The 57,671-nt window shown below is 63.6% G+C and carries 43 protein-coding genes (1 of these 43 running past the window's edge); 15 read left to right on the forward strand and 28 right to left on the reverse strand.

All coding sequences use genetic code 11. The features are described from left to right. Positions 1–476: 476 nt before the first annotated feature. The 13 genes from E5A73_RS18800 to E5A73_RS18855 all read right to left on the reverse strand — a co-directional run bounded on the left by E5A73_RS18800 (position 477) and on the right by E5A73_RS18855 (position 15,814). Positions 477–1,223, reverse strand: a complete 747-nt coding sequence (locus E5A73_RS18800) for a polysaccharide deacetylase family protein (protein ID WP_135965392.1) — start codon at positions 1,221–1,223, stop codon at positions 477–479. Then, positions 1,210–3,507, reverse strand: a complete 2,298-nt coding sequence (locus E5A73_RS18805) for a TonB-dependent receptor (protein WP_135965393.1) — start codon at positions 3,505–3,507, stop codon at positions 1,210–1,212. Before E5A73_RS18805 ends, E5A73_RS18800 begins: the two co-directional genes overlap by 14 nt. Before the next feature lie 80 nt (positions 3,508–3,587). Then, positions 3,588–4,574 carry a FecR family protein gene (locus E5A73_RS18810; protein ID WP_168355992.1) on the reverse strand — a complete coding sequence of 329 codons (987 nt, stop codon included), beginning with the start codon at positions 4,572–4,574 and terminating at the stop codon, positions 3,588–3,590. Beyond that, entirely contained in the window at positions 4,558–5,082 is a 525-nt protein-coding gene (locus E5A73_RS18815; protein WP_168355993.1) for an RNA polymerase sigma factor, read from the reverse strand. The genes E5A73_RS18810 and E5A73_RS18815 overlap by 17 nt, the downstream gene beginning before the upstream one ends. Positions 5,083–5,576: 494 nt before the next feature. Continuing rightward, a complete protein-coding gene (locus tag E5A73_RS18820; protein WP_135965396.1) occupies positions 5,577–6,686 on the reverse strand; it encodes an LptF/LptG family permease in 1,110 nt (369 codons plus the stop codon). Between the two features lie 7 nt (positions 6,687–6,693). Further along, positions 6,694–7,854 carry a glycosyltransferase gene (locus E5A73_RS18825; RefSeq protein WP_135965397.1) on the reverse strand — a complete coding sequence of 387 codons (1,161 nt, stop codon included), beginning with the start codon at positions 7,852–7,854 and terminating at the stop codon, positions 6,694–6,696. A gap of 13 nt (positions 7,855–7,867) precedes the next feature. Then, the gene (locus E5A73_RS18830) at positions 7,868–8,386 is read right to left on the reverse strand and encodes a DUF2141 domain-containing protein (RefSeq protein ID WP_135965398.1); all 519 of its coding nucleotides are present in this window, start codon (positions 8,384–8,386) and stop codon (positions 7,868–7,870) included. Next, positions 8,367–9,305 (reverse strand): hypothetical protein, encoded by a 939-nt coding sequence (locus E5A73_RS18835; protein ID WP_135965399.1) that lies wholly within the window; start codon positions 9,303–9,305, stop codon positions 8,367–8,369. Before E5A73_RS18835 ends, E5A73_RS18830 begins: the two co-directional genes overlap by 20 nt. 30 nt (positions 9,306–9,335) lie before the next feature. Further along, positions 9,336–10,505, reverse strand: a complete 1,170-nt coding sequence (locus E5A73_RS18840) for a glycosyltransferase (protein ID WP_168355995.1) — start codon at positions 10,503–10,505, stop codon at positions 9,336–9,338. 183 nt (positions 10,506–10,688) lie between these two features. After that, complete coding sequence (locus tag E5A73_RS21645; protein WP_240700275.1) at positions 10,689–11,204, reverse strand: efflux RND transporter permease subunit; 516 nt, start codon at positions 11,202–11,204, stop codon at positions 10,689–10,691. Further along, complete coding sequence (locus E5A73_RS21650) at positions 11,096–11,854, reverse strand: TolC family protein (protein WP_206366543.1); 759 nt, start codon at positions 11,852–11,854, stop codon at positions 11,096–11,098. Before E5A73_RS21650 ends, E5A73_RS21645 begins: the two co-directional genes overlap by 109 nt. Positions 11,855–12,039: 185 nt before the next feature. Then, positions 12,040–12,876: a MipA/OmpV family protein gene (locus E5A73_RS18850; protein ID WP_135965401.1), complete on the reverse strand. Its 837-nt coding sequence runs from the start codon at positions 12,874–12,876 to the stop codon at positions 12,040–12,042. A gap of 997 nt (positions 12,877–13,873) precedes the next feature. Then, positions 13,874–15,814 carry a serine hydrolase domain-containing protein gene (locus E5A73_RS18855; RefSeq protein ID WP_206366544.1) on the reverse strand — a complete coding sequence of 647 codons (1,941 nt, stop codon included), beginning with the start codon at positions 15,812–15,814 and terminating at the stop codon, positions 13,874–13,876. A gap of 95 nt (positions 15,815–15,909) precedes the next feature. Here E5A73_RS18855 and E5A73_RS18860 point away from each other — a divergent pair, with 95 nt between their 5' ends. From E5A73_RS18860 to E5A73_RS18870, 3 genes are all read left to right on the forward strand, one after another. Next, the gene (locus E5A73_RS18860) at positions 15,910–16,560 is read left to right on the forward strand and encodes a TetR/AcrR family transcriptional regulator (protein WP_135965403.1); all 651 of its coding nucleotides are present in this window, start codon (positions 15,910–15,912) and stop codon (positions 16,558–16,560) included. Between the two features lie 300 nt (positions 16,561–16,860). Then, positions 16,861–17,754, forward strand: a complete 894-nt coding sequence (locus tag E5A73_RS18865) for an NAD(P)/FAD-dependent oxidoreductase (RefSeq protein WP_135965404.1) — start codon at positions 16,861–16,863, stop codon at positions 17,752–17,754. Positions 17,755–17,757: 3 nt separating this feature from the next. Then, positions 17,758–18,435 (forward strand): class I SAM-dependent methyltransferase, encoded by a 678-nt coding sequence (locus E5A73_RS18870; RefSeq protein ID WP_135965405.1) that lies wholly within the window; start codon positions 17,758–17,760, stop codon positions 18,433–18,435. A 386-nt stretch (positions 18,436–18,821) separates the two neighbouring features. Here E5A73_RS18870 and E5A73_RS22030 read toward each other — a convergent pair whose 3' ends face one another. From E5A73_RS22030 to E5A73_RS18915, 9 genes are all read right to left on the reverse strand, one after another. After that, entirely contained in the window at positions 18,822–19,346 is a 525-nt protein-coding gene (locus E5A73_RS22030) for a tyrosine-type recombinase/integrase (protein ID WP_135965519.1), read from the reverse strand. A gap of 47 nt (positions 19,347–19,393) precedes the next feature. Further along, positions 19,394–20,521, reverse strand: a complete 1,128-nt coding sequence (locus E5A73_RS18880; protein ID WP_135965406.1) for an acyltransferase family protein — start codon at positions 20,519–20,521, stop codon at positions 19,394–19,396. A 150-nt stretch (positions 20,522–20,671) separates the two neighbouring features. Beyond that, positions 20,672–20,887 (reverse strand): hypothetical protein, encoded by a 216-nt coding sequence (locus tag E5A73_RS18885; protein WP_135965407.1) that lies wholly within the window; start codon positions 20,885–20,887, stop codon positions 20,672–20,674. Between the two features lie 718 nt (positions 20,888–21,605). Further along, positions 21,606–23,504 carry a glycoside hydrolase family 36 protein gene (locus E5A73_RS18890; RefSeq protein WP_135965408.1) on the reverse strand — a complete coding sequence of 633 codons (1,899 nt, stop codon included), beginning with the start codon at positions 23,502–23,504 and terminating at the stop codon, positions 21,606–21,608. A gap of 128 nt (positions 23,505–23,632) precedes the next feature. Next, the gene (locus E5A73_RS18895; RefSeq protein WP_135965409.1) at positions 23,633–26,566 is read right to left on the reverse strand and encodes a TonB-dependent receptor; all 2,934 of its coding nucleotides are present in this window, start codon (positions 26,564–26,566) and stop codon (positions 23,633–23,635) included. 89 nt (positions 26,567–26,655) lie between these two features. Beyond that, the gene (locus tag E5A73_RS18900; RefSeq protein WP_168355997.1) at positions 26,656–29,745 is read right to left on the reverse strand and encodes a TonB-dependent receptor; all 3,090 of its coding nucleotides are present in this window, start codon (positions 29,743–29,745) and stop codon (positions 26,656–26,658) included. 107 nt (positions 29,746–29,852) lie between these two features. Beyond that, entirely contained in the window at positions 29,853–30,788 is a 936-nt protein-coding gene (locus E5A73_RS18905; RefSeq protein ID WP_135965411.1) for a FecR family protein, read from the reverse strand. Next, complete coding sequence (locus E5A73_RS18910) at positions 30,785–31,372, reverse strand: RNA polymerase sigma factor (protein ID WP_168355998.1); 588 nt, start codon at positions 31,370–31,372, stop codon at positions 30,785–30,787. The genes E5A73_RS18905 and E5A73_RS18910 overlap by 4 nt, the downstream gene beginning before the upstream one ends. Before the next feature lie 227 nt (positions 31,373–31,599). Further along, the gene (locus tag E5A73_RS18915; protein WP_135965413.1) at positions 31,600–32,616 is read right to left on the reverse strand and encodes an LLM class flavin-dependent oxidoreductase; all 1,017 of its coding nucleotides are present in this window, start codon (positions 32,614–32,616) and stop codon (positions 31,600–31,602) included. A gap of 329 nt (positions 32,617–32,945) precedes the next feature. Here E5A73_RS18915 and E5A73_RS18920 point away from each other — a divergent pair, with 329 nt between their 5' ends. Genes E5A73_RS18920 through E5A73_RS18930 form a run of 3 tightly spaced genes read left to right on the forward strand, consistent with a single transcriptional unit; the run spans position 32,946 to position 35,646 of the window. Further along, complete coding sequence (locus tag E5A73_RS18920; protein WP_168355999.1) at positions 32,946–33,521, forward strand: RNA polymerase sigma factor; 576 nt, start codon at positions 32,946–32,948, stop codon at positions 33,519–33,521. Continuing rightward, complete coding sequence (locus E5A73_RS18925; protein ID WP_135965415.1) at positions 33,521–34,504, forward strand: FecR family protein; 984 nt, start codon at positions 33,521–33,523, stop codon at positions 34,502–34,504. The genes E5A73_RS18920 and E5A73_RS18925 overlap by 1 nt, the downstream gene beginning before the upstream one ends. 26 nt (positions 34,505–34,530) lie before the next feature. Continuing rightward, complete coding sequence (locus E5A73_RS18930; RefSeq protein ID WP_168356000.1) at positions 34,531–35,646, forward strand: hypothetical protein; 1,116 nt, start codon at positions 34,531–34,533, stop codon at positions 35,644–35,646. Between the two features lie 71 nt (positions 35,647–35,717). Here the strand turns inward: E5A73_RS18930 and E5A73_RS18935 are convergent, their stop codons facing one another. Further along, a complete protein-coding gene (locus E5A73_RS18935) occupies positions 35,718–38,786 on the reverse strand; it encodes a TonB-dependent receptor (protein ID WP_168356001.1) in 3,069 nt (1,022 codons plus the stop codon). 283 nt (positions 38,787–39,069) lie between these two features. Further along, positions 39,070–39,966, reverse strand: a complete 897-nt coding sequence (locus E5A73_RS18940) for a LysR family transcriptional regulator (RefSeq protein WP_135965418.1) — start codon at positions 39,964–39,966, stop codon at positions 39,070–39,072. A 104-nt stretch (positions 39,967–40,070) separates the two neighbouring features. On the opposite strand from E5A73_RS18940, the gene E5A73_RS18945 reads away from it, so the two are divergent. The 6 genes from E5A73_RS18945 to E5A73_RS18970 all read left to right on the forward strand — a co-directional run bounded on the left by E5A73_RS18945 (position 40,071) and on the right by E5A73_RS18970 (position 45,695). Next, complete coding sequence (locus E5A73_RS18945) at positions 40,071–40,748, forward strand: peroxiredoxin-like family protein (RefSeq protein WP_135965419.1); 678 nt, start codon at positions 40,071–40,073, stop codon at positions 40,746–40,748. A gap of 85 nt (positions 40,749–40,833) precedes the next feature. Further along, on the forward strand, positions 40,834–41,502 hold the full coding sequence (locus E5A73_RS18950; protein ID WP_135965420.1) for a glutathione S-transferase family protein: 669 nt from the start codon (positions 40,834–40,836) through the stop codon (positions 41,500–41,502). Positions 41,503–41,557: 55 nt separating this feature from the next. Continuing rightward, positions 41,558–42,370, forward strand: a complete 813-nt coding sequence (locus E5A73_RS18955) for an SDR family NAD(P)-dependent oxidoreductase (RefSeq protein WP_135965421.1) — start codon at positions 41,558–41,560, stop codon at positions 42,368–42,370. A 69-nt stretch (positions 42,371–42,439) separates the two neighbouring features. Then, complete coding sequence (locus E5A73_RS18960) at positions 42,440–43,411, forward strand: zinc-binding dehydrogenase (RefSeq protein WP_135965422.1); 972 nt, start codon at positions 42,440–42,442, stop codon at positions 43,409–43,411. A 219-nt stretch (positions 43,412–43,630) separates the two neighbouring features. Then, the gene (locus E5A73_RS18965; protein WP_135965423.1) at positions 43,631–44,014 is read left to right on the forward strand and encodes a DUF427 domain-containing protein; all 384 of its coding nucleotides are present in this window, start codon (positions 43,631–43,633) and stop codon (positions 44,012–44,014) included. A 433-nt stretch (positions 44,015–44,447) separates the two neighbouring features. After that, a complete protein-coding gene (locus E5A73_RS18970) occupies positions 44,448–45,695 on the forward strand; it encodes an MFS transporter (protein WP_135965424.1) in 1,248 nt (415 codons plus the stop codon). Here E5A73_RS18970 and pgmB read toward each other — a convergent pair. The 3 genes from pgmB to E5A73_RS18985 form a co-directional block, all read right to left on the reverse strand. After that, positions 45,677–46,336 (reverse strand): beta-phosphoglucomutase, encoded by a 660-nt coding sequence (pgmB, locus tag E5A73_RS18975; RefSeq protein ID WP_135965425.1) that lies wholly within the window; start codon positions 46,334–46,336, stop codon positions 45,677–45,679. The two genes, E5A73_RS18970 and pgmB, sit on opposite strands and share 19 nt — an antisense overlap. Beyond that, complete coding sequence (locus E5A73_RS18980; protein ID WP_168356002.1) at positions 46,333–48,555, reverse strand: glycoside hydrolase family 65 protein; 2,223 nt, start codon at positions 48,553–48,555, stop codon at positions 46,333–46,335. The genes pgmB and E5A73_RS18980 overlap by 4 nt, the downstream gene beginning before the upstream one ends. 87 nt (positions 48,556–48,642) lie before the next feature. Next, positions 48,643–49,683, reverse strand: coding sequence for a LacI family DNA-binding transcriptional regulator (locus E5A73_RS18985; RefSeq protein WP_240700276.1), 1,041 nt, complete (start codon positions 49,681–49,683; stop codon positions 48,643–48,645). Positions 49,684–49,826: 143 nt separating this feature from the next. On the opposite strand from E5A73_RS18985, the gene E5A73_RS18990 reads away from it, so the two are divergent. The 3 genes from E5A73_RS18990 to E5A73_RS19000 all read left to right on the forward strand — a co-directional run bounded on the left by E5A73_RS18990 (position 49,827) and on the right by E5A73_RS19000 (position 57,231). After that, positions 49,827–52,298 (forward strand): TonB-dependent receptor, encoded by a 2,472-nt coding sequence (locus E5A73_RS18990; RefSeq protein ID WP_135965428.1) that lies wholly within the window; start codon positions 49,827–49,829, stop codon positions 52,296–52,298. A gap of 252 nt (positions 52,299–52,550) precedes the next feature. Then, the gene (locus E5A73_RS18995; protein WP_135965429.1) at positions 52,551–55,079 is read left to right on the forward strand and encodes a TonB-dependent siderophore receptor; all 2,529 of its coding nucleotides are present in this window, start codon (positions 52,551–52,553) and stop codon (positions 55,077–55,079) included. A 76-nt stretch (positions 55,080–55,155) separates the two neighbouring features. Continuing rightward, the gene (locus E5A73_RS19000; RefSeq protein WP_240700277.1) at positions 55,156–57,231 is read left to right on the forward strand and encodes a hypothetical protein; all 2,076 of its coding nucleotides are present in this window, start codon (positions 55,156–55,158) and stop codon (positions 57,229–57,231) included. Between the two features lie 3 nt (positions 57,232–57,234). Here E5A73_RS19000 and E5A73_RS19005 read toward each other — a convergent pair whose 3' ends face one another. Further along, positions 57,235–57,671 carry the 3' portion of a DUF6445 family protein gene (locus tag E5A73_RS19005; RefSeq protein ID WP_135965430.1) on the reverse strand. 238 nt of this gene lie beyond the right edge of the window, so 437 of the gene's 675 nt are visible here — the last part of the coding sequence; its start codon lies off the right edge, out of view; the stop codon is at positions 57,235–57,237.

Consider the following 57,671-nt stretch of genomic DNA (forward strand, 5'->3'; position numbering starts at 1 on the left):
CCGAGATCGCCGGCCAACATGTCTGGGGGCATGCCCCCAGACATGTTGCCATCATCTCAACCAACCATCATCAAGGAGCCGGACTCTACCTCTGAGTGGTAACAATCAGGGGCGCACGTCAAACCTTATGACCATCGCTGAGTCACCGAAGTGACATATGGCAAGATATGGGCAGGTTGCGGACTGGCAAGTTCTGGCGAGCGGGCATGGATAGCGGCTGTTCCGGTTGCAACCCAACCTCTCAGGGCTTCACGAACCGGACACGCGAACCGGTCGGTTTCGCCCCTCGACGGAGGGGTCGAACACCTCGACTCGTGTGCACATCGGTCTGGTTCGCAAGCAAGGTGCCTTCCGCGTCCAGCAGGAAGCCGGCCGCCTCCACCTCCTCGCACACGGACGCAAGGTCGATCCGATGCAGCGACGGTGCGTCGCTCGTGCCTAGTTTGGCATCAGTCCCTGAGAATTCAAGTCGCGCTCTAGGTCATAAGTGACCGATAACTTCCGGCCTGACGGCTCCTGGCGAAGCGTCTCAGCGTTTTTTCGATACTGGAAAGGATCGAATCCTTGGTTGTATCACCAGGATGGACAGCCACCCGAACCGTTCGCAGCGGATGCAGCGCCTGACGGGCGAGCGCTGCGAAGGCCAGGGATGACGCCGTCCTCGCAGTCGATCTGCTGGCCCAGGTGATCACCGGCCCGCGTGCCACGACTTCGCCTGTTTGCGGGATCCAGACCTTCATGTGATCCTCGGCAATGCCGAAGCTACTGTCGCGCAAGGCTTCCATCGCCTCCGGCCCATAGAGCCATGCCGGTGCGATGAACCCGGCGCTTTTCCGGCCGATGATATCCTCGACGAGCGCTCGCCCGTCTTCCATTCTGCGTGCCGCCTCGTCGTAGGAGAGGCCGAGAAATTCGCCTTCGCTCGCCGTCATGTATTTGGCCTTCAGGCCCGAGATGCCCTGATGCTCGACGGTGTCCTTGTGATACCAGCCATGAACGAACATCTCGATTCCGCTGTCGGACCAGGCCCTGAGGCGGTTGGCAAATGGGGTGCCCGAGCGGATCGGGTGGCGCCCCCAATGATCGGGCACGACGAGCATGGCAAACCTGGAACATCGGAGCGTATCCGTCAGCAGTCCGGCGAGCCGGTCGACTTGCCGTTCCGACCCCGGGCTGACATCGTGAATCGATGCAAGGAGTGCGCGCCTGTCAGAAACTGGCATTGATCCCGATCCTTACCGTTCTCGGTCGCAGAGGCGTTCGCTGATTCCCTTCGGCTACGGAAAACGGATTGCCGTAGGAGAAGCGGTTGGCTCGGCTGTCCATCAGGTTTTCGATGTCCAGTGAAAGGCCCCAGCGTCCGAATTCGGCCCGTGCTCCGATAGCCGTGTCGAGATAGTCCCCCTGCGAAAGATCGAACGGTGCGCGTACACCCAGATACGAGGTGCCGATGTAACCGACCGATCCGTCCAGCGTGATTTTCGTATCCGCGATCCAGGGCTCGAAACGAGTGGTGAGCCGCCCACCGCTCTCCGCAACATTGGGCAAGTTCCCTTCGACATCGGATTGGAACTCAGGTGTCGGACGATCGAGTCTGCTGGTCGTGTTGAACGCCGATAGTTGAAAGCTGAGCTCCGGATCGGCCTGCCAGGCAAGATTGACCGAGACATAGTGCACCTGCGCCGAGCCCAGATTTGCGACATAAGGGAAGCCGGCACTCGTCACGAGATCGGCTTGTACCCTGCTCCACCTCGAATAGGCATAAGACAGTCCGCCCGACAGCCGCGAACCGGCGTCGGTGCCGAAGCGCATGCCGATCTCCGACGCGCGGACTTCGTCTGGCTGGAAGCTGGTCACCTCGGCTTTATCGCCGCTCCCCGTCAGCTGCTGCGCCCCAGGCCTGAATCCTTCCTGATAGCGTAGATATCCAATCATCCCTTTCCAGGGTTTCCAGGACAGAGCAGCGGTCGGCAGAAACCGTGTCAGGGGACGGGTTGGCTCGACCGAGGCCTTGCCCAACTCGGTATTGATGTCATCGAACCGCAAAAAAAGCGACAGCCTCCCCCCGCCGGTGATCGAGACATTGCGCCAGAGGGGCATTGTTGCCTCGCCAAACAAGGCGGCGTCCAGGGTTTCCGATCGAACATTGGAGATCGGCGCGAGCGCATCTTCCGGACCGAGAAACCGATCTATACGATTGACGTTATGGGCAATCGAAAAGCCCGACACCCAGTTCGAAATCCAGCTCGTCGACCCCGAGATCCGCGTCTCGTGGGTCAGCAGCCGGACCTCCATGCTCTCATCAAATAAGGTGGGAATCTGCGCATTGGACGACGTGGCGTCGAACACCGTGTTGATCGAATGATAGGTATAGGAGGTGTTCGACAAGAGCTTGGCGAAGCCGAGGTCGGCCCGGACGGTTGCGAAACCCAGGCGATAATCATTGTCGAATGGTTGCGCAAAAAAGGATCGACGCGTCAGCGCGGAGGAGAGTGGAGCATCGGTATACTGGCCGTCCCTGCTGCCCGTGTCCTGAGAGACGATTCCGGCATCGATGCTCAAACCAGCGTTGAACTCCGCTCGAAAGGTTGCCCGCAGTCCCGACACGCTCGTGCGATTGACGTCGGACAGGTCCCGTCGAACATCGTCGATATAGCCCGGGCGCAAGATGCGATATCCGACAATTCGCACTGCGGCGCGTCCCCCAATCGGGATGTTGGCAACTATGGCGCCGTCATTGCCCAACTTGTCGCCGGTCACCGCGATCGCTGCGGTTCCGCTTACCTCGAACGTTCCAGGCGCAGGGAGGCGTGGCACGATATGGATTACACCGCCCAGCGAACCCGCCCCGTAGAGAGTCCCTTGCGGGCCTTCGACGACTTCGACCTTCTCGATGTCGTATAGCGCGAGGTCGGGATCAGGAGCGCTATAGGTGAGTCTGCTTTCTCCGAAATACTGGCTGATAGTCGATTGCAATTGCCCATTGAAGCTGCTGTCGGCAATTCCCCGGACGAAAATCTTGTTTCGACCCGAACCAAGATTGGTCGAGCCCAGGTTCGGAAGCTCTTGAAGCAAGATCTCACTGCCCCTGCTGCCGAAATGAAGGCTTTGCGCCTCATCGAAAGAGGCAGCATGGAATGCGCCAGGATAGTCGGCCAGCGTGACATGCTGTTTGCTTGCCGTGACGATGATCTCTTCGGACGGTGTCGGTGGATGGGCAGTGGGCTGCGGCGTAGGGCTTGTCGCGGGCCTCGGCCGGCGGGGAACCTCTTGTTGCGCGCGCCGAGCTGGCTGACGAAGCAGCCGCACCACACTCCCGCGCGAAATTCGAAAACCGTACCCGGTACCTTGCAGCAGTCGGCGCAACCCTTGGCGGAAGGTAAAGCGTCCCCTCAATCCGGCAACCCGGACAGACCGTAGTGCCGGATCACTGGTGTCGATGGAAACGCCCGCCTGGGTGGCGAACGATATCAATGCGACGTTCAATGGCCCGGCGGGAACATCCAATGAGATTTCCTCGGCAGCGTGCGCCGGGAGGATTACCGCCGCGCACACAATCGGCGCGCTCGCCAAAAGCAATTTGCGGCTCACCGAGCTTCGACGGACCAGTGCGCCCCGTCCGCGACGATTTTCTCGCCGATCAGCTCTTCCAGCCTCGCGCGCAGTGCATCCCGATCTCCATCGATCTGGATCACGCCTGAAAAGCGCTTGGCGCGCATCGCTCGTGGCAGCTCGAGCGATATGCCGACGGACCTGACCAGATCGTCGGCGACCTGTTCCAACGGCGCCTGATCATAAACGAGTTTTCCGTCTGCCCAGCTGCCGATCGATGCTACCGGTCTCTGCGAAATTTGGATCTTCCCACGATTGTTCGCTGCAAGGCTGTCACCGGCGCGAAGATTGACGCTCCGGGCCGTGCCTTCAAAGCGCACCGCGCCTTCCGCCACCCCGACGCTGAGTTGCCGATCGGTGCGGACCACGTTGAACACCGTTCCTATATCGACCAGGCGCTGCTCACCAGCGACGACGGTGAACGGGTCGGAATCGTCGTGCTTCACGACAAATCGTGCTTCGCCTCGGGCCATCTCCACCGATCTGGTGTCGTTCTTGTCGAGGACAATCCTGGTGCCACCGTTGAGCAGGATCTCACTCCCGTCCGCAAGTGAAACGGTTCGAGTCTCGCCCGCCGAGGTTTCGATCGAATAGAGCGCATCCCGGTTAGGCAGCATTTGAACCGCAAAGAGACCGGCCACCGCTATCGAAGCTGCAAGCGCACCCCAGCGCCATGGGGCCCGGCGAACCGGTTCGCTGCCACCATCATAAGCACCATCATCCTCGTCATTGCTGAATTCCGGTAGTCGCCCATGTCCATCGCCGCGCGGAAAAGTTGCTCTCTCGAGCAGGGGCGACATACGCACGTCACCGTCGGCGACGGCTTCATAGACGCCGTTATGAGCGGGATCGGCCTCCAGCCACTCTGCGAATTCGATCCACGCATCCTCGTCGGCATTCTTGAGCCGAAGGTGCCAGGCTATCGCCTGCTCGAGCATTGCGCGATCAGGAAAAGCTGACATCGCCGGCCTCCTTGTGCGAGCGTTGCGGGGTGCCATCCAATTCTTCGCGCAAAAGCAGGAGCTTTCGATAAGCCCGCTGGAGGTGCTTTTCCACCGCGCTCAAGCTGAGATCCAGGCTGGTGGCGATAGCCTTTTGCGACAGACCGTCGAGCCGATACATCTTCAGAATCTGCGCAGTCCGTTCCGGCATCGACGCAAGCGCCTCGTTGACCCGCTCGAGTTCGTCGCGCGCGATTACGCTCTCCTCTGGCGAAGGTGTGGCGTCCTTTTCAAGGTCGGGGCCTACCCGATTGCGCGTCCAGTGATCGTCTCGCACCTGCTGCCGCCGACGCCCCCGGCGATGGTCGTGCAGGAGGTTGTTCGCCATCTGGTAAAGATATGCCCGCGGGTTGCTAACAGGGCCGGTACGCATGCTGGTCAGTTTCACGTACAGGTCCTGCAATAGATCTTCTACTTCGGCAGGGTTACATTGGCGTGCAAGCATGAAGCGCGCCAGATCGGAACGCATTTCGCCGAGTAGTTGTGCCAGGCCCGTTTCGCCAGTGCTCGAATCTTCGGACCTTTGTGACATACAACTCCCATAAGGGGTGCGCTGCCACCGGGGCAATGCACCAAGCGATGACGTGAGCTTTTGAACGGCTTCCGGCATCAGGAGGGGCCCTTCCAGGATATGGTGACCGATGTTTCCGACCTTGCCGCGGTACGCGCGCCTTCTATCCGAAGCCTGAAGCGCGGTTCCGACCAGGCATTGACCGGCCGAACTTCAAGCCTGCCGATCCGGTCGATGCTGCCCATGCCTAGTCCCCTGGCGGTCGATCCGCGTGTCTGGCGTCAGACGCCGGGGACTGCGCAAAACCGCACATGCAGGGGAGATAATAGTGAAGCCCGGAGGACGGCGTATTGCGACCCCGCGAAGGCGAAACGGGACCTATGACCGGTTTGGCGCGTGATAGGACCGACCTGATGGGGTCAGTATCGGTCTGCTCGGCGACTCGGCACGAGCTATGCGTTTGGCCGACGGAAGTTTTGGAGAACCCGGCTCGCCCAATGATCGACAAAGCCCTGACCGAAGATCTTCTCGGCCCTGATCAACCCCGCAACGAGCAAACCCCAGGCTACGAGGATGCCGGCTGCTACCATCTCTGGCTCGCGCGCGTGCCCGTCAACCAGCGGGGTTATCACTTTCAGGCCCAGCACCAGCAAAATCAGCCCCACGAAAATTCCGATCGCTCCCGACTGTCGCCTTGGCGGCTTTCCCAAGGCCAGCGCCAGTGACGGCAGGAACAATATGAGCGCTGCCGAGAGACAACGTCCATAGACGGCCGAACGACTGGAAGGGGTGCCGTCTGCCCATAGCGATCCGATATCGACCCGCTTGGGAGATCTGTCTCCGGACCCGATTTTCGACACGCCTCCCACGTCATCCGTGCGGTATTGCAAGCGAACGAAGTCGATCACTCCGGAAGATCGTTCCTGTATGGCCTGTCCGTCGCGCAATTCGATAGCCGCCGCCCCGGAGGGAAGCCGCCAAAACCGTCCGCGCCTTGCGGTGAAGGTTTTTGCTTCCGTTCGGAGGAACAGTCCGACGAGTTCGCCATTTGCCGCATCGACTTGCTCGAACAGCAAAACCCTTCCCGATCCAAGATCGATGAACTGACCTGCCTCGAGCCGGTGACCGAATTCACCGCTCTCCATGCGACTACCGATTTCCGTGAGCTTCACTTCGCCGGCGGGCATCAGCCAGCCTTGGTTCGCTATCGTCAGGATACTGACCATCGTAGCGACGATGAGCGGAGACCGCATCCACCGCAAAGGCGCAATGCCGCACGCCTCGATCACGTCCAGCTCTCCGCTAAGAACGAGCTTTCGTACGGTCAAGGCAATTCCCAGGAACAGCCCGACCGGCAAGCCTATGCCCCCATATTCCGGGACCAAGCCGGTAACAGTGTGCGCGACTATGTATCCGGGGTGCCCCGAAAAGCGGGTGATCTCCAGGAGACGGGGAAGATGCTCGAGGAGCATCAATGACATGACGACGGCCAGCACACGGCACATCGTTCCGAGTGTCTGCCTCAGAACATAGCGATCGAGGATAAGGAGGCGAAAGGACATTGCTCGCTTACGCAGCCGAGGAGAGTTCGCCCGAGGTCAGGTTTCGGTAGATCGCAAACAGGGCTGCGAAATGATCGTCCATCGCCCGCGCCATGCGGCCGGTCGAGCGCGCGGTGAAGCGGTCTGGCAGAGCGAGAATCGCGCGCACCAGGTCCGTATGATCCGCCGCACGATAGGACAGCCCCATCTCGCCCTTGGCAAAGTCGGCCGCACCTCCGCGATCAGGTACGATCACGGGTATGCCGCTAGCGCTTGCCTCCGCTGCAGTCATGCAAAAGGTTTCCGCCTCACAGCCATGGAGGAACGCATCGGCGCTCGCCAGGACGCTGGCGAATTTCTCCCGATCGCGTTCCGGACGAAACAGCCGGATATGGGGATTCCCGCCGATGGACCGAAGGATGTTTGTACCGTCTCGTCCTTCGCCAAAGATCGCCAGACCCAGCTGGCGATGCCGACCAGCGATCGTCACCGCTTCGACCAGCATCGGCAAACGCTTTTCCGGCGCAAGTCTGCCGGCGGCAACGAGCAATGTCGCGTCGGGGCCGAGGCCGCATTGTGCGAGAAGGCATGCGCGCAGGTCTCCATTGCGCTTGCTGGCCGAGAAGCGTTGCGGCTCGACCCCCATCGGAACCGTCACGACATTGCGGACACCGCCTGCCTTCATCCGCGATGCCAGATCTTCGCTGGCACAGACGACGGCGTCATAAAGTCGACCAAGCTGTCGCAAGTGATCCCAGTAGCGCACAAACCGTCGGTCGATCGTCTCACGACTGACCAGGGGTTCCAGCCAACGATAGGCATAAGCGGACAGAGGATCGGCGTGCATGATGAGCGCCTTGGGTACCTCCGGCCGCCAATTCGCGACCATGAGGGGGCTTCGCCAGGGCGAGGACGCTTCGACGAAATCCGGCGCCAACGTGTCGAGCGCGGCGTGGAGCGCTCGCTCATCCTTGAAATACCAGTATTTTCGGTCGAGCGGGAAGCGCGGAGAGGCAATCGTCCGGATGCGGGCGCGGGGGCCAAGCTCGACAACTGCATCCTCGTCGGCAGGTGCCAGGATGGTGATATCCTGCTGCATCCGTTCTGCGATCGCCAGCTTCTGGCCGACATAGGTTTTTACGCCGCCGCCTCTGGGAGAATAGAAGGCGCAGACATCGACGATTTTCATCGGCAGGTTCCACTCACCGCAGCGGGCGCATGCCGAGGCCGCGCCGATAGTTCATCACGATCTCGATCTGCGTCGGGCCGGAGCGCGCTACCGCGCTCGCAGAGGAAGCGGCAGGTTTGCTCCATCCAAGCCTGGGATTGCCCGCAAATCCTATTCCATCGACGCGCCAACTGAACTTTCGATTGCTGTCCCGGTCATGCAGCAGGCTCACCGCATAGCTGCCTGCCGAAGGGACCCGGACACAGAGCTGCACCGGCCCCGAAGCGGAAACCGACTGTTCGACCCTGCGGAAGATCTTGCCAGCTGAAATCAGGACATTGTCATCTTCCAGGAAATCCGAGTTATTTGCCGGGTACACTTCGAGCTTGAGTTTGCCCGTGCGATCCTTGAGGCCCTCGACGTTGACGAGAAATGAGGGTCCGAGCTCATTGGGACGGCATCTGCCTTCGGCCGTTCCGAGATCCGGCGTCGACTGGATGGTAGCGGCAACCAGCAGGGGACCGGCCATGAGGCTAAAGGGCAGGCGTTTCATTGCCCGTCCTCTTCGAAAGCAGGTCTGCAAATGCCAGGCTGATCCCGACAAGCACATGAGCCGCGAGGATTAGTCCTGCCATGAGGACCATCAGCGCCGACACTTCGACTTGGCCGCCGAGTGCGAGGACGGCGATGCCAGCGAACACGACGTCCTTGTTCGGTACGAAGGGCAGTCGGGAGATCAGAAGGCGAATGGTTGCCAGAACGAGCCACCAGGAAAGCGGAACGTCTGGCAGTACAAGATGCCACAGAGCTGCCGAAAGAATGGCCGTCGCAAGAATTCTCGAGAGATGGACCGCGAAGACCATTCTGAGTTCTTTTCTTTCCAGTGAAAAAATCGACTGGCGAAGCAGCATCACCGCAAGCGAGGTCCCGATCACGAACGCAAGCGACCAACCGATTGCGGCTGCATGGTCGTGAAGTGGCATCAGCCTCGCGAAGGGAAACGCCATAGCGAGAAAGGCAAGGGTGGTTACGTTGCCCGCAACCGCCGAGAGCACGGCGACGTCCTTCACCGCTCCGAACGGAGTGGTCACGAATTTGAGGTTCCGCCGTGCCCAGCCGTAGAAATAGACCTCTCCCAGATAGCCGACCAGCAGTTCGTTGTAGATGAGCTTGCGGACCAAAGCACCGAAGGCGCCGGCCCCGACTCCCCAAAGACGTTGGAAAATGAACCAATCGCTTGCCGGTCCGATCAGGTAGCTGAGGGCGAACAGGCCCCAGAATGTCAGCGAAGTGGGCACCAACCCGAGTGTCTTCGCAAAATCGAGGTCGCGCGCCTGGTAGATCGCTGCGCCGACGACGATCAGCGAGAGGATCGTACCAAGAACGCCGCCCGGTGCCGGCATCGCCCTGCGATCCTGCGGTTCGAATGCAAACGTTCCCATTGGCGCAAGCGCGAGAGTTTGATCGGGCATTCCTAGGTCTCGCTCGTTGGTAAGTGCCCGCTAGACCCCGCCCCCGTGCCATTCCCGCACCCCGCTGCGTATTTTCTTCCGACGCTGGCGGCGAGAATCGCCGACCAGAGCGGTGAGCCTGTACAGATAGAGCTGACCGGAGCTTTCCAACGTGAACCCGGCGGCAAGGCGCTGCATCGCCGTTCGATCCGGCCGCAGATGCCTCGCGGCGTTCATCGCTATGCCCAGTGTATCGGGATCGCCGGGGGGAACCACCACGCCAAATTGCCCGTAGCCTGTCAGCCACTCCATGCTGACGCAGCAGTTCGTCGCAGCGACCGGTAGGCCCGCAGCCAGGGCTTCCAGAATGACTGCAGGCGCTCCTTCGTAGTGGGACGAGAGGACAAAGACGTCTGCTCCTGCGTACAGGGCTCGAACATCTTCGACGTGCCCGACAAACCGGACTTGCGATCGCAAGTCCAACGCGTTTGCTAGTTTGACGAGACGGTCGCGCTCGGGACCGTCTCCAGCAATGACCAGCGTGTCTTCGGACCGGGCGTGGCGTGCAAACGCCTCGAGAAGCAGTACCTGATTTTTCTGTGCGGCAAGTCTGCCGACGGTGAGGAAGCGGCAACCAACGTGCGCATTTCTGGCTGATCTTGCGCCAGAAAGGTGATGCAGGTCGGATTCCGACAACGCCGGGTCGGGAATGACGCTGACCTTGTTATCCGGGGGCGCCATTTCGCGCTCGACTTCAGCAAGCATCGGTGCCGCGATCGCCACGAAGCCGTCGAGGGCGCTACCCTGTACTCTCAGCCACCATTGATAGAATGGTCTGATGAACTTCGGAAGATCACGCCTCTCCAGATCGTTGCTGATCTTGACAAGAACGGGAGGGCATCGATCACCGAGGAGAAGCTTCATCGCTACGCAAACAACGGTGTAGGTGTTTCCGGGACAAAAGACGACGTCGACCTTTTCCTTGAGAAGGCACTGGAAGAACGACCAGATCATCCAGATCGTCTCCCACCGGTCGGTCGAAAACGGTTCTGTCATGACACGATAATCGAGGGCGGGAGCGGTAGCGACACAGGCTCCGCGACTTCGGCCAAGGACGATGACGGGATCATGCCCCGCCTGTCGCCAATGTTCGGCAAGGCGCAGCGCGATACGCTCGACCCCGCCTGGTTCGAAGCTATGGATGGGAATGGCAATCCGCATGCCGGCTAGACGCCGATCATATTGAGAACCCGCATGGGCTGCGGCGCATTTGAGGCTGGGACTTACAGAAACCATTCGCCCCTGCGGTGAGGTCGATGCCACCGAGGAAGACGGCGGCGGGGCGGTCATATCGGGTGCGACGCCTCCGCAGCCCTTGAGGCGGCAGAACTGCGGCTCGATGGATCATAGAGCGGCATGTCCGGATCGAGGTTGATGAGAGGCCGGCCCAAACAGCCGGCGAGCCCGTTTCTCCAGGCCGTCCACCAGCTCGAAGATGACGGGCACGACCAGCAGACTCAGCAAAGTGGAAGTCAGCAGGCCGCCGATGACCGCGATCGCCATGGGCTGGCGGAAACTGACGTCTGCACCGATGCCCAGGGCAAGCGGCGCCATGCCTGCGATCATCGCCGCGCTCGTCATGATAATCGGACGCGCCCGCATCCGGCAGGCTTCCAGCAGAGCCTCCTCACGCGATAGTCCGCGGCGCTTGATCCCCAGGATCGCATATTCGACCAGCAGAATCGAATTCTTGGCAACGATGCCCATCAGCATGACGAGGCCGATCATGGCCGTGAGGACCAGCGTGCCGCTCAAAAACAGCGCAAGGAAGGCGCCGCCGATAGAGAGCGGCGGGGCCGAAAGAATGGTGATAGGCTGGAAGAATCCCGAAAAAGGAGCACCAATACGCAATAGATGCACAGGACTCCGGCGGCGAGCGCGGTCAGGAAGCCTGCGGAAATATCTTCACCGATCTCCGCATCGCCTTCCGGCATGATTTCGACCTGGTCGTCCTTTCGACCTCCCGTCGTGACAGCGCGCAAGGCGACGTCCGACCTCTTGCCCGGTGTGGACAGAAGCATGACGTAACTGCGACCGTCGCGTATCACCACGCACTCGGCTGGAACGACCAATGCCCTGGATTCGCCCACAGCGATGGCGCCATTGGCGTACATACCCGCGCGCGCCGGACTGCCCGGCAGGATAGCCGATGTCTGATGGCTCGGGCCGCCCGAGGGATCGAAGCGATCACGCGTTCGCGTGCCGCCGCCCTCGATACCGACTGCCGGCACCTTTCCAGCCTCGCGCACCGTGACCAGCGCACGCGCCTGGTCGACCCGCGCGGCAGCCTCGGCCAGTGTCGGGTTATCGCTCAGACCCGCCGAAACCAGATGGTCTATGGCGGGATCGTCGAGCTGCGACCACCGGTCCGCCCCGCCCATCGGTACCGTCGCCTGCGATGGGGGCGACCCGCCGGGGCCGTTGGTCCACGAACCCGGCACATCCAGTGCGGGCCGACGATATTCGGGTTGCAGCGCGCATGCGCCGAGGAAGACGACAGGCAACGCCATGCCGGCGCGAAGGAAGGTCGCCATAGGGGTATTGTGCCCACGACCGGGGCAGCTCACGCCTGCCGACGACAGATTGGGATCGGCTGTCGGAACCCGGCGCCGGAGGACATTTTTGCCTCCGGCGCCCTCCGCAACCCGAGGGGTGCGCCCGCTCGGATGACGTCGATCCCATATTTCCTGCCCGGTCAGAAGGTGTAGGCGAGGAAACCCATGCCGAACGGGGCGGTCTTCTTCCTGACGATCGGGCTGTCCTTCACCTTGCCCAGCAGCGTCTTGACGCCGCCCGCCACTCCGAAGCCAATATGGTCCGTCAGTCGATATTGCAGCCCAAGTTCTGCCTCCGCATCCAGCAAACCCGCACCGGGGCGAAACTGCCGAAGACCCGATTCCTGTGCCTGACGTGCATTCACGCCGTAGAAACGGTCATTGTTTTTCGCGTTTGCCCACCTCGTCTCGATCGAGGGCGTGATCGACAGCCGCTCATTTACCTCGATGGGGCGCGATAGACTGAAATCGGCGATCATGCCCTTTGTGTTGCCGGCGAATATCTGGGTAAGGCCGGCCGTGGCTTCGAAGCCGAATTGCCGAACGCTGACGAAACCGCGGGCGCCGGCTCCCATATCGATCTTGTTGAACCGGTTCGGTACATCCTCACGGTCATAGCTATCAAAAACCGCGACGATACCGGCGCCGACCGTGAAGGTTTCGTTGTCTACCGGCGCGAAGCCAATTCCGTTGTCGAAATTGACGAAGAAGCTGCCGCGCTTGATGTCGACCGCTAATATCGGTTGAAACTCATATTTCCCCGCGCCCATGTAAGCGGGCTGATACAAGCCGCCGGCGCCGATCGTGATGTGATCCTCCTCAGGACCATCGTCGTCTCCATTATATGCAGACGATTGAGCAGGAGCTGTGAGAGGTGGCTCGATTTCGGTTGAAGTCTGAGCTACCGCAGAAGTGATCCAGAATAGAGCGCCTGCCGAAACGACGACCCGATTACAAAAACGAAGTGTTTGACGCATGTCGATCCCCGAGGATTATGGTGGGCGATATCCGCCATCGGCGGCATTCGGCGTACAAGCTGTCACCAGCCTGTTTATTTGATTCGATCAGATGGGCATGGTTCGCACGGACTAACCACGTGCCCTGTTCGCAATTCTGTGACCTGAATGTCTGCGGCGCCTCGGAGTCGGTATCTGCAAGAGAAAGGCCGAAGTACCGCTGCTCGAATACGCGCGCGCGACACGATGCTGGCACTTCGAGTAAGATGCCGAGACTTTGTGCGTAAGGCGATCACCGCAAATCAAGTCGTGTGAGGCAATATGGCATGTCGGTGTCTCCGTTTGCCCCTGAGACGCCAACCGGATTGCAGACCCGCACCAGACGATGCGAAAATTCTCGGCTCCGCTGACACGGACATTCTTCAGTGTCGCGCTGTGGCGGCGTGCCCCCGGATTTCGCGCCAGACGGCGATGCCGGCTTTAGATTGATTTCGCTCGTCGCCCCGTAGTTCGCGCGGCGCCGCGTCAGCCCTCAACGCCGGAGCAACCGGCGACGGGAGGGAAGAATGACGATCTCGAAAAAGGCTCTTTGCGCGGCGCTGCTCGCCGCCGCCGTATATCCTGCCGGCCCGGCCATCCTGCCGGCCGGTGCGCAGGAGGCGCCCATGGTTCGACCTGCCTTCGCAGGACCCGGCAACGACGCTGCGCGCCCTGACCCGACAGGGCGGTCGCGAGATCCTGCTCGCCGACGGAGAGGTTCGCGGTCGGCGGTCTTCCCGAAGTGCATGGCAGCTTCACAGTCGAGCAGGTGATACGGCTCGCCATCAGGGGCCGCAGCCTGGTCGTCGAGGAGCAGGATCGCTCTGCGCCCCAATTCCGACAGCTGATGGTGGTAAACATAGCGCCCGAAAGCAGCCGTTCGCTGTTCGCGCGCGGGGGCGGTCAATCGCCCCGGCTTCAGCCGACGGGGCGATGACTCGGGCACCCATTTCCCCTGCCGCAACCAAGTCCGGTTTCGCTAATAATTTAAGCTCCAGCCGATGAATCCGGCCATCCACGCGACCCACAAGAAACCAATCAGAGCCAGCGCGACGATGAAGCTGCGAGCTCGCGCAGCCCAATTCAGCTTCGCTCGGAATGCGAGCCATGTGTTCAAAAGTCCCAGAATCGCCCCGAGCAGCGGCACGATCGCCGCGACTTGCAGGAAGCGGATCAAGCTATCCAGCCCGCCATTGTAATAGCCCACGTCGGTCCGCAAAATTGGCGCGAGCACGCTGTACCAAGCGAGAAGATAGACCAGGTTCGCCACCACGGCGATCCGCGTCAGACGGCGGACCAAGGCCGCACGGCCGGTGGCAAGCGGCCCCAACCTGCGACTGTAGCCCACCCACGCCGCAATCGGCCAGGTGATCGCGGCGCACAGCAGAACCAGCAAGGAGAGGCCGGCGACCAGCTGGAAAACAGCCCCGCTGCGACCGGTCGGTGCCATCTGCAGGATCGCCACGGGATTGCGGCTGTCGCCGATGGCGGGACGTCCACCCGCCCGGGTGGCGCGCAACTGTCGCGCGCCGCCGACTTCGCGCCAGAGACCTGGCGCGGTTTCCCGAAAGCGCTCGTTTGATACCCAGGATGCGGTGATCGTCCCATCCTCGTTCGCGACGATCTGGTCCTGTTGCAGCAAGTAGAACAGGCTGATGAAGCCCGTCTCTACGCGGCGCGAACTCTCGTAGCTCCCGGCGATGGCGCGCGCATCTTCAGCCGCAGTTGCGATTGCAGGCGGCGTGACCGGCACAGATACCGCGAAATAGCGATCGAGGAAGTGTTGAAACAGTCGCTCGCGCGCGCCGTAGACTGAGTCATTCTCGCCTCTGCTGTTGAAGCTGACGAAAATGCCGACGCCCTCCTCCGGAAGGAGGTTCAGGTCGCTATGGAAGACCACCGTATCGCCGCCATGTCCGAGGACGATGCGACCGTTGCGCTCCCCGCGGAAGAAACCATGAGCGAGGGTGTCGAAGCCCGTCGGCGCTTTCAGCGATGGTCTGTGCATCAGGCGCGCGGTCTCGGGCCGCAGGATGCGGGCGTCGCCGAAGCGACCGTCCTGTAGGTGCGCAAGCATGAAATTGGCCATGTCCGCGCCGGTTGCGGAAATCTGTCCGGCGGGAGCGGTGCCGACAAGCTCGAACGGGCTCGGCGGCGTCTCGCTGGTGCGATACCCCTTGGCCGCGGTTGTGGCGAATGCCGGCGGGAGCGGTTGGCGCGCCGTCGTCGAGCGCATAGCTAGCGGCGCGAGGATATGCCGCTCCACATAGGCCTCATAGGGTTCCCCCGAGACACGCTGGACGATGTATCCGGCAAGCGCGGTGCCGTAGTTCGAATAGGCCGGCACCTCTCCCGGCGCGAACATGAAGGGACGCATATTCTCCTTCAGATAGCGCTCGTTCGTTTTCAGCAGCTTTGGATCGGTAGCCATGACGTCCTTCAGCCCCTCTTCGAAGCCACCGCGGTGCGTCATCAGATCGGTCATCGTCACCGGCCGGTCGCCCGGGGCCGAAATCCTGAAGTCGAGATAGCGGTTCACGTCGGCGTCGAGGTCGATCTTTCCTGCTTCCACCAACTGCATCACGGCCGTCCACGCGAACAGCTTCGAGGTGGAGCCGATCCGCATCTGATGGCGATCCGGATCCATCGGAATCTTCGCCGCTACGTCCGCATAGCCATAGCCCCGCTTGAACAAGACCTCGCCGTCGTCGACGACCACGACCTGCGCACCGGCGATCTTTCCCTGTTCGAGCGTGGTCGCCATGAAACCGTCGAGCCAGGCGCCCAGGTCGGTCGCCGTGAGCGCATGCTGGGCGGGCGCGTGCGGAGGAGCCGTCACCGCCATCGGCGCCGGATCGGGATCCTGCTGTGCAACGGCCGCCGCTGCGAGCGACAGAATCCCGAGCAGGGCGAGCAACAATCTGCGACCGGTCAATCTCGTTCTCCAGCAGGGATATCCGGAAGGAAAGCGTCGCCATCGAGCCGGATTTATAGAGAACAAATATTCTCTTATTGATGAGCCGTCAAGATCGGCTATCCTCCGTCCTCCTCACCGTGCAGCGAGCCATGCCCAAGCGAAGCCCCGACCATATGAGCGCTCAGCGCGAGCGCATCCTTCGCGCCACCATTCGGTGTATCGGGGACCTCGGCCTCGAACAGACTTCGATCGCCACGATCCGGAAGGAGGCTGAGCTGAGTACCGGCGCGATCTACAAACACTTCGAGAGCAAGGACGAAATCGTCACTGCGGCGCTGCAATTCGCAGCGATGGACCAGTCGGACGTGCCGCACCACTGGCCGCTGCTCAGGGACGATATGGCAGCGCTGGGCGATGAGCGAGGCTTTGACATGAATGTCATCGCCAGGACGAACCTGCAATTGCTCGCCAGCAGCCTTCGGCCCGGCCCCCTGCGTGTGTTGTTAACCTCCCAGATGGAGCACACGCTTTCGGTTCTTGCAGATCGACTGGCTACGATGGAGCAGGCAGGGGAAATCCGGCTGCGGATGAGCCCATTGCGAACCGCCAGGTGCATCGCCGCGCTAGCAGAAGGACTGACTTGGCTGGGCCTGGCATCCGGTCGCAGGCTGGAGGAGATATCGCGGGACATCGTGGCGGGTTTGGAATGCTTGGTAGACGCGGACGCATCGTCCTCGAGTCGCGACTAGGCAGGGCCAACTCCCCTCAGGAATATCGAAAAATAACTGTGGCTGTCCTGCCGCCGAGCAATGCGCCCTATCGCCGTCACCCGCTCGCTGTTCGGCTTTACCTATGAGCGGACGTTCACTTACAGCCCTCACATGGCACCCGCTCATAGCCGGATTGGGTCAAGCCGCAGCATGCAGCCTTGCTAACAGCCACTTCATGCATCATATGACGTTACATGATACGCGAGAGCCGATTGTCCGGAGTGCTCACGTGCTCCTGCACATGGCCGAGCAGCCAGGACCCCACCTTGGAGAACAGCCATGCAGCATGATGCCATTATCGTCGGCGGCGGATTTGCCGGCCTCGCTGCAGCGACCTATCTGGCGCGTGGTCGCCGGACCGTCCGCGTGCTGGACACGGGCAAACCGCGAAACCGGTTTGCCGCGGAATCGCACGGCTTTCTGGGATATGACGGAAGCGATCCCCGCCGCATCCTCGACCGCGCGCGGACGCAGTTGCTCGCTTATCCCACGGCTACCCTTGTCAGCGCCGAAGCCAGTGCAGCCGCTGTGATCGATGGCGGGTTCCGCGTCAGTCTGGCCAATGGCGATGAGATGACCGCGCGCAAGCTGATCCTGGCATTTGGTCTCCGCGACGCGTTGCCGGACCTGCCTGGGCTCAACGAGCGCTGGGGCCGGACCGTGCTTCACTGCCCTTATTGCCACGGGATCGAGTTCAGCGACCAGCCTCTCGGCGTGCTCTATCGCATGCCCCTGTCGGTGCATCAGGCAAGCCTAATCGCCGAATGGGGGCCGACGACCCTCTACCTGAATGGCGCGGAGCTTAGCTCGGAGGAAACCGCCATGCTTGCCAGTCGCGGCGTGGCGATCGAGGCAGCGCCCATTGCTAGCTTGATCGGGGACGAAGCCGACCTGGCCGAGATTGAGCTTGCAGATGGCCGGCGCCGCGCCATCGCCGCGCTCTACATCGCTCCCGAGAGCAGCTTCAGCTGCCCGCTCGCCGCGCAGCTCGGCGTGGAGGTCGAGGCGGGCCCGATAGGACCGGTCATCCGCACGGATGCCGAGAAGATGACCTCGGTTGCCGGCCTCTATGCCGCAGGCGACATCGCCCGGATGCCGCATAGTGTGAGCTGGGCGGTCGCTGACGGTGTGACGGCCGGGGTGTCGGCGCACCGCGCGCTGGTGTTCGGCTGAGACATGGACACGGTGCGCCCATTCACCGATCGGTCCGCGATTGCCAGCTATGCCGAGGATACGCCACGCAAGGTGCCTGGCTATGCAGACCTGCATCGCATGTCGATGCTCCTGCTCGCAGAGGCAGCGGCGCCTACTGCGGAAATCCTAGTCTATGGCGCGGGCGGTGGCCTTGAACTCAAGGCATTCGCCGATGCGCAACCGGAGTGGCGCTTCGTGGGGGTCGACCCGTCAGTACCGATGCTGGACTTGGCGCGGCGTGAGCTAGGACAACGCATGGCGCGCGTCGCCCTGATCGAGGGCTTTATCGACAACGTGCCGAGCGGGCCATTCGATGGCGCCACCTGCCTGCTGACGATGCATTTTCTCGACCGCGACGAGCGTGCCCGCGTGCTGCGGGAACTACGTCGACGAATGAGGCCCGGTGCACGCCTCGTCACCGCCCATCATAGTACCCCTAACATCGGCGCTGCTCGATCCTGGATGGTCCGATCGATCTTGTTCGGCGATCCGAACGGTGGTGATCTTGAAGCTGCCACTCGCTCCGCCGACCGGATGCTATCTCATCTGCCGCTCCTTACCCCCCGTGACGAAGAATCGCTGTTGCAGGAAGCAGGCTTTTGCGACGTTGGCCTGTTCTATGCCGCGTTCAGCTTCCGGGGTTGGACGGCAACTGCGTGACCTTAGCCAGTACACGCCTCAATTGTCGCCGTTTTCCAATCGTCCTGTCGATCCTGAACCCTGCTCGCTCGTGCATCTGCGGACGACCGCGGGATGACCGCGCTGGCCTTAGTCCAACACGAGCAACTCAGCGGATCCGCTTGCCGTGGGCATCCACCACCTGCACTTCGCCCAGCCCGAGCTTGCGGATGGCCGCCATCCATGATGCCGGAGCGCTGCAAAAGCAGCTCGGCGCCTGACCCGCAGGCGGGCCGCAGGCGCGACCCGCCCAAGCTGGATCCGACCTACGCAACAAGACGAGCCGTCGGCCATGAAAAACCCGTCGAGACTTCGTGACCAACGCCGAGCTCTTTGCTGCGGCGGCCGCTTTCATTCCCGTCCAAGCCCTAGTCGCAGCGCCGCTTCGGAGAGGCGCCGAAGGGACATCCAAGGACCCTGCCATGTCCAATCCCGACCTGACAGAATTCTACACGCGCTATATCGCCGCTCTCAACGGGCGCGACATCAAGACCGTCGAGAGCATGATCCACGAGGAAGTGCTTCGGCTCGGCGTGCCTTGTCCGTGCAGCGGCGTCCTGGATTCCTTCAGGGTGATCACGGACGCGATTCCCGACTATCGGTGGAACATCCAGGATCTCTTCGTCGTCAACGACCGCATAACGCCGCACCATCGACTCCGACTTCCAGCCTCCCCACTCCTGCAGCACCCAGGTGACCACGTCGCTTTGCCGAAGCCAGCTCGCCCAGATGTGCCTGAGGTCCTGCCAGCGAAAGTCGGTGATCCCGCATTTCGCCAGCGCCGCGCGCCAGGTGCGCGTGTTCGCCGAACGGAGCGGGTTGCCCCGGTAGGTGCCCGCTACTTGGCCGTCGCTTGCTGTTGCGCAAACCCGTGACCCCAGCGCAGAGATGATCGAGCGAAACCACGGCCATCACCGCCGGACTTGCGGTACTGGGTAACTCAGGGAGCTATCTTGATTAGAGGATTCCCTTCTGACGAATCACCGCGGCCGAGCTTTCTGAGAACGGTGCGCAATGGTGGTTCCCCGAAGCGGACTACGGTCCAAGACAGCACCAGCATCACGGAGAATGCGACGGCGGCGGCGGGCCAATAAGGCGCGCCCATATGGAGCATGCCCCCGATCCAGATTGCTCCGAGTTCCTGGTGCAGCAGGTAAAGGGGATAGGTCATCAACCCGACCGTGGCGGAGACCGACGGACTGACAAGACGACCGAGTAACGGCTGAAGCCGCTCGGCGAATACGATCGGCAACAGACAGACAGCAAACACGATTAGCGGAGAAACATGAGCGGGGTCGTTGCCATTAACGACGGTTCGGTGAGCTTCGATTTCGATCAACGCCGCTATTAAGGCCGGCATAAGATGAACCAACCAGAGCGGTCGCCACCCTAGCCTCCGCCGTGTACGGATCAGAATGCCGAGTGCAAAGAAACAACCGTGCGGCAGAAGCGTGAGCTGGACGAGCCGGTCGGTTGCAGGCGGTACGTCGGCAAAGCACGACGCGACCCAATAGACGGCACTCGCAAGACCAAGCAGCGCGCCGACGCGTTCTATCCTGCTCAGCGTGGAGCCGCCCAATAGCGAAGCCGCGATCAACAGGTAGAAATTTAATTCGATCGCAAGGGTCCAATAGCTTGGATCGATGCCGAACATCGGCCAGAATAGCATCGAACCCAACCAGAGAGCGACCGCCGTGTCCGCCGATAGATCGCTAAACAACAGTATCGCGACGGCGGTCACGGTGGCGCAAAGCCAGGCTGCCGGCACGAGGCGCAGGACGCGCCGGGCGGCGAACGACCCCGCCCCAGATGCCTCCGCGGACCATGCAATTACGAACCCGGAGACGACGAAGAACAACTCGACGCCAATCCAGCCCGAGTTTACCCAAGGCGACCATCCCGCGTCGACCGTCATCCCTTCGAGCAGGGCGCGCCCACCGGGCGGCGGCCTATACGCGAAGCCGTGCCCCCAGTGGAAAGCAAGCACGATCAGCGCGCAGCCAAAGCGCAGCAGATCCAGGGCGATAAGGTTGTGGGATCCCCTCCTAGCCATTGCAGCGAGGTGCACGCAGAATGCCTAACAAGTGATGTAAGTATCGCTCTCACCGTCGAGGCATGCGTATGTGGAACCGCCCTTACAAGGAGCGAGTGCCACGGGGTGCGTCTTGCCCAGAACGAGTAGCTTGTCGCCGGCATTGCGCAGGTGGAATTCGACAGCTCACGCCTTGATACCGATCCCATCCGCCGTGTAAGCGACCGTTTCCTCACGGCCGCAAACCGCAGGCATTCGATTTCGCGTGCAGAGACCGCAGGACGAAGGCGGAGTAACCAGTGCAAGCAGGTGAATATCGGTTGCCGCGAGGGCGAGCTCGGCGCCGGTCTCCTGCACGGCCAAGCATGCGCGCTTTATGTCGAAGCCGATCAGATTGACCATCGCGTCCCGCGGCGTGATGATCGGAGATCTCCGGCACGATGTGCACGAGCATGGCGCTGTTCGAGGCGAGCGCGACGCGGCCCGCCGCGGGAACGCGAACCAGAAGCGGCCGCCCACTCGATGCAGCGGCGCGATCTCTGCGCCGTCGGCGACGATTCGGATTGCGGCTCCCCGGACTTGATCCAGCCCAGTGTGTCGGCCTGGGCGTGGAGGCGCTGGCGCAGCCCGATCGGCTGCGGCCCGGCCGCAACCGACGCGAGCAGGCATCGTCCCACCTCTTTCGGTCGAGCCGGCCATGCAGCTCGGCATGGCCGTCGGCACGTCGTGGGTCTCGAGCTCGACGTGGAAATAGCGGACGCTGTCGGTCTCTCTTGAGAAATCGTCGCGCCCTCGACGAGGTGGTCGACGGCACGAGCACGCCGTCGACATAGACCGCGTAGCCGGACGACGGGCGGACATAGTGCGTAGGCATCGCCGGGCCGAAGGCATGCCTGAACGCGCACCGCTCAGCCATCCCGAACCCAGACTGTCGAGTGCTTCCGCTGCCTATGCCGTCGAGCATAAAGCGTGAGCGCGTTCATCGGGCCGACGGGAATGCCACGACTATCAGGAGAAGCGGCATGAAACGGGCGGCTCCAGCGCCCGACGCGGCGACTTCCACCCAACTGGCGATCGACACGATCCGCACGCTGGCAATGACGCAGTGCAGAAAGCCTGGCTATCGGCTCAATTCGAGTATCCCGGATGCGGGCATGTCGAGCAGGTGCGGTCCATTCGTCAGCCGGACGACAGAACGGTTGACAATCCGGCCGTACGCATCCCGAGTGGTTGCCTGAAACCTCCCTGCATCTTGTTCGAAATACAATAGGACGTTCCGTGACTGGGTGGCATTCACCACATCGATCGCCGGCGTGACTTTGTCGATCGTGACGAGATGACCGCTGTACAAGCCGATGATCTGTTTTTTCGCCGTCACGGCGCGAACAATAAGATAGTCGCCCCCAATGCCCTCGGGACGGAAGTCACCGGAGAGCAGGACGTCGCGATTTGCGCGCCAATAAGAGAGATAGCGCTCCAGCATCGCCGAATGCCCGGGTGTTAGCCCGGCCAGCCGCACCGAAATCTGCGGCACGGCGAAAAGCGTGTCGAGAAGTTGCAAGGCAGCCTGTTCCACCGGCTCGGCGTGGTTCCACACCACGGGATCGGCATGGACCGGTGTCGATCCGGACAACAAACGCAGATCGACGATCCGCTGCCGGTTGAGAATCGAGCTGTTCGGCGCATCCGAGGCACGAAGCATGTTGCCGTATTTGCGGATCAACGGACCGGTATATGCCTGACGGAATTCGATGAGGACGTCGGGTTTGGCCGCCCGAAGCGCTGCCATGATGTCGGTCATCAGCCGGTCCACCGCTTCATAAACCGAGGCATAGTCGCGTCCGTTGCCAGCCTCGAGAACCGTCTTGTCGTCCGACTTGAACGAGTCGATGAAGTCGAGCTTCAGACCGTCCCAGCCCCAGTCGACGACTGCCCGGCGGAAAGTCTCGATCAGATAGGCGCGCACCTCCGGATAGCGCGGATCGAGCACGTTGGTGGATTGCTCGTTCCATCGCCGCAGCGTCTTGCCGCGGAAGCGGCGAAACGCTTCCGAATTGTCGCCGACAAAGGGCACGGAAAACCACAGCATGCCTTTCATGTTCAGCCCATGCAGCGTGTCGGTGAACGCGCGCATCTGCCGGAGCCGCTCCGGCTTCCAGTCGCCGACGAACGCATATCCGCGATTCCCGTCGTTGGTCTGCCAGCCGTCATCGACGATCATCACCTTGAAGCCGCGTTTCGCCGCAGCCGCGGCTTCTTGGCGCATCAGGTCGTCGGGCACGTTTTGGTGATAGCTGTACCATGTCGAGTCGAGCGGCTCCGCTGCGGCCGCCGGCGCCGGCGACGGAGCATAGCCGGGCTGTTTCGCCCACCATTGTGCAACGTCCCGCAACACCGTCGAGAACGGCAAGGGCCGGCTATCGAAGCGCAGTTCGACGCGATAGCGCTTGAGCGGCGCATGCGGCTCGGTGAACAACTCGATGGTCTGATAGACGCGGACGTCCTCTTCCCGCAGCCGCGCCGACAACAACACCGGGTTGAGCGCGTCGCTGACCGATACGGTCATGCGATTTCGCTCGTCTCGCCCATACAAGGCCAGTACCGGCGCGTGCGCTGTGAGCGTCGAGCGAAGCTGCACGTCAGCGAAGTCGGGCACGATGGTGCGCCCGAGGCCCGCGTCGGGCGTCCACATCCCGGACATGTTCACCGACGGCATCGACCAGCGGAGCATCAGCCTGGGCGGCGGCGCCTGCGTAGCGCGCGACAAGGTCAGCACTACGCCATCGACGCCCAACGCACGCGCTTGCACGTCGATGTCCAAGTCAAACCCCTTGAGGTCGCCGCTGACCGACAGAGGAAATCCCTGCACGACAACCGATCGTTCGAGGGAGGCCGGAGCGGTTTGCGCGCCGGCCGGCAAATGGGTCACTGCCGCCGCAAACGTCAGCAGCATGCAGGCTTGGCGCACGAAGCAGGTGCCGCCTCCAAAACGTTGCTTGCGCCAGATGGTCAGGGCCAACTCTCGTCTCCAATTGGCTAAGGCTTTTCGCGATAAACGATGGATAGTAGCTCGGCAGGGCGCTCAGGGCAGTGCCGGGACGGCGACTCTCGTCACCGCCCGGCTAGGCTTGCGCTCAGGTACAGGCCCTAGAACTTGCCTCGGATCCCGATCGAATATCGCGGCGGCGTGGCTTCATAATAAAGAACACGGTTCTTGAACCGGGAGAAATCTCGCGTGTCTTCGCTGAACACGTTCACGCCCTCGGCGAATATCTGAAACTCCCGGTTAATAATATAACCGATGGTGAAGTCGGTCTGGCCGAATGCCTCCCTTTGCTGCGGCTCGCTATAAGCTCCCTGGGCGAGGACGAGGAATTCGGACCGATAATTGTACGCGATGCGCGCCGAGATCGGCCCGTTCTCGTAAAAGACCGTCGCATTTGCGGTGTGCGGGGTAAAGCCGTTGAAGCCGAGATCCCCGGCGGGCGCGTTGTCGCGCTTGCTGTGGACATAGGTGTAGTTGAGGATGCCGCCCAACCCCTTGAGCGGGCCGCTGTTAACGGTCTTTTGCAGCGCAGCCTCGATCCCGGCGAGACTGCCCGACAGCCCATTGCGCTGGCGGGTGTCCTGGAACGTGACGTTGATCACTTCGTCTTGGGTGCGCCCGCCGTTGCCGGCCGGGAAGAGGATGGGACGGGAGACCGGCAGCGTCGACGTCTCGATGAAATTACCGAGCTTCTTGTAGAAAGCGGTGATGGCAAGGAAGCTGAACCGATCATAATACCATTCATAGGCGACGTCGAAATTGTTCGCTTCGTATGCCTGTAGCAGGGGGTTGCCGCCGCCGCTGGTTGGGGCGTTCGAACGGCCGCCATAGTCCTGATTGAGGCCAAGTGCGGTGAGCGTCGGCCGGGTGACCGATTTCGAATAAGCGAACCGCAGCACCATGTCCTTCGCAGGCTCGAGTTTCAGGTTGAAGGCCGGCAGGAAATTCACATAGTCGTTCGACACCGAATTGAATTCCGACGGCCCCTCGATCACCACCAGCCCGGTATCGCCGGCCGATTCCCGGATCTGCAGCACCGGCACCACGAAGCCGCTCGACGTCGCGTCGGTGAACGCGATGCGGAACCCGGCATTGGCGCTCCACGGCATCTCGCCCCCGAAATCGCCGCCCCAGTTCGTGTTCAGATAGGCTTCGAACGTCTTTTCCCTTACCCCTGAATCCCCTTGAGGGTAACGGAACTGCGACCACAATCCCCTCGCCGGATCCAGGCCCGAGCTGCCGATATTGGCGAGGAGCGCCGCCAGACCTGCCGGATTGTTGCGGCCATAGTTGGAATTGGCGAGATTGGCGGGATTGTTCAACTCGCGGAAGATATCGGCAGCCGACGCAACCAGCATGGCCGGCGGCGCCTTGTCGGCGCCTTCGACGCCCTTCAGATATCCAGAGAACGAATATTCGTTCTGGATGGAAGTATCGAAGGGCACCGTATAACCGCAATACAGGCAGCCGATCGACGAGTAGCTCAGCCCGTATTGGGAAAAATCTTTCTGGCGAAAGCCGAAAAAGGACTTTTCCCGATCCGATCGCAAGGCGCCAACGCTTAGGGTGCGCAGCGGGCCCTTTTCCAGTTTCCACGAAGCGTCGAAGCGGAATTCCTTGATTTCGTCCGAACGCTTGTACTTGCCGTTACCCGCGTAATGCAGCCGCTGCAGCGACTTGTCGGTCAGACCGCCGAGATTGGTCACCGTCGATATGCCCTTGTCGGTAGGCGCCTGGACAAAGGGCGATTCCGGAGCCAGTTCGCCCAGCACGAGGAAATAGTCGTCCCCTTCGCTGGTCGATTTCGACCATGATCCGTCGACGGAGATTTTAAGGCGATCGGTTACGTCGTACGCGATGTTCGCCCCGGTGGCGTAGGTCTTTGCCACCGAATTACTGCCGTTGTTGACGTTGTCATTCTGCGACTGGCCGACGGCGCCGGCAATGAGGGGGTTTCTCGCAACGAAATCCGCGCCGGGCCGGCTGAACGAAATCGCAGTGCCGTTCTCGTCGAATTTCGGATCGATATAGGGGGGGCTGAAGAAATTGGACTGGCGGGCGTTTACATTCTCTACTTCGAACCGCGCGAACAGCCCGTCGAGGGAAATTCGCAGCCGGTCGGTGGGAAGTACTTCGAGCGCGCCGTTCAGCGCGAGCCGCTTGCGGGTCTCGCGGCCCCGATTGAACACCGCTTCCTGTTGTACCCTCGAACCGGCGGGGATGGCGACGAGGCTGGCGGGCGTGAGGCCCGACGAAGTGGCCGGCGCGGCGACCATGATGTCGCCAGGATTGCCGGTATCTCCAGCGATCGCCGGATTGATGCCGTCGCGCAGCGCATATCCCGACGTCGAGAAGGAATCGATCGCGGAATGCCGTTCGGAATAAGTCCCGCCGAGCGCGATTCCGAAACTGGTGCCGTCGGACCAGGACGCCGTTCCCCCCGTCTCGAAGCCGAGCTTCTTGCGAAGTATGTCCTCCTGACCGGCGAGCGAGAGCGTGCCGCTCAAGCCCTCGGGCCGGTCGAGCGGCTTGAACGTCTTGATGTTGACCACCGATCCGATCCCGCCCGACTGGGTTTTGGGATCCACTGTCTTATAGACTTCCGCCGTCTGGATGACGTCGGCAGCCAGGATGTCGAAGGAAAATTCGCGCCCGGCATTGTCGGTAGCGACGGTGCGTCCGTTGAGCAGCACCGTGTTGTACTCCGGCCCTAGCCCGCGCACGGTGATCGAGCGTCCCTCGCCGCCGCTCCGGTCGATCGCGACGCCGGTGATGCGCTGGAGCGCCTCGGCGACATTCGAATCGGGAAACTTTCCGACGTCCTCTGCCGAGACTGCGTCGACGACCCCGTCCGCCCCCCGCTTGATGTTTTGCGAGGCTTGAAGCGACGCCCTGATTCCCGTCACGACGATATCCTGGCTCGCCTCTTGAGCCTCGCCCGCCTCCACCGCGGCCTGGTCCACGACTTGGGCAGCAGCAGGCGACGCAATCAAGGCCGCGGTCATCAGCAGCGAATATCTGTACTTCGTAATCATAAATCCTCCCTCCCGTCAATTTACTTGTTAATTATTCGCAGTTCAGTCCATATCGTAGACGAATTACGTATCCGTACGAAAACACAAATCTAGTATTTAAATCTTATGCCAAAGTTGTATCGCGCGCCTGTACTTTGAAGCATGAGAAAACGATCCTCTTTCGCCGACCATTCATGCACACGGGCATCGGTGACATTGATACCCTGCGCGTAGATCTGAATGCCATTCGCAATATCGAGGCTTAAATTGAGATCGAGCTGCCCGTACGACGAGCGGTTGCGGGGGCGCGCCTGGTCGGATCTGCAGGACCGGAGGTAACTGGATCTCCAGTTGTAGGCTGCCCTGATCGAGAGGCCGGATCTCTCGTAAAAGACGCTGCCGTTCGCCGAGTGCGGGGACAGCCCGTTATAGCCGCAATCATAGTCGGCGAGGCTCAGTTCACGCCTCGCCTTGCTCTCGACGTAGGTATAATTGCCGGAAATGCCCAAGCCCGAGGCGGATCCGGGCAGCCAATCGAACAGATATTGCCCGCCTAGCTCCACGCCGCGAATATAACCGGTCTGGCCGTTCCTGGTGCGCGTATCGAGGAAGATCCTCCCGAACCTTTCCACCGGAAGAGCCTGCAACTCCAGAAAATCACGCAGATCCTTGTAGAATCCTCCCACGCTGAGGTAGCTCACTCTCGACAGATACCATTCCAGGGAAACGTCGAAATTGGTCGACCTGAATGGCCTGAGGCCGGGATTCCCGCCGCTCGACAGCGGCGCGGAGACTCGCCCGCCAAAAGTGTTGCCGACTCCCAATTCGGTGAGCGTCGGCCTGGTTATCGTCTGCGAGAATGCGGCGCGCGCGATCACCTCGGGGCGAAGCTTCAGTTTGAGGTTCGCCGAGGGTAACGCAGTGACGTAGCTGTTTCGCACGGCGACCGCGGCGGCGGGTCCATAGGCGAACTGCAGGGTGTCGTCCCCCGGCGTCACCGTGACGCCGATCATCGGAACATCGTACCCGCTCGAGTTGGTCGCCGTGCGGACCACCCGTAGCCCGGCATTGCCTCCCCAGGCCGAGCCCCCGAATTGCAGCGCAACATACCCGGCTACCAGGCTCTCGCGTACGTCCGAATAGCCGGTGAGATTCTCACGCGTGCCGAACGGCCCGCCCGGCAATGCGAGAAGGCGCGCGGCCTCCGCGGCCTGCTCCTGCGCGTTCCGCCCTTGGCGGGGGCGGGCCAGATTGATCGGGTCGGAGAGGTATTCGACGATCGCGCGCGGGTCGAAGGTGAAGAATTCGCGCGGCACATCGTCGCTGCCGGATGCGCCGGTGAGGAAGCGATCGAGCCGATAGGGTCGCAGCAGCGAGACATCGACGGGGGTCTCGTATCCACAATAGGCGCATACCGCGTCGATATTTTCGAAGTACCGCCGCACTTTTGATCGTCGCGCATACGCCATGCCAAAGCCGACCGACTGGAGAATACCCGCCTGGAGAGTGTATCCGCCATCGAGACGGTATTCCGATCCGAGATCGAGCACCCGGCCTTGATCCATTCGCGTGTAATGGGCACCTAGCAGTGCCGGGTCGGCCAGGTCGCCGATGTTGTACGCGATCGGGAGATCGCCGCCCTGGTTGAGATCGAAATGCGGGCTCGTCTTCGCGAAGGATCCGACAACGACATACGAACCGGGACTATGCTGGACGGCCCCGGTCTTCGATGCGTCGAGCCTTACCTCGAAATTCGCGGAAGGCTTCCACCGCAGATTCGCGCCGAGCTGATACGACTGTGTCAGCCTGTCGCTGGATTGAACGATATTGTCATTCTGAGACAGTGACAGGCGATCGGCGAGCGCAGGGTTGTCCAACAGGAAGCGCTGGCCGGGCCGGTCGAACCCGGTCGCGGTGCGGTTCTCGTCCACCGCCAAACCGATGTAAGGCGAGGAATAGAAGTTGGCGAAAATCGCCCGGTCGGAAAAGGCGTCGAGCTTGGAATAGAGCCCATCGAGACTGAGCGTCATCGTTGGGTTCAATTGCGCGGCAAAGGTGGCGGCGGCATTGATCCGTCGGCGACGGCTTTGCTCTCGCGCGAAATTGAGGTTCTGGGGAACGTGTACGGTAGGCATTTCAACAAGATCGTCGCCGGTGAGACCAGCGCTCTGCCCGTTGCCTTTCAACACCGTCTGCGGGCTGAACAGCCAGCCATCGATCTGGACCGCATCGCTTTGGCTCTCGCGGTCGGTAAAGGATGCGGACAGCACCAGCCCGACGGTCTTCCCCTCATTGCTTAAGGACATGACAGCGGAAAGGTCCGAGCGTGCCTTGCGGCGGAGATCGTCGTAGATTCCGCCAGCCGCCACCGCGGCATGAAATCCGCTCTTTCCTTCCAGGGGCCGAGCGGTGACGATGTTCACCGTCGCGCCGATGCCGCCCTCCTGCAGCGACGCGATGCTCGACTTGTAAACGTCGGCGCGTTGGATCATCGTCGACGACAGGCCGTCGAAAGAGAACTCGCGGCCCGGATTGTCGGTCGCCATCATGCGACCATTCACGAGCACGGTGTTGAACTCCGGGCCCAGGCCGCGAACAGTGATGAACTGTCCTTCCCCCCCCGAGCGGTCGATGGCGACACCGGTGATGCGCTGGAGCGACTCCGCGATATTGGAATCGGGGAACTTCCCGACATCTTCGGCAGAGACACTGTCGGTGATCAGCTCGGCATCGCGCTTGAGGAACGCGGAAGACGCCAAACTTTCCCGATATCCCCGGACGACGATCAATTCGTCATCGACGGGGATGGCCCGATCGGCCTTCAGTGGACGCGGTGCGTTTTCGCCACCTTTCTTCCCGTTGCGCGATCCCGGCGCGCGCCGAACCGGTGGTGCTACGCGTGAGAGCGGACGCGGCGGTGCCACAACGATCGCAAAAGTCTGGGGGCCGGTGGGCTGGGCGACGAGGCCAGTACCGGCCAGCAGTTGCGCCAGGGCCTCGCGGGGAGTCATATGGCCGCGCACCGTGGGCGACCGCTTTCCTTTCGTTATCGCGCGCGCCGCGATGATCTGGACGTTGGCTTGTTTGCCAAACGCACTGACGGCGGTCTCGAGGCGCTGCGCGGGAATGTCGAATGGCGTGAGTTGCGCCCTCGCCGGAACGGCGAAGAAGACGCTAAGCGCTGCTGCAGTCGCAGACACGCCCTCCCGTACGAGCATAGCTCTCCCTTTGTTTCGAGCTTTTTAGCCCTGACAAGGAGAAGAGCCCCGGCGGCGGGAAATCCTTCCTCCTCCGCCCGAGAAAATGCTCAGCCGATCCGCACGACATCGCTTTTTGTCGCGTCGACCTTCACCGACAACACCTGGCCCACCGTCCGCGCGAAACCTTCCACGTCATCGAACCGGAACACGCCATCAAGTTGCTCAACGCCGATCCGCGGATCGAGCAGAACGAGCTTGCGATGATTGTACCGATTGAATTCCGCGATGGCATAGTCAAGCGGGTCGCCGAGCAGAACAATTTTGCCGGCACGCCAGGCAAGCGAACGATCGATGGATGCGGCAATCGCGCGCTGCTTTCTGATCATGCCATCCTCCGAGATGAAGGCGCGGTCTCCCGCGCGCAGGAAAACACGCTGGTCGATCGTACTTCCGCACCAGGTTTCGACCGATCCCTCCGTGACCATCACTTCCGAGCCGCGATCGAGTCGCCGAACGGAAAACGCCGTGCCGGAGGCCCTCACCGTCACCGCGCCCGTCTCGACGACAAACGCGCGATCCGGCCGCTTCGCGACCTGGAACCAGGCCTCGCCATGGTCGAGGCGGATCAGTTCTTTTTTTTTCTCGACGTGTACGGCAATGCGGCTCGCCGTGTTGATCGTCGCGACAGATCCATCCGAGAGCGTGACCCGCCTGATCTCTCCAAGCTCTGTCTCATAGGAACGCGCTGAATCGAAATACCAGACGCCGGCGAGCGATGCCGCCGCAGTAGCGCACAGGATCGCGAGGACGCCTCGTCGACGATAGACGGGCGCAGCGTCCTCGCGATCCCCGCCCCGATCCGCATCAGGCCGATCCAGCGCCAGCCAAAGCGCCTGCGTCCGCGCGAGTTCGCCACGCCGCCGAGGGTCGGCATTCAGCCAGGACTGCAGCTGGGCTTCGTCCTCAGCGCCCCAGTCGTCGGCGTCCATCCGCGCCACCCAATAGGCCGCGGTGTCTTCGATGTTCTGCGCGTTGCCAGTCATGAACGTCGCTCCACACGCTTGGCATCGGACGCCGCCTCTTCGACAAACGGCCCGCGGTCCCAGGCAGCCCGCAAAGCCTTGATGCCGAGCCAGATCTGCTTCTCGACCGCCGCTTCCGTGATGTTCATGTGCTCGGCAATCCTGCGCTGAGACCAGCCTTCCACCTTGCGAAGATGTACTGCTTGGCGGCACCGCTCGGGGAGGTCGGCGATCAGCCCCAGGACGCGGGCCCAGTCCAGCTTGGCTGCGACTTCCCTTTCCGGCGACGGCCGATCGTCATCGACATAGGATTCTATCTCCGCGACCATGTCGATCTGCACGACACGGCGTCGGCGGATGCGGCGAAGCATCAAATTGCGAACGATGGCGAAGAAATATGCGTCCGGCCTGTCGATATGGTCGAACGAGTCGAGGCGGGCGATAGCGCAATAGGCGTCTTGGACTATCTCGTCGGCATCTTCCCGCGAGATTCGATAGCGCCGCAGCCAGAGGCGCACCTGTGGTTCATGCGGCAGGATTCCGGTCGCCATCCACTGTGCGAGCAGGCGCCGCTTGGTATTTGCCTGGCTTGCGCTGCCCTGCATTGTCCACCTGGTTCGAGTCATCACTTCAACCGTGAAGAGTCGCTGGGCCCGACGATCCTTCGCGACGCGCGATAAAAGATTGATCCACTACGGGCAAAGGTCAGGGAGTTCATGGCCTACGCAGTGGCAGGGGCGTGTTGACAGTCCGACGCTTTCGACCGAATTTGCCTCGGGCGGACGCCCCGCCCCCGCCCCTTAGCGCAGCAAGCCTGAATCGCCGCGGCCCCTCAGCGCCAGCCGAGCGCGGGTGCAACGTGCATCAAAATGGACTCAAGCACATGCGCGTTATAATCGAAGCCGAGCTGGTTTGGGACGGTGAGCAACAGCGTGTCCGCTTCGGCGATGCCCTGGTCGTCACGCAGTAGCGTGATCAGTTGCTCGGGCTCGGCCGCGTAGGAGCGGCCGAACACTGCGCGCATATTGTCGATCATTCCGATCTGATCGCTGCTGTCACCCCGCCCGAAATAGGCTCGGTCACGATCGTTCATGAGCGCGAAGATCGAGCGCGAGACCGAAACCCGCGGCTCCCAATCATGCCCTGCTTCCTTCCATGCCTGGCGATAGAGTCGGATCTGCTTGGCCTGTTGCACGTGCAGCGGCTCGCCGCTCTCGTCGGCTTTCAGCGTCGAACTCTGGAGATTCATTCCGTTCTGCGCGGCCCATACCGCGGTGGCGTTGGACGATGAGCCCCACCAGATGCGGCGGCGGAGGCCCGGCGCATGCGGTTCGATTCGCAGCAACCCAGGCGGATTGGGAAACATCGGATTGGGGCTGGGCTGCGCAAACCCCTCGCCCTTCAGCAATTCGAGCAAGACCTCGGCATGCCTTCGGCCCATATCGGCATCGCTCTCGCCTTCGCCTGGCGCATAGCCGAAATGGCGCCATCCCTCGACAACCTGCTCGGGCGAGCCGCGACTTATGCCGAGTTGCAGACGGCCGCCACTGATCAGGTCGGCGGCTCCCGCATCCTCGGTCATGTAGAACGGATTTTCGTAGCGCATATCGATCACGCCCGTCCCGATCTCGATTCGGGTGGTTCTGGCGCCCGCTGCGGCCAGCAATGGAAAAGGCGATGCGAGTTGCTGCGCAAAATGGTGGACACGGAAATACGCGCCGTCTGCGCCGAGTTCCTCGGCAGCGACGGCCAGATCGATCGACTGGAGCAGCACATCCGATGCGGAGCGCGTCGCGGATTGCGACGAGGGTGACCAATGGCCGAACGAAAGGAACCCGATCTTCTTCATTGCGCACTCCTGATGCTGGCCGATGTCGTCGCACCCAGCCGACGGGCCGATTTCTGCCAGCGCAGATAGGGTACGTCCGGTCCGACGTCGCGGCAGTGTATGGAAACGCAGCTATTCTGATCTCGGGATTCGATCCTTAGTCGGCGTCGCTTCTACGCGGGGTCGACGGGCGCTGTCTTGATCTCGATGCAGGCGCTGCAGACACCTGCCGGTGGGAGAGCGCCGCCGTCATTCGAAACACGCCGTCGCGACACGCAGCTGTCACGGATCCGTACTAGCCCGCGCTCGGGGGTGACGTGGCGCGCCGCCCAGAGCCCAGGAGTTACGAGGTGTCTTACGCTGCAGAACCGGTCGGACGCGGCCTGCTGCGTGGTGCGCCTCAGGAAGAAGCCGCCCCGCCCCATCGGGGCTCGGGCCAACTGCTGGAGGCACATCGGCCGTCCTTGCATCGCTTCCTTCGGCGCCGTTTGCGATCGCACGACGATCCCGAGGACTATGTCCAAGAAGTTTATCTCCGCGTGCTGGCTGCAGACCCCGGCCAGGACAAAGTCCGAAACCTCAGGGGATTTCTCTTTCGTGCTGCGTCTAATCTGCTGATAGACAGACACCGCAGGAGAGAGGCATCCATGGAGGCAGCGCATATCGCGCTCGACGAGACGCTGAGGGACGACGGCACCAGCGATCCGGAGCGCATGATGATCGGGCGAAATACGCTCGACCATCTCGGCGATGCGCTCAAGACGCTGCCACCCGTGGCGCGTGATGCCTTTCTGCTCGTGCGCGTCGAAGGCCTGAGCCACCGCGACGCGGCCGAGCGACTCGGCATAGAAACCAAAGCCGTGTCGCGTCATGTCGAGCGCAGCCTCGCAAGGCTGGCCGCTACGCTGTTGGATTCGGGAAGGTGATGCTCGACGGAAACGCCTCCGGCTCGGGCGATCCCGAAATCCTGGCGGAGGCGGGGCGCTGGGTGGTGCGCGCGCGCGCGGGCATGTCCGGTGCCGAGAAGCGTGCATTTCGCGCGTGGCTGGCCGAGCGTGGTGAACACGCCGCCGCTGCCGATGCCGTTACCAATGCCTGGCAGGCAGCGCCCGCCGCCGCCGCCCGGGCCGGCCTGACCGCGCCGCCCCGCCCATCGCGCGTTCGCGCCCGGCGCGACCAATATTTTGCTCGCCGGCCCGGTCCGGGATGGAAAGTTGCGACGACGGTCCTTGCCCTGCCGCTGCTGATCGCAGGGACGTGGTGGTATACCAACAGCGAGACCCTGCAGCTTGCAACCGGGCCGCACCAACGGCTCGTCACGACCTTGGCCGATGGCAGCACGGTCTGGTTGGCGCCGAGTTCGCGCCTTCAGGCGCATTTCGATCCGTTCGGCCGGCAGCTTGCACTGCGCGAGGGCGAGGTGACGCTGCAGGTCGCGCATGAGCGGCGCCGCTTCGCCGTCGATGTCGGCGGCTACAGGATCGTCGATCGCGGCACGTTGTTCGATGTGCGTTTGCGCGGAAGCGGGCCCGTCACCGTCGTGCTGGTCGAGGGCCGGATCGACATCACGAACCGCCGCAACGGGAAGCTGGTCGCGAGCCCATTGCCGGGCGAGCGGGTGGCGCTCGGCGGCACCGGTGCGGTGCGCGCCGCAGTCGATGCGCAGGCGGCGATCGCCTGGCACGACGGTCGCGTCATTCTCGACGATTGCCCGTTGTCGGCTGCACTGGCGCAGTTCTCCGAACAGGGCGCGCCGCGAGTGGCCTTGCGCGACTCTGCCGTCGGCCGATTGCGGGTAAGCGGGGCGTTCGCGGTCGGGGGCATGGAATCCTTCCTGTCGGCGCTGGCCGAACTGCACCCGGTGACCTGGCGGCGGACGCCGCAGGGCTATGAGGTCGCGAGCCGGTGAGCACACGGTCTCGCATCCGTCGTGCGGTGCTGGCTGCGCTGATGCTGGCGCCGACCCTCGTCCCGACCCTGGCGGCGGCGCAGTCTCCGCTCGACCGCGCGATGGCGCGGCTCGCCGCCGCCTCGCCCATCGGCCGTACTGCACGAGAGGAGGTAGCCCACGCGATCGCGCGGCTGCGCGATCCCGAGACGCGGCGACAAACGCGTGCCGCCCTATTCGATCCGGAGGACTGTATCCTGTCGCGCGCCGGACTGGACGCCGCCAGGCAGGACCGGATCATCCGGGGCCTGCAGGCACGCGGCTGGATCGATGCAGGGCTGCAGCTCGCCACCGTGCGGGCGGCGCTGTTCCCCGCGCTACCGGGCGATGGCGGCCCCTGCCCGCACCTCGGCATCCCGGCGCTTGCCGCCCCCGGCGGAAACACCGGCTCGCACCATAGCTGGCCGGGTGGCCTTGCCGTCCATATCGCCGTCAATCTCCGCAGCGCGGGCGGGCTGGCGGATAGCTATTCGGCGATCGAAGGCGTCACGCCCGATCGCGATCGGATCGACGGCGCGATCCTGTGGCACGATTGGGCAAAGGCGCTGGTGTTGCGCTGGCGCAGCGACGGCACCACCACCGACGAACTTGCCGTGGCGGGAGCCGGCGCTCACCACGTATTGGGTCTGGCGGAGGCGATGCGGCGCGGCTTCGCGCCCGAACAGATCGTCGCGCAGGCCTGCGCCCACGGCCCGGCCACCGGAGACGGGCAGGCGCGCGTGCAGGCTTGGCTGGACGCGGCCGCCGTGATCGCGCAGGTCGACGGGCGCGCCTATCGCGCGACGCCGACGCCGGCGTGTTTCCTTGCCCATTTGGCCGACCAGAATTGGATATATTCCGACGAGGCCGTGATCCGGACGGAAGCATGGTTGAAAGCGCGCTCGCCCGCGCTCGGCATCGATCCGTCGGCGGAGCCGGCGCGGTTCCGCTTGTGCCTGCTCGTGCCCGCGCTTGCCTGGCTTGGTGCGGAACGGGTATTCGAGGCGCTCGTCGAGCCCGACCGGGTCACCGCCTTGCTTCGCCAAGCCCTCACCGCCTCCGCCTCGAGCGCGCTCTGTCCAGCCCACAAGACCGGCCGGACCCGCTTGATAGGCCGGGAATAGAAGCCTCGGACTGCCATCGCAGCCCGGTGGAAAACGAGGCGGCACATCGTGCCGCCCCGCCCCAGCATCGGTCAGAAACCCAGCCGCGCACTCAGCAAGAAGCTGCGCCCGGCGTCGATGTTCTGCGGAACCACCGTCGAGTAACGGCCGATTGTATCGTAATAGACGCGCGTGTTGGTGAGGTTCTGGGCGGCGAGCCGCAACTGCACCTGGGGTGTGACGCTATAGGCCAGGCTCAGATCGAACTGGCCGCGGGCGTGAACCCATTGGTCAAGTGCGCTGCTGTTCATCGGCGAACCGAAACTGGACGTGCCCCACAAGCCGTAAGCGGCGATATAATCTGAGGAATAATGGTAGCTCAGATCGGCGATGAAACCATATTTATCGTAGATCAGCGAAGCATTGTATAGTTGCCGAGGCGCGTTCTGCATATGCTCGTCACGGTCGAGCGCCGCGACTTTCAGATCGACACGCGAATGCTGGAAGGTGGCGTTCGCCGCCAGCGCCAGGCCCCCGAAAGCGCCCGGCAACATCGCGAAATTCTGGCGCAGATTGAGCTCCATGCCTACGACATGGCCCGAGCCGCCATTCTGCGGCTGCGAGATGGTCACTCGCCCGCCGGTCGCGTCATCATAACGGCTGAAGCCAGCGCCGGCATTGTAGATGAAGTTCCGCAGGTGCTTGTAGTAGCCGGCAACCGACAGCGACGAGCCGAACGGGGTGGTCCAGTTGCCCGAGGCGTCGAAGTTCAGCGCCTCGATCGGCTTGAGGTTCGGATTGCCGCGCGAGATGCTGACATTGCCATCGGCATCGACACTGGTCGAGGTGTTGCCGGCCAATTGAATGAAGGGCGGACGGGTGTAGCTCGTCCAGATCGCCGCGCGATACGCGGAGCGCCCGTTGGGCCGCCACGCCGCGGTAAGGCTGGGCAACACCTCGTCGAAGCTGGAATCGCTGGCCGACCATCCGTAATGCTCGCTCTGGGTCGTGCCGTCGCTGAGCTTCACGGTCTTGTCGACGCCCTGGTTACCGGAAATCCAGAAGCGGTTGTGAACATCGACATGTTCGTAGCGTATACCCGCGGTCACTTCGACGGAGCCGAGACGAAGGTCGGCCGCCATATAGCTCGAGGCCACCTGCTCGCGCCCGGTCACGGTGTTGCCGTTGTAATCGTCCGGGCTCCAGTTCACGTTGAAGCCGCCATTGGCGGAATAGGCCGCCCAGAACCGGTCGGGCGAGATCAGCGGCAGCGCATAATTGTAGACGCCGGGGATCACCGAACTCAGCGTCGTATCGACCAGGCCCGAATTGCCCAGTGTCGCGCCGGCGGCAACGGCTGCATCGGTCTGGATGTCGCGAAAACTGGTGAAGCGCTGCGCGTCCGAGTATTTCGCACCGAACCTGATCGCCTCCAGCCAGTCTGTGCCGGCATCGTAGCGGAGGTCGAGCTTGAAGCCGTGCTTGTGCTGGTTGCTCTTCCCGTCGGTTACCTCGCCGCGGTTGCGCGCCCGCCAATTGGCGATGTTGCGGACGTTGGTCAGGATCCCGGGCGTGAAGATCGGCATCGGGTAGCCGTCGCGATATCCGATGCCGACCCCGGTCTTGAACACCTGGTAATTGGTATCGGTGTCGTCACCGGTCGGGGATATGCCGCGGTTATAGAAGGTTACTTCGAAATGGTTGGGGAAGTCGTTCGCGCCCCAGCTGTAATAGGCCTGCGGCGTGGCAGTCAGCCTGCCGATCTTGGCATCGAAGCCGAGCAGCGCAGTGCCCAGCGTGTCCCGGCTCGGGTTGGACTGGGACCAATAGTGCAGTTCCTGCTGATTGCTGACGACGCGCGCCAGACCGCTCGTGCCACCCAGCGGCACTGCGGTGGCAAACCCGCTGCGCCCGCCCTGAATGCCGATCTGATAGATCGTTTGCTCGGTATCGGCCCGCGCGAACGTCGCCCGGGCGAAGGCATGGATAGCGTCCGAAACGTTCCAGTCGATCGATCCGACACCGCCATAGCGCTTCGTCTCGCCGCGCGTCATTTGCATGCCGAAGCCGAGCAGCTGCAGATTGTCGGCCGGGTCGACCCCGGCGGGCACCGCCTTGTTCGCATCGACGATTTTATATTCGAACTGGCCGTTGGTCTGCTGGCTGTTGGCGAAATGGCGCAGCGAGTAATAGCCGCTCAGATAGACGCCGAAGCGATCGTCGGCACCGAACGTCTTTGAGATCGCGAGCTGGCCTTGATAGCCCCACGGCTTGAGGCCGTAATCCGCCGCCCGCTGTTCATATCTTACGTCGCTGTAGAGCGATACATGCCCACCCGGACTCTGGAATGCGGTCGGCATGCGAAAATCGATGGTGCCGCCGATCGCGTCGCCCTGCATATCGGCAGTCGAGGTCTTGCTGATGACGATATTGTCGATGCCGATCGGCGGAAGCAGCGAGAGCTGCACTTCACGGCTGTACGGCATGCCTTGCGCGGCATCGATGCCGTTGATCAGGTTGACGTTATACTCGCCGCTGAGGCCGCGGATCGAAACGAACTGACCCTCGCCGCGCGCCGCCGTATCGAGGCCGCCATAGTTGGACCCATTTCCCTGCGAACCGGCCTGCGAAACGGTCGAGAACATGACGTTCACGCCCGGCAGGCGCGCCAGTGTTTCGGTCACGTTCCGGTCGGGGCGCCTGGCGATCTCTTCAGCCGACAGCATGTTGACCGTCGTGTTCGAGGCCATTTCCCGTGCTTGGGGGGTCTCCTGTCGACGCCCTTCGACAAGAATAAGGTCGGTGCCTTCGACCGCCTCTGAAGATCTCGCCTCCGGCGCACGGCGGCTTGATGCGGCGACTCGCCGCCGAGCGGGCGACTTGGCGGGGCGGATCACCACCGCGCCGTCCGCGCGCAGGTCATAGCCGATCGCGGTGTCGGCAAGCAGCGTACGCAACGCGCTCTCGAAGTCACGCACCCCCCGCACCGGACGCGACACGCGCGACCGCATGGCGCCAGCGTCGAACAGGATGTCGCGGCCGGACTGTTTGGCAAGCCGCATCAAAGCCTCGCCAAGCGGCTGGGCGGGAATGTCGTAGACAACAGGCGCCGCCCGGGTTTGCGCCAGCACGGCGGGCGCCTGGGCCAGGGTGGCGGCCATGGCGGTGGCAAGCAGGAACGATTTGGACAAACGCATCTTCAGTTCTTCCCCGGAAAGAGGGCGTGATGCCCTCCCTGAACCGAGACGCAGGCCGGCGACGATTTCCCGGGGACGGCCGAAATTTTTTTGCGGCGCAGCATATTAGGAAGCGCAGCCAGAGGCGGCATGGCGATCGAGCCCCATCCTCGCGCAGCACGGCAAGCCATGATCCGATATTCGCCGGCCTGGTAAGACGATCGTCCACAAAATTGCCCAATCGAAAAACTGGTGCGCCACAGGCAAGCTACGTCTTCTCGCCCAATGACATGGCAAGGTGATCCACGATCGCGCGGACTTTCGCGGATGGCTTCGGACCGGCTGGGAAAACTGCCCAGACTTCCGCCGGAGGGAGCTGATAGGGTTCGAGCAGCCTGACAAGCCGGCCGGAGCGCAACTCGTCCTCGGCCATCAGCGGCGTTGCCAGCGCGATGCCCAATCCGGCTAACGCTGCCGCCGTCACCCCTGCCCCTGAGTTCGTCCAGAGCCTCGCGGAAACGCGTACGGACGTCACCGTCTTGTTGCGCACGAAGCGCCAACTCTCGCGCCCAAAGGCGCCTTGCTGAATGATGCAATCATGGCTGGCCAGTTCACCTGGAGTGGTGGGCGTGCCGTGCTTCAAAAGATACTCCGGCGCTGCAACCACCATTCGCTCGACCACCGCCAGCTTACGCGCTCCGAAGGTCGAGTCATCAAGTTGACCGACACCAAGGCGGATAGCGACATCGACGCCATCCACGATCAAATTCTGGCGGGCGTCGGTTATTATGATCTCGACGCGAAGGTCCGGATTCCGGCCCATGAACGTTGCCAGCGCGGGGATTACGGCGCGCGTGCCGTAGACGACCGGCATAGCGAGCCGGATCACTCCATGCAGCGAGTCTACTCCCCGTGCGGCCTGTTCGGCCTCCTCCATCTCGGCGAGCAAGTTTCTCGCGCGATCCAAGTACACAGTCCCCGCGTCGGTCAGGGAGACGCTCCGGGTAGTGCGCAGGAGCAGGGTTATGCCCAGGCGCGTCTCCAGAGAATTGATGATGCGCGAAATGGAGGGCTGAGAGAGTTCCATCTCCCGAGCCGCACGCGACAGGCTGCCGCTCTCCGCAACGCGGACGAACACGGCCATCTCCTGCCAACGATCACTCATTTGAAATTCGAATATATGTTGTCCGTATTTGAAGGATACAACGCTCTGCACGGATAACCTAGATCGAGGGTCACGGCAACGGCGCCGCGGCTGGAAGGACGGCTATGAGGCTTCAGGACAAGCTCGACGCAATGCGCGATGATTTCGAGAACGGACGCTTTCCGCTGGTACCGACCAGCGGTCAGCTCGAGACGATGCAACGCGCGACACACGCGCTGATCGAAAGCGGGCAAGCCGACCGCGCGCTCAAAGCCGGCGATACCGCGCCGGCGTTCACGCTGAAGGACGCGAGCGGCAGCGATGTTAGCGCGCGGACAATTCTGGAGCGTGGTCCGCTGGTTGTCACCTTTTACCGGGGCGTCTGGTGCCCCTATTGCAACTACGATCTTCAGGCGCTCGAGGAAGTTCGCCCCGAGATCGAAGCGCGAGGCGCCAGCCTCGTCGCGATCTCCCCCCAGACGCGGGCGAACAGCCGCAAGTCGCAGCGCGACAACAAGCTGGACTTTCCGATCCTCAGCGACCCCGGCGCGGCGGTGGCCGCGCAGTTCGGCCTCCGCTTCGCGGTGCCGGACGATCTGATCGAGGTCTATCGGCAGTTCGGCAACGACCTGTCGGCGATCAACGACGATACCGCGTGGGTGTTGCCGATGCCGGCGCGCTACGTGATCGGGACGGACGGCGTGATCGCTTATGCCGAGGTCAATCCCGACTACACGCGGCGGCCTGATCCGTCGGAGCTTCTCCCGGTGCTCGACCGCCTGCGTGCCGCCCCTCCGGCCTGACCATCTCAATTCCACTCACCGGATCGGCCGCGGCGTTCGACCGAAAGACGCGGCTGATCCGATCCCGACTGAAAGGACCAATTTTATGTCGATCAAGATCTACGGCGATCCCGGCTCGGGCAGCCTACGTCGCGTGACGGCGGCGGCATCGGCCATGGGCGTGGATATCGAGCGCGTGAACATCGACCTTTTCCAAGGCGAGAGCCACTCACCCGAATTCCTCGAACTCAACCCGCACGGCCTCTCGCCGGTGTTGGTGGACGGCGACTTCGTCCTCTACGAATCCGCGGCGATCAACCTCTATCTCGCCGAAAAGGCGGGAAGCGATCTGGCCGGAAGGTCGCCGCGCGAGCGGTTCGAGATCCTGCAATGGATGTTCTGGTCGGGCGAGCAGTGGCGGGTGTTCGCGACGCTCACCTTCGATGAGGTCCTCGCCAAACGGTTCATCGGCAAGCCGGCGGACGAGAGCATCGTTCAGTTGGCGGCAGCCAAGCTCCGCGCGGCGGCGGCCGTGCTGGACGCCCACCTGGCGAAGCACGATTATATGGTCGGCGATCGGCTGACGCTGGCAGACTTCGACATCGCCGGTCCGTTCTCGCAGAACGAGCGCACGAAGATTCCGCTCAACGCGTTCCCCAACCTCGTGGCCTGGCAGCAGCGGCTGCTGGACACCCTGCCGGGTTGGGCCGCCACAAAGCGTGAGGTCGATGCCCGCATCGACGGCGCGCTCGAAGCGGCCGGAATCCAGCTCTGATGCCCGGCGCCGGCCTCTCGCACAGGCGGCCGGCGCAAACCAGGAAAGGCCGATCATGAAGATCGACTTGAGTGGCCGCACGGCCGTCGTCACAGGCTCGACCGCCGGGATCGGCCGCGCGGCGGCAGAGGGGTTGGCCCGCGCCGGCGCCTGGGTCATCGTCAACGGGCGCACCCAAGCGCGGGTCGACGAGGCGGTGCGGGAGCTGCGCACGCTGTTTCCAGACAGCGAGATATCCGGCATCGCGGCCGACCTGTCGACCGCGGCGGGCGCGGACGCCTTCATCGCGGCGGCGCCGGATGCAGATATCCTCGTCAACAATGTCGGTACGGCGTTTCTGCGGGACTATGACGGCATCCGGAGCATCGCCGCCATCCCCGACGACGAGTGGCTCAAGCTGTTCCAGCTGAACGTCATGAGCGGGGTGCGCCTGTCGCGCCACTATCTGCCGAGGATGGCGGAAACGGGCTGGGGACGCGTGGTCTTCGTCAGCAGCGAATCCGCGCTCAACACGCCCAAGGAGATGCTCGACTACGGCATGACCAAGACTGCCCAGCTTGCTGTCTCCCGCGGGTTGGCTGAGGCGGTCTCCGGCACCGGGGTCACCGTCAATGCCGTGCTGCCGGGTCCGACTCGGTCCGAGATCCTCAGCGGCTATATGGCCGATCACGCGGCGGCGGCGGGAATCACGATGGAGGAAGCCGAACAGGGCTTCCTGCAGGCGCTGCGACCGACGAGCCTGATCCAGCGCTTCGCCACCACCGACGAAGTCGCCAACATGATCGTCTACGCCTGCTCCGAGCAGGCATCGGCGACGAGCGGCGCGGCGCTGCGCGTCGGCGGCGGCATCGTGCGCTTCGTCGCCTGACCGAACGCGCGACCGGGGTCGCCGGACCGGCCGTCTCAATCTGTGTTCCATCTGATAATCCGAGGTAGAATGGCATTGGTGATCGCTCAGTACGGACAGGGAGGGCCAGAGGTATTGCGGGCCGAGGACCGCGCATTGCCTTCACCGACGGCAACCCAGGTCGCGCTCGATCAGCAAGCGATCGGGTTCAACTATTTCGACGTCCTGCAGCGCAAGGGGTTGCTGTCCGACGACATGCCCGGTCGCGTGATAGGAATCGAAGGGGCGGGCATCGTGACTTCGGTCGGTTCGGAGGTGGAGCACTTCGCGGTCGACGACCGCGTGGGGTATCTGCGCTCGCAAGGCGCCTATGCCGAAACACGCGTGATCGACTCCGACATGCTGTTCCACCTGCCCCCGGACGTCAGCTTCGAGATCGCCGCCGCGCTCACCGTCAAAGGCTTCATGGCCTGGCTCTGCGTTTACCGCCTGCTCGACGTTCAGCGCGATCAGATCGTCCTCGTCACGACCGCCGCTGGCGGAGTGGGGTCGCTGACGGCCCGCCTCGCCGCGCATCGCGGCGCGCGCGTGTTCGGCGTGGTGGGCAGTGCGGCCAAGCAAGGCACGGCGCGCGACAGCGGCGCCGTCGACGTGGCCGTCGGGCTGGACGACGCGTTCGACATGGTGGCGCATGTCACCGATGGCGCGGGCGTCGATGTGGTGTTCGACGGAATCGGCGCCGACACCGCCGACCGTCTGCTCGCCGCAGACGCGGTCCGCTCGGGCGGCACCATCGTGTCGTTCGGCGCGTCCGCCGGTTGGCCAAAAGCCGATCCCGCTGCAGTCGCCCGGCGCCGCGCCACCGTCCTGACGCCGCAAGCCCTGACCCATCTCAAGAGCGCGGGCGAACTGCGCGAAGCAATGGCCGAGGTGTTCCGCCTCTATCGCAACGGCGCCTTCGGCGAGGTTCCGCTGACCCGCTACCCTTTGCGAGAGGCCGCCAGGCTCCACCAGGATGTCGATAGCCGCGTCAGCACGGGGCTCTCGATACTGCTGCCCTGAGCGTTCGACGCCGCGCAAGCGGCAATTGCGGACCTGAATGTCGTAGATGAAGAGAGGAAGCGCAATGAGGATCGGAATCGTAGGCAGTGGTCAGATCGGTGGCACGGTCGGAGGCCCTCATATCGGGCTGATCGCGCTCGCCTCGGCCGCCCGACGCCCGCGTCGTCCGGCGGCCGCAGCAACGCGAACCGGGACAACGCCATCAGTGGAGACGCCGCCATGACCGACCGCAAGATACTCGTTCCCGACGCAAGTCACCCGATCAGCATCGAAGACTCTCCGTCGACGGTGACCGTCAAGCAGGGAACGCTCAGCATCGCGAAGACGCAGAACGCCCTGACGCTTTCGGAAGCGTCCTATCCGCCAGTTCAATACATCCCGCGCAGCGACGTCGACATGTCGCTGCTGCAGCGGTCGCAGCACACGACCTATTGCCCGTACAAAGGTGTTGCCACTTACTACAGCATACCGGCGCTCGGCGAGGCCGGGCTGAACAGCGTGTGGACCTACGAGGCACCGTTCGACGCGGTCGGCGCGATCGCGGGCCATCTCGCTTTCTATCCGGACCGCGTGTCGGTCGAGCTCCGTGAAGGTGTGGGATGATGAAGGCCGCAAGCTCCGGTAGTTCCCGTCGAACTGACAAAATGCAAGGGTTGCAGGATCGGCGCGGGTCAAGCAGCGATGCTGGGCCCGGAAGCCCGCCCGACACGACGATCCGCACCCAGCGCCGCACCTCTTCTCTCGCGCCGGCCGGGCGCAATGGCCATCGGGCCGGGGCCAAAGCAGCTTGCGAAGCGGGCGTCGCAGCGCCTCGCGGCGACAAGGGAAATTAGCCGTCAATGGGGCCGGCTGCGCGATCGGGCCGACGAGGACGGCGCAGCGCTTGCTTTGAATGCAAAGGAAGCAGTCACACCTGAATTGCCGCCCCGGCTGGGGGCTGTGCCGCATGGGCGAGCGCTCCGGGCGCGGCCATGAAAAGCATTCCATTGGCTGCCCGCCGCGGCTAGCGTGCCGAAAACGATCGAGGGAGAAGATCATGGCACGTCCGGCGCTCGCCATATCGGCACTGGCCACGAGCTATGCGGTGCTCGGCTTGCTGATGAATAGCGTCGGCACGGTCATTCTCCAGTCGATACAGCATTATGGCGTGACCAAGCCTGAGGCCGCCACGCTCGAAGCGTGCAAGGACCTGTCGGTGGTCGCGGCGTCCTTTCTCTTCGCGGTGCACCTGCCGCGCTTCGGCTTTCGACGCGCGCAGATTTGCGTCATGCTCGTGATCGCAGCGGGCGCATTGCTGATGTCGGTCGCCAACAGCTTCGTCGCGACTCAGATCTTCTTTGTCCTCACCGGTCTGTGCTTCGGCATCGCGAAAGTGGCGACCTATGCCTCGATCGGTCTGGTGCGCCCGGATCGCGCGGGTCATGCCAGCCTCACCAGCCTGATCGAAGGCATCTTCATGCTCGGCATCCTTGTCGGGATCTGGATGTTCGGCTGGTTCATCGGCGCCGACCGGACCGGCCAGGACTGGCTGCATGTCTATCAGGTGATCGCGCTACTCGCCGGGCTGGCTGCCTTGCTCTGGTGGCTCACTCCGCTCGATGAGCGAAGCGGGCGCCCGGCCGACGTCGCGGGCCCGGGCTACCGCGACATGCTCGCCCTCGTCATCCTGCCGTCGACCATCGCCTTCCTGGGGGCGATCTTCCTCTACGTGCTCGTCGAGCAGAGCATCGGGACGTGGTTGCCCACCTTCAACAATCAGGTCCTGCATCTGCCGAGCGCTATGAGCGTCCAGGCGTCCAGCATCTTCGTCGCCGCGCTGGCTGCCGGCCGCCTCGGCGCGAGCGGGCTGGTGACCCGCCTCGGCTGGCTGCGATTGCTGCTTGCCTGCCTCGTGGCAATGGCAGCCCTTGTGCTGCTGACGCTGCCGACCACGCACGGCCTGACGCTCCGTCCCGCGGTGACCTGGTTCAGCGCGCCCATCGCCGCCTATCTCTTCCCGTTGATCGGCGTGTTCATGGCGCCGATCTATCCAATCGTCTCCTCGGTCGTGCTGAGCGCGTTGCCGCAACAGCGCCACGCTGCCATGGTCGGGTTGATGGTGATCTTCTCGGCGTTGGGCGGCACGATCGGCTCGATTATCACCGGCCTGGTCTTCGACCGCTTCTCGGGGCAGACCGCGTTCTACCTCGTGCTGGCGCCGATCGCCTTGATCGGCCTCGCATTGTGGTGGCTCGCGCAAGTCATTGCCCGCACGGAAGGCCGCGATCAGGCCGCGCCGGCATAATCGGCGAGCCGAAAGTCGGCGATCGAGGGTATCAGCCGGTCCGCATCGGGCAGCGACCCCGGCGGCCCGATCCCGAGCGCTGCCATGTCGGCAGCGTGAATTGCAGTGACGCCCGCAGCCGAATCCTCGATCCCGAGCATCGCGGGGGGAGCCACGCCGACGGCGGCGGCCGCCGCCAGGAAGATGTCGGGCGCCGGCTTGCCATTGGCGACGGCCGCCGGGTCGACTACGATGTCGAACATCGCTTCGATGCCGAGCTTGCGCAACAGCAATGGCGCGTTGCGGCTTGCCGAAGCGAGCGTCACCGCCAGGCCGGCCGCGCGGCACGACTCCAGCGCTTCGCGCGCTCCGGGGAAAAGGTCCGAAGGGCCGAAACTATCGATCTCCTCAAGATACCATCGGTTCTTTCCCGCGGCGAGCGCGCCGCGGCGCTCGGCGTCGAAGCCGGGCCGATCGCCGAGGATCAGGGCGAGGCTGCCCATGCGGTCCACGCCCTTGAGCGCCTCGTTCGCCGCCTCGTCGAACGGTATGCCCAGACTGTCCGCGAGCCGTTTCCACGCGCGAAAATGCGCGCGCGCGGTGTCGGTCAGCACCCCGTCGAGATCGAAGGCCACGCCGCCGAGCGGGCGCGGAAAGGTCATTGCGCCAGCGCCATGGCCCAACTCCGGCCCGCCTCGATATGCACGGTCTCGCCATTGTGGGCGAACGTCAGCGCGGGACCGGCGACCACTTCGTAGCACGCGCCCTCGCGATCCACCCGCACGCGCAATTCGCTCCCGCGCCAGCACATTCCGAAACGATAGCCCGTCCACCCGGGCGGCACTTGCGGCCTGAATCCGAACCCTTCTCCCGAGGGCCGGAACCCGCCAAAGCCCCAGACCAGCGCCAGCCATGAACCCGCGAGCGAGGCCATATGCACGCCGTGATCGGTGTTGCCGTGCTGGTCTTCCAGATCGACGAACGTCGTATCACGGAAGAAGCGCAGCGCCGCCTCGTGTTCGCCGACTTCGCTCGCCAGGATTGCGAAGCTGGACGCCGACAGAGTCGAATCATGCGTGGTGAGCGGCTCATAATAGTCGAACACCCGGCGCTTGCGTTCGGGCGACACTTCCTCGCCCCCCAGCACCATGCCGAGCACAAGGTCGGCCTGCTTGCACACTTGATGGCGATAGAGCGTCATCGGATGATAATGGAGGAGCAGCGGAAAACGATCCTTCGGCGCGGCCGCCAGATCCCAACGCGGCTTGGACAGGAAGCTCGCATCCTGCGCATCGATGTCGCGCGCAACGTCATAGGGCAGATGCAATGCGTCGGCGGCGCGGGAGAAGCGCTCGAGTTCTCCGTCCCCCAGTACCAGCTTGCGCGAAAGCGACGCCCATTGCTCGGGCACGGCATCCGCCATGCGGTCGGCAACCCGGCGCGCGAGGCGCAGATGCTTTTGCGCCATGCGGTTGGTGTACCAATTGTCGTCGACCAAAGCGGTATATTCGTCCGGTCCGGTGACGCCGTGAATGTGGAAGCTGTCGGCATGCCAATCGCCGAGCGCGAGCCACAGCCGGGCGGTCTCGATAAGCATCTCGGCGCCCATAGCGAACAGAAAATCATCGTCGCCGCTGGCCTCAGCATAGAAGCCGATCGCGAAGCCGATGGCGGCGTTGATGTGGTACTGCGCCGATCCGCTCGGATAATGCGCCGAGCATTCGCGCCCAGCGATCGTCCGCCACGCGTAGAGCGCGCCGGACGCATGATCGAGTTCCCGGGCATTGGCGCGGGCGGCATCGAGCGTGCGGAAACGATAGACCAGCATCGCGCGCGCAACGTCGGGCGCGATCAGCGCGAGTACCGGCAGCATGAACGCTTCGGTGTCCCAGAAGTAATGGCCTTCATAGCCCTCGCCGGTCAGCCCCTTGGCCGCGGCGCTCGAATGCCCGTCGCGCCCGGCGGAGGTGAACAGGTGAAACAGATTCACCCGCAATGCTGCGCTTGTCTCGGATTCCCCTTCGATCGAAACGCCGGCGCGGTCCCAAAAGGCAGCGAATGCTTCGTGCTGGCCCTGCAACGCAGCGTCGAAGCCCGTGCGCAACGCGCGCTCTGCGCGGCTCTCCGCCTCGGCGCGAAGCGCGTCCGACGCCGCGGCCCCCGCGGCAAAGCCTGTCGCCACGACCAGCCACTCGTCATCCTGATGCGACCGCTGCGCCGCGGCGACGCCGATCCCGCTTCCCGGAAGCCGTTCGACGATCAGCCCAGCGTCGGCCTGCTCGGTCTGAAAGCCGCCCGAACCGAGATGGACGCCGATCCGGGGATCGTCCGATTGTCCGATCGCGCGCGGCGCGGGCCCGAGGAAGGAGTCGAGCGCGACGTCCGCGCCATCCAGCTCGGCGCGGAGCCGGCGCAGCAATACCGGCGTTCCGTCGATCGGAACGATCCGCTCGGCATGGATCGTGAGGTGACGGCCATCGGCGAGCCTCCAGCACGACTCCCTGCGCAACAGGCCGGTGCGCAGATCGAGCGCCCGTATTGTCTGAACGGCCTCGGCAGCGCCGAAATCGACCGGCACGCCGTCGACCAGCACGCGCAGGCCCAGGGGCTCCGCAACGGGGACGCGGGTGTCGGACCGTTCGGCGAAACCATGGAGCCGTTCGTGATAGTGGATCGGGCTCTGTTCGTAGGCTTCAGCCAGGAAAGTGCTGGCCCGCGCGCGCTCCTCGATTGCACCGCGCACGCCGATCGATCCGTTGGAAAGCGCGAGAATCGTCCCGACCCAGCCTTCGCGGTCGCTATCGTCACCGGCGATGACGAGCGTCCAGCCGTCGTCGGAAAAGGTGACGCCCTGTCGCCGATCGCGTTCCGCGCGCCCCAAAATCCACTCCTCTCGATGACGGGACCGGAAATAGCGGAGCATTGATAACGATTTCAAGAACAATGCGTCGGTGCCGGCGCCACGCTCTCAAGTCTCCCGCCGGACCATCCGGGTAGGCAGGACAACCGAAGCCGGGCGATCACCCTCGATCTGTTCCATCAGTTTCTCGACGAGCAGCGCGCCGGCGACGTCGGTCTTCTGATCAATCGTCGTGATCGCCGGATGGAAATGCGCCGAGGGTGGGATGTTGTTGTATCCGACCAGGGAATAATCGCGCGGCGCGATCAGGCCGCGATCGCGGAACGCACCGATGACGGCCATCGCCGCGGTGTCCGAAAAGGCGAACACCGCGTCGGGAGGCGCCACCCCGGCGAGGTAGGAGGCGACCGTTTCCGCCGTCACGGTGAACGCCATCGATGCGATCGGCAGCAAGTCGATCGCGACGTTGCGCGCGCCTTGCGCCGCAAGCTTCAGCCCCTCGTAGCGCAGGCGAAGTTCCTCGTGGCGAATGTCCCCGACGAACAGCCAGCGCTTGCGTCGATTGCTGACGAAATGCTCGCCGGCCAGCCTGCCGCCCCCCAGATTGTCGCTCCCCACCGCGCAATAGCCGGCGTCGGACGATACCGCACCCCAGACGACTAAAGGAATGTCGTGCTTGCCGAGGCTTCGCAGCATTTCGTCGCGCGTGCCTTGCCCCAGCACAATGAACCCGTCGGCGCCCCGGGCGCGGTGGAAGTCGCGGAATGCGCGCACGTCGTCGAGCCCGGGTGGCGACAGCAGCAGATCCTGGTTGCGCACCGACAATGCTTCGGAGACCCCGGCGAGCAGCTCGAAGACGAACGGATCGCCGATCGCGCCATGCCGGTGCGAGCCGAAATCGAGCATCACCGCAACCGTATTCGTGCGGGCGTGCCGCAGCTTCTGGGCATTGCGATTGACGGCATAGCCATGGGCGCGGGCGACCTCGAGCACCCGCTCGCGCGTCTCTTCGGTGACCAGAGGGCTGCCGTTGAGCACCCGCGAGACAGTCGGCGTGGAGACGTCAGCGAGTCGCGCAATGTCTTGCATTGTCAGCCGGGCGGAGGCCCTGCCCCGGCCGCTGCGCCCCTTGGTCGCCTCCCCGCTCATGCCGCGTTAGGTAGGCCATCCGCGGCACGCAGGGCAAGCGTCGCGACAGGATCGCGTTGCAGTCGCCTTGAAAAGCATTTCATAATTGCGTAGCATCGACCGTGGCGAGGCAAGCATGCCCGCTTGTTCAAGGGGAGGTAGATATGCTTCGCACCGCATTGCTCATGCTGAGTGCCGCGCCGTTCGCGCTCGCAGCATCCACCGTTCATGCTCAGCAGACACCCGACACCGCCGGCGCCCAGGCAAGCGATGCGGCCCAGCGCGTCGAAGGCGAGTCGCCGGATGTCGGCGAGCCGGCATATGATGGCGAGGAAATCGTCGTGGTCGGCACCGCCGGCGGCGGCACGCGCCGGCAGGACGCCGCCTTCGCCGTCACCAGCCTGTCCAGCGAGGCCATCGAACGCGCCGCGCCGAACAGCACCGCCGATCTGCTGCGCACCGTCCCGGGCGTAATGGCCGAGAGCTCGGGCGGGCAGAACGGCGCCAACATCTTCGTGCGCGGCTATCCTTCGGGCGGCGATGCGCAGTTCGTCACCTTCCAGCTTGCCGGTGTCCCGGTATTTCCGCCCTCGACGCTTTCGTTTCTCGAGAATTCGCAGCTGATCCGACTCGACGAGACCGTGCAGCGCGTCGAGGCGGTGCGCGGCGGGACCGGCTCGCTATTCTCAAACGGACAGCCGGGTCTCACGGTGAACATCGTCCCGCGCACCGGTGGGAGCGATTTCCACGGCCTCGCAAAGGCCTCCTACACCGATTTCGGTGAGATCCGCGGCGATGCCTGGGTTTCGGGGCCGCTCAACGAGGATACCGGCTTCATGATCGGCGGCTATTACGCCCAGGGCAACGGCGTGCGCGACCCGCAATTCCGAGCCGAGAAGGGCGGTCAGGTCACCGCCAACGTACATCACGATTTCGGCGGGCGCGGCTCGGTGGAGATCTATGCGCGCTACCTCAACGATCATGGCCAGTGGCTGCTGCCGATCCCGGTCGTATCGAACAATGGCGAGATCAGCGCCTATCCCGGGTTCGACGCTGGAAGCGGCGTGCTCGCCGGCCGCGAGACCCGGATCACCACCAATCTGGTCGGTCGCAGAGTGGATCTCGCGGAAGGACGCGGCGCCGACGTGTTCAACAGCGGCATCACCTTCGATTATGAAGTCGCCGACGGCCTGCGCCTGCGCGAGCGCACCGCCTATCTCGGCGGAAATGCGGACACGATCGGGCTGGTGCCGGACGGCGCGCCCGGATCCGCCGCGGCGCAGGCCGTCGCCCTGGGCGGCGCGGGCTCGACAGTTGCGAGCCTGAGCTATGTGAACGGCGGCGGCGCAGTTGCCGGCGGCGCCAATGCGCAGGTGATGCGCGCGGGCATCTGGGAAGTACGCAAGAAGATCAGCTCGTTCGTCTCGGATTCGGCGATCGAGTGGAGCGCCGGCAGCAACAAGCTGACCGGAGGGTTCTACTACGCCAACTACACCTCCAACGATGTGTGGTCGCTCGGCAACCAGGTGCTGCTCGCCGCCGAGCCCAATGCCCGGCTGCTCAACCTGACGCTGAACGGCGGCCGCGCCGCGACGCTCAATGGCTTCACCAGCGGCCCCGGCTTCCAGGTCCGTGCGCAATACGAAGGCAGCGACGCGGCTTTCTACGCAGTCGACGAGTTCCAGATCACCCCAGAGTTGCGCGTCGACGGCGGCGCGCGATGGCAGCGGCACGTAGTGGACGCGACGATCCGCACGCCGGCGGCCGCGACGGTCAATCTCGATGGCAACCCCGCGACGCTCTACGACAATGCGGTCACGGTGCTCGGCGGCCCGCGCCTGATCGACTATTCGGACTCGGCCTGGTCGTGGACCGCGGGCGTGAACTACGACGTCACCAACCAGATCGGAATCTTCGCCCGCTACAGCCGCGGCAACAGTTTCCCGCAGTTCGACAATTTGCGAGATGCCTCCAACGCAGACATTGCCAACAATACCGGACTCGCCATCACCGCCGAGGTCGAAACCTATGAAGGCGGGCTCAAGGTCTCGATGCCATGGCTCAACCTGTACGCCACGCTCTTCCACAACAAGTTCGACGGGCTCGCGTCGACTCAACTCGTCAACAACGTGCCGCTCAGCCAGATCGGCGGGGCCAAGGCGACCGGCGTCGAGCTCGAAGGCGCAATCCGCCCGTTCGCCGGTTTCAGCGTCTCCGCCGCGGGCACTTGGCTCGACGCGTCGTATCAGGACTTCTTCACCGGTGGCGGGACGGTCGACAATACCGGCAACCGCGTTCAGCGCCAGCCGCGCTGGGCGTGGCGCGTGACTCCTGCCTATGAAGCCGATCTCGGCAGCATCAAGCCATCGGTGTTCGCGACGCTGCAATATACCGGGGACCGCTATTCGGATCCCGAGAACCAGCAATTGCTGCCGCATTTCTACCAGCTCGACGCGGGCGTCTCGGTCGACATCGGCGAGCGCGTGAAGCTGCAGGTGACCGGCAACAATCTTACCGACGAGATCGGCCTAACCGAGGGCAATCCGCGCATCATCGGCGGCCAGGGACAGGGCGTGATCCTCGCCCGTCCAATCCTCGGCCGCTCGTTCCGCTTCAGCGCAGCGCTGAGCTTCTAGACCCCCCCTGTTCTCCGGCTCCGGCCGGAGAACATTTTTCGTATTTCGATGCGCGGCCTTGCGCCGACGCGACGATGTCCGACCCTCGCATCCGCGACTCTCCCCGCTCGGCCCTGTTGCAACCGTGCACCACCCGTTAACCATTTCGTCGCGCCGCCTAAGAAAACGATTTCATAACTTCGGTTTCACGACTATTTCGGCGTCAACCGCCGGACGCCCGATGAGGATGATCCGCGCTGGAGAGGAGTATCTATGTTGCTTACGGTTCGCAACGTTCGCGCCGCGCTGCTTGCGAGCGCCGCCTTGTTGCCGCTCGCCGCTCAGGCCCAGACCGCGCCTGCCGATGCCCCCGTGACGCAGGACGCTCCGGAGGCTTCCGCCGATGAGGGCGAGGTCGTCGTCACCGGCCAGACGACGCCCAACCGCCCGCTGATCACCGCCTCGGCCGACATCACGCTCGCCAACCGCGAATTGATCGATCAGAAGGCACCGCGCTCGACCGCCGATCTGCTCGAGATGGTCCCGGGCATCTTCGTCGAGGCGACCGCGGGCCAGATCTCGAACAATTATTCGGTCCGCGGGCTCCAGGGCGGCGGCCAGCGCTTCGTCCAGCTTCAGGAGGACGGCATGCCGATCCTCTATGGCGGCGGCGGCGCGGACTTCTTCTTCGACCCGGATTTGACGATCGATCGCCTCGAGGCGGTCAAGGGCGGCTCGTCGGGCGTGCTCACCGTCAATGGCGCAGGCGCGACGATCAACTTCGTCTCGAAGGCGCCGAACTTCGACAAGCCCGAGGGCACGGTTCGCTTCACCGGCTATAATTACGGGCTGAAGCGTGGCGATTTCTATTATTCACAGCCGATCGCCGACAATCTCGCCTTCAACGTCGGCGGCTATATCCAGTCGAGCCCCGGCGTCCGCAAGAATCCGTTCGACTATCAGGGATGGCGCCTCAAGGGTTCGCTCGAATATCGCTTCGAGGATGGCGGCTATGTGCGGCTGGCCGGCAAGGGCGGCAATGTCGAAAACGCTTATTATGCCGACCAGCCCTATCGCTTCGAGGACGGCAAGCCGACCGGCATCCCCAGCCTCGACACGCAGTTCGGCAATGTCGGCGGCGACGCCTTCGCCAATATCGCCGTGCCGGTTTCGACCAACGCGCATCCAAGCGGCTATCGCGACTTCAAATATCGCGACGGCGTGGTCGCCAAGACGTGGCAGGCGCGGCTCGATTTCGAGAAGCCGGTCAGCGACTCGTTCACCTTGTTCGGCCATGGCCGCTATCTCGATTATTCCTACGATTTCAACGGCCTGTTCCCGGGCTCCGGCACGGGCAACGCTGGGCTCACCAGCGCGGTCAATTATCTCACGCCAGGCGCGAGTTCGCCGATCAACGACCTGTTGACGCTCGGCCGGGCAAGGTTCCCGACGACGGCGCGTTTCGGCATCAAGAACCTGCGCACCGGGCAAGTGCTCGGCGCCAATCAGGCCGCTGAGCTCAACGCGCTCAACGGCAACGGCTTCCTCCAGCGCACCACGCTCAACCACGACACGATCGACGCCTATGATTTCGGCATGAACCTGGGTGGACGCTGGAATTTCGAGAGCGGCAGCTTCACCAACTCGCTGACCGCGGGCGTGATGTACTACAAGACCAAGCGCGATCAGGATCAGTCGGCGACCGCCAGCGTCGTCAACGACGTCCGCACCAACAGCGACATCTACGACGTCGTGGCGCTCGACGCGACGAACAATGTCATCGGCACGCTCTCGGACAACGGCCTCGTGTCGTACGGCGACTGGGGTGCCGGCATTCGCAGCCGCGAGGATTCGAGCATCTCGCTGTACCTGAATGACGAATTGTCGATTGGCGACCTGCATGTCGATGCCGGCGTGCGCTGGGAGCAGGACAGTGCCAAGGCGTGGGATGGCAATCAGGCGGCGGTCAACCAGCCGGTGCCGGCGGGCACCGCGGGCGTGCTCCCGACGGTCGGCGCGACCTGGGACGGCACCTACGCCGTGCGCAGCAAGAAGAAGCGGGCGGTCGCCTACACCGTCGGTGCCAACTATCTGATCACGCCCGGCTTCTCGATCTACGCGCGCTACGCCAACGGCTTCCAGATGAACAATGTCGACCCGATTACGGGAATCGAATTGTACGAGGCCGGTATCCGCTATCAGCATGGCCGTCTGTTCTCGGGATCGGCGACGGTGTTCCGCACCAACTTCCGCAACCAGAACTATAATTTCGCCGATCCGGCGAACCCGACCCAGCAGAGCAACATCAATGCCGATCTGCGCACCAATGGCGTCGAGCTCGATCTCAATGTGCGTCCGGTCGACTATTTCTCGATCGACTTCCAGGGCGTGTTCCAGGACCCCAAGCTGGTCAACCTCGCGATCAACGGCGCCAACCAGGAGGGCTTCGAGGGCAATCGCCCCGAGCGCACGCCGGCACAATTGTTCACCATAACGCCGACGTTCAAGCTGCCGAACGGCTTGGGCGAGGTCTATGGCCGCTACAAATATATCGGCAAGATCTATGCCGACGCGGGCAATGGCGTGGCGCTTCCCAGCTATGGCGTGACCAGCCTGGGTGCCTCGTTCAACCTCAGCGAACGACTGCAGCTGAGCGTCAACGCCGACAACATTTTCGACGTGGTCGGCCTCACCGAAGGCAATCCGCGCCAGGGCCAGACGCAGGCAATCACCGACGGCTATTTCTATGCCCGCGGCATCGTCGGCGCCACCTATGGCGGCACGATCACGTTCAAGTTCTGATCGCGCACGGAAAGTCGGGGCGCGGCAACCGAAAGGTTGGCCGCGCCTTTTCGTTCCGGGAAGAGAGGAGAAACCAATGCAAGGTTCGATGCATGCGGTCCTGACGGCGGGGTTGCTGCTCTCGGGTGGCCTTCTGACCTCGGGGGCGGCAGCCCAGCGCGACAAGGCGCCCGAGCTCGCCTACAGCCTGACGGAAGGCCAGAACCTCAACGCCTTCGTACGTAACGGCAAGGTCGCGGCGCATTTGCTGCTGCGTAACGGCAGCGAACCGCGCATCCTCGTCGCCTTCCCCGCGGGCAATAGTGGTGTCGGTTTATGGTTCGAGCCGCTGCCTCGCGCCGCTGCGTGGCGGCTCGACCAGTCCCCCCGCCCGCGAAGCCTCACCGACGGCAAGGGCCGCCCGCTCCACGGCATCGAGACGATTGCGACGATCGACGCGCCGCGCCTCGCCCTCAAGCAGGCGGTGCTCTCCAACGTTCGCTTCCTTCGCGACTATCAGGCGAGCGGCCGCTTCCTGTCGGAACTCGCCACGTCCGCCCGCATTGAGGGCAATCGCATCCTTTATGCCCGTGACCGAATCGATGGCGCCCCCGGCTATCGGCTTGAGCTCGAAGTGCTGGGCGGCCGCATTGCGGACCGTGCGATCCTGGCCGGTGCCGACGGCCGCATCCGCCTGCGCATCGTCGCGGCGACCGGCGACACGCCGCTCACCGGCTTGAGCAAGGCCGAGTTGCTCAATGCGCATGCCGCCGCCGATCCCGCCGCGCGCAACGCCCTCGCCTTTCTCAGCTACCGCGAGAAATTCCTGGCCGGCTCGTGGCGGTTCGACACTTATTTCGGCCGCGATACCTTGATGTCGGTCCGCCTGCTGATGCCTGCGCTGAGAGGCGCCGCGGTCGAGGCCGGGCTCGGCGCGGTGCTCGCGCGCCTCAATCCCGGCGGTGAAGTCGCGCACGAGGAGGGGCTCGCCGAATTCGCGCTGATCGACCATGCCCGGCACAATCAGCCGGGCGATGCCGCGGCGACGCTCGATTATGGCATGATCGACGACGATTATATGCTCGGTCCTGTCGCGGCGGAATATCTGCTCGGCCACGCCAGCCCGGCCGCAGCGCGCGTCTTCCTGTCATCGAGGATTCCGAGCGAAGCGCGCCCCGGCGCCGCGGATCTCGCAGGCGCGCTGCTGGTGCGCAATCTCGGCTTCGCGATCGATCAGGCCGAGCGCTTCGCGCGCGACCCGCGCTGGCAGAATCTGATCGGAATTCATCAGGGCCGCATGACCGGCCAGTGGCGCGACAGCGAGGAAGGCATCGGCCGCGGCCGCTACCCCTATGACGTTAATGCGGTGCTCGTCCCGGCCGCGCTCGAGGCGGCGGGCAGGCTGCTGCGTGCCGGGCTGCTCGACTCTTATCTGGCGCCGGCCGAACGTGCCGCCTTCGGCCGTGCCACCGCGATGGCCGCCACCTGGCGCCGCGCGGCGCCGGATCTGTTCGCAGTCGAGATCCCGGCGCCGCGCGCCGCCGCGCAGGTCGGCGACTACGCCGCCCGTGTCGGCGTTCCCGCCGGGCCGGCGCTCGCCGCGCTCGGGGGACAGTCGCTGCGTTATCACGCCATCGCGCTCGACGATCAGGGCAAGCCGGTGCCGATCATCAACTCGGACGAGGGCTTTGCCTTGCTGTTCGGGCATCCCGACCCGGCGGATCTGCAGGCCTATGTCGGCGCGCTGGCGCGACCGTTTCCGGCGGGGCTGATGACCGCGATCGGCATGCTCGCCGCCAATCCCGCGCTCGCAGCTCGGGAGGTGCAGAACCGCTTCACGCCTGCCGCTTATCATGGCGCGGTGGTTTGGTCGTGGCAGCAGGCGCTGTTCGCCGCGGGCCTCGCGCGCCAGCTCGGGCGTACCGACCTGCCCCCCGCCACCCGCGCGGTGCTCGAGGATATGCAGACAAAGCTGTGGCGTGCGATCCAGGCGACGCGCGCGACGCAGAGTTCGGAGCTCTGGTCCTGGGCTTTCGAGAAGGGTCGTTACAAGGCGGTGGCGTTCGGCGCAGGCAAGTCGGATGTCGACGAATCCAACGCCGCGCAGCTTTGGAGCACGGTCTATCTTGCGGTGCGGCCGCCCAAGGCGGCGGACGGGAAGCGGAAGCGCTGAGCGTTATGGAATCGAGAGGAACGCCGTGACGGTCAGCCGTCCGGTGGCGGGGTCGGCGTCCAGCCGGGCGCCGGCGGCGATCGCGCCGCTGTGGAGCAGCACGCTGCGATAGAGGACCGCGCGATTGTACCGCGCCTCGACATGCGCGATCCGCTCGAACAGCGCGGTGTCGCCAAGGGGATAAGCAGCCGCCGGCGGATCGGCGCGCAATTCGGCGTCGAGCGCGGCGAGGTAGCGCGCCGAACGCGCCCCGTCGATCGTCTCGAACCCGGTCCCTCGGTGACGAAAGAAGGCCGTGCCGTCGCCGCCCTCTGGCGCGAGATAATGGACCAATGCGATCCGTCCCGAATGCACCGCGTCGACATGCGGCAGCCTCTGCGCGACGGCGAGATCGCCTGGCGGCGTGCTGACGATCGAGAAGCTCGCGTCGAGCAGTTCGA

Source organism: Sphingomonas gei (assembly GCF_004792685.1).
Lineage (GTDB): Bacteria > Pseudomonadota > Alphaproteobacteria > Sphingomonadales > Sphingomonadaceae > Sphingomonas > Sphingomonas gei.

What these genes read in the sequence shown, in the direction of transcription:
- E5A73_RS18850 (WP_135965401.1), bottom strand. Translation starts at nt 12,876, where the DNA reads ATGCGTCAAACACTTCGTTTTTGTAATCGGGTCGTCGTTTCGGCAGGC.
- E5A73_RS18990 (WP_135965428.1), top strand. Translation starts at nt 49,827, where the DNA reads ATGCTTCGCACCGCATTGCTCATGCTGAGTGCCGCGCCGTTCGCGCTC.
- E5A73_RS18865 (WP_135965404.1), top strand. Translation starts at nt 16,861, where the DNA reads ATGCAGCATGATGCCATTATCGTCGGCGGCGGATTTGCCGGCCTCGCT.
- E5A73_RS18955 (WP_135965421.1), top strand. Translation starts at nt 41,558, where the DNA reads ATGAAGATCGACTTGAGTGGCCGCACGGCCGTCGTCACAGGCTCGACC.
- E5A73_RS18835 (WP_135965399.1), bottom strand. Translation starts at nt 9,305, where the DNA reads ATGCCCGATCAAACTCTCGCGCTTGCGCCAATGGGAACGTTTGCATTC.
- E5A73_RS18915 (WP_135965413.1), bottom strand. Translation starts at nt 32,616, where the DNA reads ATGAAGAAGATCGGGTTCCTTTCGTTCGGCCATTGGTCACCCTCGTCG.
- E5A73_RS18885 (WP_135965407.1), bottom strand. Translation starts at nt 20,887, where the DNA reads ATGGTCAATCTGATCGGCTTCGACATAAAGCGCGCATGCTTGGCCGTG.
- E5A73_RS18985 (WP_240700276.1), bottom strand. Translation starts at nt 49,683, where the DNA reads ATGAGCGGGGAGGCGACCAAGGGGCGCAGCGGCCGGGGCAGGGCCTCC.
- E5A73_RS18925 (WP_135965415.1), top strand. Translation starts at nt 33,521, where the DNA reads ATGCTCGACGGAAACGCCTCCGGCTCGGGCGATCCCGAAATCCTGGCG.
- E5A73_RS18870 (WP_135965405.1), top strand. Translation starts at nt 17,758, where the DNA reads ATGGACACGGTGCGCCCATTCACCGATCGGTCCGCGATTGCCAGCTAT.
- E5A73_RS18820 (WP_135965396.1), bottom strand. Translation starts at nt 6,686, where the DNA reads ATGTCCTTTCGCCTCCTTATCCTCGATCGCTATGTTCTGAGGCAGACA.
- E5A73_RS18830 (WP_135965398.1), bottom strand. Translation starts at nt 8,386, where the DNA reads ATGAAACGCCTGCCCTTTAGCCTCATGGCCGGTCCCCTGCTGGTTGCC.
- E5A73_RS18935 (WP_168356001.1), bottom strand. Translation starts at nt 38,786, where the DNA reads ATGGCCGCCACCCTGGCCCAGGCGCCCGCCGTGCTGGCGCAAACCCGG.
- E5A73_RS18840 (WP_168355995.1), bottom strand. Translation starts at nt 10,505, where the DNA reads ATGCGGATTGCCATTCCCATCCATAGCTTCGAACCAGGCGGGGTCGAG.
- E5A73_RS18965 (WP_135965423.1), top strand. Translation starts at nt 43,631, where the DNA reads ATGACCGACCGCAAGATACTCGTTCCCGACGCAAGTCACCCGATCAGC.
- E5A73_RS18995 (WP_135965429.1), top strand. Translation starts at nt 52,551, where the DNA reads ATGTTGCTTACGGTTCGCAACGTTCGCGCCGCGCTGCTTGCGAGCGCC.
- E5A73_RS18950 (WP_135965420.1), top strand. Translation starts at nt 40,834, where the DNA reads ATGTCGATCAAGATCTACGGCGATCCCGGCTCGGGCAGCCTACGTCGC.
- E5A73_RS18860 (WP_135965403.1), top strand. Translation starts at nt 15,910, where the DNA reads ATGAGCCGTCAAGATCGGCTATCCTCCGTCCTCCTCACCGTGCAGCGA.
- E5A73_RS21650 (WP_206366543.1), bottom strand. Translation starts at nt 11,854, where the DNA reads ATGGCGTTGCCTGTCGTCTTCCTCGGCGCATGCGCGCTGCAACCCGAA.
- E5A73_RS18945 (WP_135965419.1), top strand. Translation starts at nt 40,071, where the DNA reads ATGAGGCTTCAGGACAAGCTCGACGCAATGCGCGATGATTTCGAGAAC.
- E5A73_RS18940 (WP_135965418.1), bottom strand. Translation starts at nt 39,966, where the DNA reads ATGAGTGATCGTTGGCAGGAGATGGCCGTGTTCGTCCGCGTTGCGGAG.
- E5A73_RS18970 (WP_135965424.1), top strand. Translation starts at nt 44,448, where the DNA reads ATGGCACGTCCGGCGCTCGCCATATCGGCACTGGCCACGAGCTATGCG.
- E5A73_RS19000 (WP_240700277.1), top strand. Translation starts at nt 55,156, where the DNA reads ATGCAAGGTTCGATGCATGCGGTCCTGACGGCGGGGTTGCTGCTCTCG.
- E5A73_RS18905 (WP_135965411.1), bottom strand. Translation starts at nt 30,788, where the DNA reads ATGACTGGCAACGCGCAGAACATCGAAGACACCGCGGCCTATTGGGTG.
- E5A73_RS18960 (WP_135965422.1), top strand. Translation starts at nt 42,440, where the DNA reads ATGGCATTGGTGATCGCTCAGTACGGACAGGGAGGGCCAGAGGTATTG.
- pgmB (WP_135965425.1), bottom strand. Translation starts at nt 46,336, where the DNA reads ATGACCTTTCCGCGCCCGCTCGGCGGCGTGGCCTTCGATCTCGACGGG.
- E5A73_RS18910 (WP_168355998.1), bottom strand. Translation starts at nt 31,372, where the DNA reads ATGCAGGGCAGCGCAAGCCAGGCAAATACCAAGCGGCGCCTGCTCGCA.
- E5A73_RS18815 (WP_168355993.1), bottom strand. Translation starts at nt 5,082, where the DNA reads ATGCGTTCCGATCTGGCGCGCTTCATGCTTGCACGCCAATGTAACCCT.
- E5A73_RS18800 (WP_135965392.1), bottom strand. Translation starts at nt 1,223, where the DNA reads ATGCCAGTTTCTGACAGGCGCGCACTCCTTGCATCGATTCACGATGTC.
- E5A73_RS18825 (WP_135965397.1), bottom strand. Translation starts at nt 7,854, where the DNA reads ATGAAAATCGTCGATGTCTGCGCCTTCTATTCTCCCAGAGGCGGCGGC.
- E5A73_RS18895 (WP_135965409.1), bottom strand. Translation starts at nt 26,566, where the DNA reads ATGATTACGAAGTACAGATATTCGCTGCTGATGACCGCGGCCTTGATT.
- E5A73_RS18810 (WP_168355992.1), bottom strand. Translation starts at nt 4,574, where the DNA reads ATGTCAGCTTTTCCTGATCGCGCAATGCTCGAGCAGGCGATAGCCTGG.